Consider the following 57,076-nt stretch of genomic DNA (forward strand, 5'->3'; position numbering starts at 1 on the left):
CCCGCTTTGCCACACCGCCTTGACCTCCGGCATCCAGCCACCCAGCGGTCGGCCATGGTCGACACCCAAAAAGCCCACCGGCCCCGGCACCACGGTGAAGCCGGCCTTTTCAAAACTCCACACCGAACGCGGCATGTGCCAGGCCTGGGTCACTACCACTACACGCTTGATGCCTTGCGGCAACAAAATCTCGGCGCTCATCTGGGCGTTTTCCCAGGTAGTGCGGCTGCGCTCTTCTTTCCAGCGCACGGTGACACCGAAGTCATCCTGCATCGACACGGCCATCAGCTCGGCCTCACTGGGCGGCGTGCCGTAGTGCAAGCCGCCGCTGGTCAGCACTGGCAAACCGGATGCCTTGGCCAGCCGCGCGGCAAAACGCTCACGTTCCAGGCCAATACCGGTGGGCTGGTCGCTGCCCCACGCAATGTCTCCACGCTCGCGCCCCGAGCCCAGCACCACAATCGCATCGGCACGCTGGGCCAGGGTGGCCCAGTCTTCCCGGGCCAAAGGCGGCTCTGTCTCCAGGGCACGGGCGCCCCATTGCACCATCACTGGCAGGCTTATCAACCACATTCCGCCCAGCCCCAGGGCAAAGCACAAGCCCGCCAGGCGCGGACGGCTGCGGCGAAACCACCAGGCACACGCCAACAACAGCAGAAAAATACCGGGCGGCAACAACAGTTGTTTAATGAAATAACGAAAAGGCATCGGGCATCTCCAAAGATGCCCGAAGCCTAGATGCATCGGGGTTTTGCAACAATCCTTACCGACAACATTTTGATAACGCTAACGGATAACGCGGGGCTCACTTGCACCGCACGGAGCGGAAGTTCTCTGGCCCGCGGCCGGTCGCCAGGTCTTTGAGCCAGATGACCTTGGCCGAATGAGCGGGCGGGGAAGCCTGCCCATGGGAGGCGCGGTCGTGATTCAACGCCAGATAGTTCTTGATCAATTCAAGCTCCGCCAGGCTCAAGCCTCGCAACTCCAGCTCCAGAGGCCGTTCATCACGCAATCGGCCTGCGGTTCTTGCGGCGTCCAATGCCCGACCCAAACGGTCGATCAATCCTTCATACAACTGCGGTTTCGTTAAAGTTCGCTGCGATTCAACCATCCCCTCACCTCATTGAAGAAATACTTGCTCCCCACTAAACAGCGTAGCCCCCGTTGCTGCGCCTGCCCGGTGCCGCGACAGACGGCCCTTGGCGCGTAATCAGGGTTTCCCTCGATAGAGTGGGGTCATGTATGCTACGGCGCTTCCTGTAACTCCACTTCCCGCAGGGTTTGGGCACGGACGCGCCGCTTCTTGGTGTCGAACAACCCAGACCACGCACCGAAGAGGATTAGGCCACCCCTATTCAGTTCAAAAGTAGCCATGCACGAACAATATCAGCCCCGTGAAATAGAAAATGCCGCCCAAACCTTCTGGGACGAGCAAAAGTCCTTTGAAGTCAGTGAACAGCCAGGCAAGGAGACTTACTACTGCCTATCGATGTTCCCTTACCCCAGCGGCAAGCTACACATGGGGCACGTGCGCAACTACACCATCGGCGACGTGATTTCGCGCTACCAGCGCATGCTCGGCAAGAACGTGCTGCAACCCATGGGTTGGGACGCCTTCGGCATGCCGGCAGAAAACGCCGCGATGAAAAACAACGTGGCGCCCGCCAAGTGGACCTACGAAAACATCGCCTACATGAAGACCCAGTTGCGCAGCCTGGGCCTGGCGGTGGACTGGTCCCGCGAGGTCACCACCTGCAAGCCGGATTACTACCGCTGGGAACAATGGCTGTTCACGCGCCTGTTCGAAAAAGGTGTGATCTACAAAAAAAGCGGCACCGTGAACTGGGACCCGATCGACCAGACCGTACTGGCCAACGAACAGGTCATCGACGGTCGCGGCTGGCGTTCCGGCGCGCTGATCGAAAAGCGCGAAATCCCGATGTACTACTTCAAGATCACCGCCTACGCGGATGAACTGTTATCGAGCCTTGACGATCTGCCGGGCTGGCCTGAACAGGTCAAGACCATGCAGCGCAACTGGATCGGCAAATCCAAGGGCATGGAAGTGCAGTTCCCGTACAACGTCGACTCCATCGGCGAAGCCGGCGCACTCAAGGTGTTCACCACCCGCCCCGACACCCTGATGGGCGCGACCTACGTCGCCGTGGCCGCCGAACACCCGCTGGCCACCCAGGCCGCACAGAACAACCCTGAGCTGCAGGCGTTCATCGCTGAATGCAAAGGCGGCAGCGTGGCCGAAGCCGATGTCGCCACCCAGGAGAAAAAAGGCCTGCCGACCGGCCTGTTCGTCGAGCACCCGTTGACCGGCGAGAAACTGCCGGTTTGGGTCGCCAACTACGTATTGATGCACTACGGCGATGGCGCCGTCATGGCCGTGCCGGCCCACGACGAGCGCGATTTCGAATTCGCCACCAAGTACAGCCTGCCGATCAAGTCGGTGGTGCGTACCAGCTCGGGCGACACCAACCCCGCTCCGTGGCAAGACGCCTACGGCGAGCACGGCACGCTGATCAACTCCGGCGAATTCGACGGCCTGGACTTCCAGGGCGCGTTCGACGCCATGGAAGTGGCCCTGATCAAGAAAAACCTCGGTGCCTCGCGCACCCAGTTCCGCCTGCGTGACTGGGGCATCAGCCGCCAGCGCTACTGGGGTTGCCCGATCCCGATCATCCACTGCCAAGCCTGCGGTGACGTGCCGGTACCGGAAGACCAACTGCCGGTCGTGCTGCCAGAAGACGTGGTGCCGGATGGTGCTGGCTCGCCGTTGGCGCGCATGCCCGAGTTCTACGAGTGCAGCTGCCCTAAATGCGGCGCGCCGGCCAAGCGTGAAACCGACACCATGGACACCTTCGTCGAGTCCTCGTGGTATTACGCTCGTTATGCCTCGCCGCACTATGAAGGCGGCCTGGTGGAGAAATCCGCAGCCGACCATTGGTTGCCAGTGGATCAGTACATCGGTGGCATCGAACACGCCATCCTCCACCTGCTGTACGCGCGCTTCTTCCACAAGCTGATGCGTGACGAAGGCCTGGTGAGCTCCGATGAGCCATTCAAGAACCTGCTGACCCAGGGCATGGTGATCGCCGACACTTACTATCGCCGCGAAGCCAATGGCGCCTACACCTGGTTCAACCCGGCGGATGTCGAGCTTGAGCGTGACAGCAAGGCCAAGGTCATCAGCGCGAAGCTGAAAGCCGACGGCCTGCCGGTGGAAATCGGTGGCACCGAGAAGATGGCCAAGTCCAAGAACAACGGCGTCGACCCACAGTCGATGATCGATCAGTTCGGCGCCGACACCTGCCGCCTGTTCATGATGTTCGCCTCGCCGCCTGACATGAGCGCCGAATGGTCCGACTCGGGCGTCGAAGGCTCGCACCGTTTCCTCAAGCGTGTCTGGCGCCTGGCCCACGCTCATGTCAGCCAGGGCCTGCCGGGCAAGCTGGATATCGGCGCGTTGAACGACGAGCAGAAAGCCGTTCGCCGCAGCATCCACCTGGCTATCCGCCAGGCCAGCCAGGACGTTGGGCAGAACCACAAATTCAACACCGCCATCGCCCAGGTGATGACGCTGATGAACGTGCTGGAAAAAGCCTCGCAGGCGACCGAACAAGACCGTGCGCTGATCCAGGAAGGCCTGGAAACAGTTACCCTGTTGCTCGCGCCGATCACGCCGCACATCAGCCATGAACTGTGGAGCCGTCTGGGCCACAGCGGTGCCGTCATCGATGCCGCCTGGCCGGTGCAGGATGACAGCGCCCTGGTACAGGACACGCTGCAACTGGTCATCCAGGTTAACGGTAAACTGCGTGGCCAGATCGACATGCCGGCCAGCGCCAGCCGTGAAGAGGTTGAAGCAGCTGCACGTATCAATGAGAACGTGCTGCGCTTTACCGAAGGCCTGACCATCCGCAAGGTGATCGTGGTACCCGGCAAACTGGTCAATATCGTCGCCAGCTAAATCGGATCGGGCGCGGGGCTTGGCCCCGCGCCGAACTAAACCTTTAGGGCCCGATAAGGCCCACCTGGTTTCAAGGGGAGCAACAAAATGATCAAACGCAATCTGCTGGTTATGGGCCTTGCCGTGCTGTTGAGCGCTTGCGGCTTCCAGCTGCGCGGCACCGGCACCAATGAGCTGTCGCTCAAGGAACTCGACGTCAGCGCCCGCAACGCCTACGGCGAAACCGTCACCCAGCTGCGCCAGACCCTGGAAAACAGCGGTGTGCACGTGTACAACGGCGCAACCTACAAACTGATCCTGACGGATGAGCGAGAAACCCAGCGCAATATCAGCTACGCCAGTGCTGGCCGTGCGTCCGACGTCGAGTTGAACACGGCGCTGATGTTCGAAATACAAGGCCGTGATCAGTTGCCGTTGATGGGTGACAAGATCCAGGTGCAGAAAGTGGTGAGCCACGATGGCAACAACCTGGTGGGTTCGGACTCCGAGACCATCCAGGTGCGCAAGGAAATGCGTCGTGAGCTGATCCAGCGCATGATGACTCGCCTGCAAATGCTCACGCCGGAAAAACTGGCTGAGCTGCAGCAAGTTGCCGACAACAAGGCCAAGGCTGACGCCGACGCCCTGAAAGCCGCGCAGGAATATGAAGACAACACACCGAAACAGTCGCCTGTTGAAGTCCCTGTCGAGTAAGCCAGACGGGGCGCCCCTGGCGCCCCGTTCGCCCCGCCTATGAAACTTGCCCCCGCCCAACTCGCCAAGCACCTGCAAGGTGGCCTTGCGCCTGTGTACATCGTCAGCGGCGACGACCCGCTGCTGTGCCAGGAAGCAGCTGACGCTATCCGCACCGCCGCACGCCAGCAAGGCTTCGATGAACGCCAGGTGTTCAGCGCCGACGCCAGTTTCGACTGGGGCACCCTGCTGCAAGCTGGCGCGAGCATGTCGCTGTTTGCCGAGAAACGCCTGCTGGAACTGCGCCTGCCCTCGGGCAAGCCGGGCGATAAAGGCGCGGCGGCCTTGATGGAATACTGCTCGCGTCCCGCCGAAGACACTGTGTTGCTGGTCAGTCTGCCCAAGCTCGACGGCAGCGCGCAGAAAACCAAGTGGGGCAAGGCTCTGGTTGAAGGTCCACAGACTCAGTTCATCCAGATCTGGCCGGTGGACAGCAACCAGTTGCCGCAGTGGATTCGTCAGCGCCTGTCTCAATCAGGTCTCGCTGCGACACAGGATGCCGTGGAGCTGATCGCCGCTCGGGTCGAGGGCAACCTGCTTGCCGCCGCCCAGGAGATCGAAAAGCTCAAGCTGATGGCCGAAGACGGGCAGATCACCGTCGAAACCGTGCAAGGCGCAGTGGCCGATAGCGCGCGCTTTGATGTGTTCGGCCTGGTGGACGCCATCCTCAACGGCGAGCCCGCCCACGCCCTGCGCATGCTTGAAGGCCTGCGCGGCGAAGGGGTGGAACCGCCGGTGATTCTCTGGGCCCTGGCCCGTGAGCTGCGCGTGTTGGCGAACATTGCGCTGCAATACAGCCAGGGCACACCGCTGGACAAATGCTTCAGCCAGGCCCGGCCACCGGTGTGGGACAAGCGCAAACCCCTGATGAGCAAAGCCCTGCAACGGCACTCGGCGCAACGCTGGGCGCAACTGTTGCTGGAAGCGCAGCGCATCGATGCACAGATCAAAGGCCAGGCGGCCGGCTCGCCGTGGATGAGCCTGAGCCGTCTGTCGCTGTTGATGGCCGGCCAGCGCCTGGCGTTGCCTGCCGAATAAACCCTTCTGTACAACAGCACAAAACCCTGTGGGAGCTGGCTTGCCTGCGATGGCGGTGTATCAGTGCCCTTTGTGCCAACTGACCCACCGCCATCGCAGGCAAGCCAGCTCCCACATTGACTCTGCCCACTGCTTATTTGCGACATTTCCCACCTATCGACGGGCTTTACAGCCGGCCCACTTCGGCAGATGATTTGCACCGCTGCATTCCACCCCCAAGCGAGAGAATCCATCATGAGCAAAAAGCCATCCAAGCATGGCCCCAACAAAGCCAAATCCATCATCGCCCAGCCACTGTTCCGCAGCCGTCAGGAACGCGCCGGCAAGGGCAAAGGCAGCTACCGCCGCGAAGCCTTCCAGTCTAATAGCTGGGAGGCTTCTTACTTTCTGGCTGCCTGAAGGCAAGCGCCCCTCTGGCATGATAAGGTCTGTACCTGATTTGTAACCCCCTGGACCTGTGCATGCCCTCTCGTCTTTCTCGTCATTGGCACCTACGCCAATTGATCGCTGCCTCCAGCCTCATTCTGCTCGTCGCCTGCGCCGAAAAACCTACCGCTGCGGACGCTCAACCCCTGCCCAAGCTCCAGACGGCCCCGGCTATCGCGCCTGCCGTGGTGGCCCCGTTGGCGGTGGACAATCTCGATATCCAGCCGACCCAGACCTTTGCCGAATGGCAAGCTGGCTTCCGTGCTCAAGCGCTGCAAGCCGGGATCACTGCGGCCGTGTTCGATAACGCTTTTGCCGGCGTTACCCCTGATATGGCGGTGATTCGCGCCGACCGCAGCCAACCGGAATTTTCTCGCCCGGTGTGGGAATACCTCGACGGTGCACTGTCGCCGGTGCGCGTGCGCAATGGCCAGGCACTGCTGGTCAAGTACGCCGATATTCTGCAAAGCATCGAGCAACGCTATGGCGTCGACCGCCAGGCGCTGGTCTCGGTGTGGGGCATGGAGAGCAACTTCGGCGCTTTCCAGGGCAATAACTCGGTGATCCGCTCCCTGGCCACCCTGGCCTATGAAGGACGTCGTCCGGCCTTTGCGCAAGCGCAGTTGCTGGCAGCGCTGCAAATCATCCAGCATGGCGATATTCAGGCCGACCAGATGAAAGGTTCCTGGGCCGGGGCGATGGGCCAGACCCAGTTCATCCCGACCACCTACAACACCCATGCCGTGGACTTCGACGGTGACGGTCGCCGCGATATCTGGAACAGCCCGTCCGACGCCCTCGCCTCCACGGCGCATTACCTGCAAAGCTCCGGCTGGCAGAAAGGCCAGCCATGGGGCGTTGAAGTGCAGCCGCTGCCGTCTGGCTTCGACTACAGCCTGGCCGATGGCGGCGTGCGCAAGACCGTGGCGCAATGGCTGCAACTGGGCATCCAACTGCCGCCTGGCGTGAGCCTGCCGGCCAATGTCGACCAGCTGTCCGCCGCCCTGCTGCTGCCGGCCGGCTACCGTGGCCCGGCGTTCCTGGTGCTGGATAACTTCCGCGCGATCCTCAAGTACAACAATTCGTCGTCTTATGCACTGGCGGTTGGCTTGCTGTCCGAGCGGTTTGGCGGTGGCGGTGTGATTCGGGGCAGTTGGCCAAAGGATGAGCTGCCGCTGAGCCGTTCGCAACGCATTGACCTGCAGACGGCGCTCAGCGCCAAGGGGTATGACGCGGGTAATGCCGACGGGATTATTGGCGCCAACACGCGCAAGGCGATTCGGGCTGCACAGCAGGCGTTGGGCTGGCCGGCGGATGGGTATCCGACGGTGAAGTTGCTGAAGTCGCTGCAGAACCGCTGAAGTGATCGCTCCCACGCTCTGCGTGGGAGCGCTGCCTTGGACGCTCCGCGTCGGCGACTGAAGAGGGTGACGCAGAGCGTCACTGGAGGAATTCCCACGCAGAGCGTGGGAACGATCAGGCCTTGAACACTACATCCTGCTCCAACACCACCCGCTGCTCCCCCGCATCCAGGCGCACCAAGGCGCCCATCGGCAATGTCAGGTTCGGGTCGCAATGCCCACTGCGCCAGCCTGCCAGCACTGGAATGCACAGCGGCTCAAAGGTCTGCTTCAGCAGACGCGCCAATGCCGCGCTATCCACACCGGCCACGTCCCCTACCAACACGCCAGCGACTTGAGCCAGCTTGCCAGCCAGGCGCAGGTGGGTCAGCAGGCGGTCGATGCGATAGAGCGGTTCGTTGACGTCTTCGATAAACAGGATGATGCCATCAGCGTCTATTTCGTAAGGCGTGCCCATGACCGCGGCGATCATCGACAAGTTACCGCCCAGCAAGCGCCCACAAGCCACACCCGGCTCGATTGTGGTCAGCGGGTAGGCCATCGGGTGCGGCAGCACACTGCCGGCGCCCCGTTGGCCACGCAGCAGGCTGAACAAGGAGGATTCGGTGGGCGGCTGTTTGCCACCGAGCAGGTCGGCATTGAGCATGGGCCCGTGGAACGTCACGAAGCCGGCATAGCGGTTGATGGCCAGGTGCAAGGCGGTGATATCGCTGTAGCCCACAAACGGCTTGGGGTTGGCGCGCAGCAGGTCGAAGTCCAGCGCATCGAGCAAACGGGGCGTGCCATAGCCGCCACGCAGACAGAGGATGGCATCGATGTCGGGGTTGGCGAAGGCGGCATGCAAATCGCGCAGGCGCACTTCATCGCTACCGGCCAGGTAGCCGTCGCGCTCGTGCACACCAGGGAAAATGTGCAGGTCGTAGCCGCGGGCACGCATCCATTGCCGGGCTTTTTCAACATCCAGCGCGGCGGGGCCGGCGGGGGCGATCAGGCCGAGGGTGCCTTCGGGGCGCAGTGCAGGTACGGCGGCGGTCATCCATGGTTCTCCCTATATGACGCAGAACGAAATGTGGGAGCTGGCTCGCCTGCGATGCAAGCGCCTCGGTGTATCAGTGACACCGAGGTGATGCTATCGCAGGCAAGCCAGCTCCCACACAAGCCCGCATTTCACATTGACTCTGGAGCGGCTTACGAAACCAGGCTCGCCTTGACCAGCTTGGCCTGCTCATCGGCGTGATACGAAGACCGCACCAACGGGCCCGAGGCCACGTTCTTGAAGCCCATCTTGTAGCCTTCCTCGGCGAACCAGGCGAAGGTGTCCGGGTGCACGAAGCGCTGCACCGGCAAGTGGCTGCGGGACGGTTGCAGGTACTGGCCCAGGGTCAGCATGTCGATGTCGTGTTCGCGCATGCGCTTCATGACTTCGATGACTTCTTCGTCGGTTTCACCCAGGCCCAGCATCAAGCCGGACTTGGTCGGGATGTGCGGCATCATCTGCTTGAATTTCTGCAGCAGGGTCAGCGACCACTGGTAGTCCGAACCCGGGCGCGCCGCCTTGTACAGGCGCGGCACGGTTTCCAGGTTGTGGTTGAACACATCCGGCGGCTCGGCAGCGGTGATGTCCAGGGCGACGTCCATCCGGCCACGGTAGTCCGGCACCAGGGTTTCGAGCATCACGTTCGGCGACAGCTTGCGGATCTCGCGGATGCAGTCGGCAAAGTGCTGGGCACCACCGTCACGCAGGTCGTCGCGGTCTACCGAGGTGATCACCACATACTTGAGCTTCAGGTCGGCGATGGCGATGGCCAGGCTTTCTGGCTCATTGACGTCCAACGGCTTCGGACGGCCGTGGCCGACGTCGCAGAACGGGCAGCGACGGGTGCAGATGTCACCCATGATCATGAAGGTGGCGGTGCCGCCAGAGAAGCACTCGCCCAGGTTCGGGCAGGAGGCTTCTTCGCATACGCTGTGCAACTTGTGTTTGCGCAGCAGCGACTTGATACGGTCGACTTCCGGCGAAACCGGGATGCGCACGCGAATCCAGTCAGGTTTCTTCGGCAGTTCGGTGGTCGGGATGATCTTGACCGGGATGCGTGCAACCTTCTCGGCGCCGCGCAGCTTGACGCCGGCTTCCACCTTGGCACGCGGGGCCGGGGCTGGACGCTCAGTGATGTCCAGCGTCGGGATCATGGTTTGCACAACATCAGTAGTCATATCAATCGATTCCGCCCGTCAGGGTCGTCTGCTCTGCATAGTCGAGGTGTTTGACGAGCTGCGCGCGCAGCCGGGCACTTACCTCGGCAAATTCTATGGATGTTGCATGGTCACTCAACTGGGTCATCGCAAGCCCGGCGTAACCGCACGGGTTGATCCGTCGGAACGGCGCCAGGTCCATGTCCACATTCAAGGCCAGGCCATGAAAGGAACAACCGTGGCGAATGCGCAGCCCCAGGGAGGCGATTTTCGCGCCATCCACGTATACACCCGGTGCATCGGGCTTGGCCACGGCGGTCACGCCGTAACTGGCCAACAGCTCGATCAGGCACGTCTCCATACGGCTGACCAGGTCGCGCACGCCAAACCCCAGCTTGCGCACGTCCAGCAGCAGGTAAGCCACCAGTTGACCGGGCCCATGGTAAGTCACTTGACCCCCTCGGTCGACCTGCACCACCGGAATATCACCCGGCAGCAGCAAGTGTTCGGCCTTGCCGGCCTGGCCCTGGGTGAATACCGGCGGGTGTTCTACCAGCCAGATTTCATCCGGGGCCGAAGTGCCGCGCTCATTGGTAAAGCGCTGCATGGCATGCCAGACCGGCTCGTATGCCATCCGGCCGAGCTCGCGAAAGCCCAGGACTTGCGACATCACAGCACCATATGCACGAAGCCGGTGGCTCGCAGTTCGCTGTTGATGTTGTAGAGCTGGTCTTGATCGGTCGCAACGATGTGCAACTGGATCGTGGTGTACTTGCCGGTGGAACTTTGGCGCTCGTCCACGCGGTTGTCGTTGATCGTCGCGTGCTTCCTGACGATCTCGAGAATCTTGTCCTTGCGGCCGACACCGGTATCGCTGATCACCTTGACGGGATAATCCGTCACAGGAAATTCGATCTTTGGCGCCTTTACTTCTACGTCTTTATCGGTCATGGCAGAACAGCCTCGTAAGCGCTAAGCCGTGGCGACGGGCAAAGCCCCGCGTTGGATCAACGCGGGGCTTTGCAGGTGCACACAATCAGTTGAACAAGCCGTAGAAGAATAGACGGATGCTATCCCATACGCGGCGGAAGATACCACCTTCCTCGACAGCGTCCAGCGCGATCAGGTCGGCGCTGTGCACCACCTTGTCGTCCAGCTTGACTTCGACCTTGCCGATCACATCACCCTTGGCGATTGGCGCAACCAATTGCGGGTTCAGGGTCATGCTGGCGGCGAGCTTTTTCAGCTGGCCTTTAGGCATGGTCAGGGTCAGGTCGTCGGCCAGGCCGGCCTTGACTTGCGACGTCGCGCCCTTCCACACCGGCGCGGTCGCCAGCTCAGCACCCTTCTGGTAGAAGGTCTGGGTTTCGAAGAAGCGGAAGCCGTAAGTCAGCAGTTTTTGCGTCTCGGCCGCACGGGCCTGCTCGCTGTTGGTGCCGAATACCACGGCGATCAGGCGCTGGCCATCACGTACGGCGGACGACACCATGCAGTAGCCGGCTTCGTCGGTGTGGCCGGTCTTCAGGCCATCGACGGTCTTGTCACGCCACAGCAACAGGTTGCGGTTGGGCTGCTTGATGTTGTTCCAGAAGAATTCCTTCTGGGAGTAGATCGCATAGTGCACCGGGTCAACGCGGATGATGGCGCGCGCCAGGATCGCCATGTCATGAGCCGACGAATAGTGCTCTGGGTTCGGCAGGCCGGTCGGGTTCATGAAGTGGCTGTTGGTCATGCCCAGCTCACCGGCGGTTTTGTTCATCATGTCGGCGAAGGCGTCTTCGCTGCCGGCGATGTGCTCGGCCAGGGCGACGCTGGCGTCGTTACCGGACTGGATGATGATGCCGTGCAGCAGGTCGCTCACGGTGACTTGCGAACCCACCTTGATGAACATCCGCGAACCACCGGTACGCCAGGCGTTTTCGCTGACGGTAACCGGGTCGTTTTCGCCGATCTGGCCGCGACGGATTTCCAGGGTCGCGATGTAGGCAGTCATCAGCTTGGTCAGGCTGGCAGGCGGCAGGCGTACATCACCGCCGTTTTCGACCAGCACGTTGCCACTGGCGGCGTCCATGAGGACCCACGACTTGGCGGCCAGTTGCGGGGAGGCCGGCACCATTTCAACCGCCCAGGCGGCTGGGGTGATGATCAGCGAGATAAGCAGGCACGTACGTTTGGCTAAGGTGGTGATGTTCATCCGTCTCTCGAAATTGCTTATGGAAACTTGCCCTCGCGGGCAAAACTATTCAGACAGCCCGCTTCCAGACTGTCACGTGTTCGGTTGCCCGCTCACCCCTTGCCCCTGGGTTTTTATTGTTCAACGAGCCAACAACCAGGGTTCAAGCGCGCATGCGCGTCTGAGCCATCAATCCGTTACTGCTTATTCTGCGGTGACCACGCTGGGTTGCCCCAGATTGGCCAGACGCACGCTGTTCTGCACTTGTGCCACTTCGCTCGGCGAGCCGATAGGGCCCATGCGTACACGGTGCAAGGTTTGCTGGTTACGCACGATGGAACTGATGAAGACCGGCGCGCTGACCATGCCGCTGAGCTTGGACCTTAACAGTTCTGCCGCATCCGGGTTGGCGAAAGCGCCGACCTGCAGGTATTGCCCACCGGCCATGGAGGCGCCCGCTGCCGCGTGAGGCACCACCACGGTATCAGGCGCATGCTGCGCAGGTGGCGGGGTCCATTGCTCGATCTTGCCGGTGGAGGCCGTCACTTGCGGTTGCGGGGTTGGCGGTTCGTTGAGCATCAACGGCGCAGGTTTGCCACGCTGGGCCCAATACTGCGCCGGATCGATGCCTTCGACCTTGACCCGTGCGGTGCCGGTTTCGGCATAACCGAGTTTCTTGGCGGCCGCGTAGGACAAGTCGATGATCCGGTCCGAATAGAACGGCCCACGATCATTGACCCGCAGGATCACGGTGCGATTGTTGTCCAGGTTGGTCACGCGCACATAGCTGGGCAGCGGCAGGGTCTTGTGGGCCGCGCTCATGCCATACAGGTCATACACTTCGCCGTTGGCGGTGTTCTGGCCATGGAACTTGGTGCCGTACCAGGACGCGGTGCCCGACTGCACGTAAGTCTTGGATTCCTGCAGCGGGAAGTAATTCTTGCCCAGCACGGTATAGGGGTTGGCCTTGTACGGGCCGGTGTGCAGGGTCGGCGTGGCGTCCGGGATTTTCGACACATCCACATCCCACCACGGCGCGCCGTCTTTGTGCGCGCGGTTGATGTCCAGGCCCGGCTGGGCACGTACCACCGCACCGCCCGCCTTCTTGGCCGGCGCACGGTTAGGGGTGGTGGAGCAACTGGCTACCAACAAGGACAACGCGGCGAACGCCACCAGCTTGAGCGGTTTTTTGAACGGCGATACCCGCATTACTTGTTGCCCCGTGCTTGAACCAGCTCATCTGACAGCTGATGCACGGCCATGGCGTACATCACACTGCGGTTATAACGCGTGATTGCGTAGAAATTCTTCAGGCCCATCCAGTATTCAGGGCCATTTGCGCCTTCCAGGCGGAATGCCGTCACCGGCATGTCGTCGCGTGGCGCATTCTGACTCGACCAGCCCAGCGCTCGCAACTCCCCGACGGTCTTGACCGGTTCGATACCTTGGGTCAGGCCCTCGTCGGCGCGCTCGCCCGTGACATCGGCGCGGATAACCACCGGCTCGCCGGCGACCCAACCGTGGCGCTTGAAGTAGCTGGCCACGCTGCCGATGGCATCGTCGGGGTTGCTCCAGATATTGATGTGCCCGTCACCGTCGAAATCCACCGCGTAGGCGCGAAAACTGCTCGGCATGAACTGCGGCAAGCCCATCGCCCCGGCGTAGGAGCCCTTGAGGCTCAGCGGGTCGACCTGCTCTTCGCGGGCCAGCAACAGGAATTCGCGCAGTTCCTTGCGGAAGAACTCGGCGCGGGGCGGGTAATCGAAGCCCAGTGTCGACAAGGCGTCGATCACTCGGTAGCTGCCGGTGTTGCGCCCGTAGAAGGTTTCGATGCCGATGATCGAGACGATCACCTGGGCTGGCACGCCGTACTCCTGCTCGGCGCGGGCCAGTACCGCCTCGTGCTGGCGCCAGAAATCCACGCCGCGGGCGACGCGTGCATCAGTGAGGAACATCGGGCGATAGTCCTTCCACTGCTTGACGCGTTCGGCGGGCCGGGAAATGGCGTCGAGGATCGCCTGCTTTTTCTGGGCTTCGCGGAACACGCCCATCAGTTGCTCACCGGCAAAACCGTAGTCGCGGGTCAGCTCACCGACAAATTCGGCAACCTGGGGAGAGCCATCGTAGTCACCGGCCTGCGCCTCTTGCGTTGCACCCAGCAGCCCGATCAGGCCCATCCAGGTCGCATGCCGAGTCGCCCAGCCGCGCATTACTTGCATTGACATCTTCACCTTATTCAAACCTGTGCGATCCACTTGCGATGCGTATGAATCGACATCAAAACCCCAAACGCTGACAGCAATGTCACCAGCGAAGTTCCGCCGTAGCTAATGAATGGCAACGGCACCCCAACCACCGGCAGCAGGCCACTGACCATACCGATGTTGACGAAAACATAAACAAAAAAAGTCATGGTCAGGCTGCCGGCGAGCAATTTGCCGAACAGCGTCTGCGCCTGGGCAGTGATCACCAGGCCGCGACCAATCAACAGCAGATAAATCAGCAACAACGCGCAAATGCCCACCAGACCGAATTCTTCGCCCATCACCGCGATAATGAAGTCGGTGTGGCTCTCGGGCAAGAAGTCCAGGTGAGACTGGGTGCCCAGCAACCATCCCTTGCCAAATACCCCGCCGGAACCGATGGCCGCCTTGGATTGGATGATGTTCCAGCCAGTACCCAGCGGGTCGCTCTCCGGGTCGAGGAACGTCAGGATCCGTTGCTTCTGGTAGTCGTGCATGAAGAAGAACCACATGGCCACGGCCACGGGCACGGCGGCTGCCAGCACGCTGAGGATCCAGCGCCAGCGCAGGCCGCCCATGAACAATACGAACGCGCCACCGGCGAGGATCAGCAACGAGGTGCCAAGGTCCGGCTGGCGCACGATCAACACAAAGGGCACACCGATCAGGATCAGGCTGATCGCCACGTGCTTGAGCTGCGGCGGCAAGGTGCGCTTGGAGAGGTACCAGGCAATGGTGGCGGGCATCAGGATCTTCATGAATTCCGACGGCTGGAAGCGAATCACACCGGGGATGTTGATCCAGCGTGTGGCGCCCATGGCGTTGTGGCCCATGACGTCCACCACCACCAGCAACAACACGCCGGCGACATAGCCCAAGGGCACCCAGCGCGCCATGAAACGCGGCTCCAACTGGGCGATCACCACCATCGACAGCAGGCCCAGGCCAAACGAGGACGCCTGCTTGATCAGCAGGTCCCAGTTCTTGCCGCTGGCCGAATACAGCACAAAAAGGCTGCCGGCCGCCAGGGTCAGCAGCAGGATCAGAAGGGGGCCATCAATGTGCATGCGTTGCAGCAACGTCGCACGGCGACGCATCACATCTTCGCTGGAGAGGATGCGGTCAAAATTACTCTTCACGGGCCGTAACCTCGGGGCTTGAAGGGGGGCCGCCATACTCGGGCTTGAGCCGGCCATCGTCGGCCAGCAGCCAGGCGTCCATCACCTGGCGTACCACTGGGGCCGCGACGCCGGAGCCGGACTCGCCGTTCTCGACCATCACTGCCACCACGATTTTCGGGTCTTCCGCCGGGGCAAAGCCGACAAACAAGGCGTGGTCGCGGTGGCGCTCCTGCACCTTGGAGCGGTCATACTTTTCGCCTTGTTTGATCGCGACCACTTGGGCGGTACCACTTTTGCCGGCAATGCGGTATTGAGCGCCAATTGCCGCTTTGCGCGCAGTGCCGCGAGCGCCGTGCATCACCTGCTGCATGCCGTGGTTGACCTTGGCCCAGTCGGACGGGTCACGCAGCACGATGTCCGGAATCGGGTTGTCGTCAACCGGCTTTTCGCCTTCGATGGTCCTGGCCAGATGCGGTCGGTTCCACACGCCTTTGTTCGCCACCAGCGCCGTGGCCTGGGCCAGTTGCAGCGGAGTGGCTTGCATATAGCCCTGGCCGATACCCAGGATCAGGGTTTCGCCGGGGAACCACGCCTGGCGTCGGGTCGCACGCTTCCACTCCCGCGACGGCATCAGGCCGGGGGATTCTTCGAACATGTCCAGGGAGACTTTCTGACCGAGGCCGAACTTGCCCATGTAGGCAGATAGCCGATCAATCCCCAGCTTGTGGGCCAGGTCGTAAAAATAGGTGTCGTTGGAGCGCATGATTGCGGTGTCCAAATCGACATAGCCGTCACCGGAGCGGTTCCAGTTACGGTACTTGTGGTCGTAGTTGGGCAGCATGTAGTAGCCAGGGTCGTACACCCGGCTTGAGGCCGTGACCACGCCAGCATCCAGGCCGGCAATCGCAACCGCCGGCTTGATGGTCGAGCCCGGTGGGTACAGGCCGCGCAACACACGGTTGAACAGTGGCCGGTCGATGGAATCACGCAGCTCGGCGTAGGCCTTGAAGCTGATGCCAGTCACAAACGGGTTGGGGTCGAAGCTGGGCTGGCTGACCATCGCCAGCACTTCGCCAGTCTTCGGGTCCAGCGCCACTACGGCACCCCGCCGACCGCCCAGGGCCATCTCGGCAGCTTCCTGCAACTTGATGTCCAGGCTCAGGACAATGTCTTTGCCAGGCACCGGATCGGTGCGCTTGAGCACGCGCAATACGCGACCACGCGCATTGGTCTCGACTTCCTCGTTACCTACCTGGCCATGCAACTCGGCCTCGTAGAAGCGCTCGATACCGGTTTTGCCGATGTGATGGGTGCCGCTGTAGTTGATCGGGTCGAGGGTTTTCAGCTCTTTCTCGTTGATCCGCCCCATGTAGCCAACGGAGTGGGCAAAGTGCGGCCCTTGCGGGTAATGCCGCACCAACTGCGCCACCACTTCCACACCCGGCAGGCGGAACTGGTTCACCGCAATACGGGCGATCTGCTCTTCGGTCAGCTCGAACAGGATCGGCACCGGCTCGAACGGCCGGCGCCCCTGCCGCATGCGCTTCTCGAAGACGGCCCGGTCTTCCGGCGTCAGTTGCAGCACCTCGACGATGACATCGAGGACCTGCTTCCAGTCGCCGGAGCGTTCACGGGTCATGCTCAGGCTGAAGCTGGGCCGGTTATCGGCAACCACTACGCCATTGCGGTCGAAAATCAGCCCACGGGTCGGGGGAATCGGCTGCACATGCACCCGGTTGTTTTCCGACAGCGTGGAGTGATAGTCGTACTGGATCACCTGGAGGAAATACAGCCGCGCAATCAGCACGCACATCAGCACCACCACCAAGACAGCACCGAACACCACCCGCGCGCGTACCAGACGTGCGTCTTTCTCGTGGTCCTTGATGCGGATCGGCTGGGTCATCGGGGGCGGCGCAGACTATTTGTGGTAAGGGTGCCCGGACAGAACTGTCCAGGCGCGATACAGCTGTTCACCGATCAGAATCCTTACCAACGGGTGCGGCAACGTCAGCGCCGACAGCGACCACCGCTGATCGGCCCGCGCACAGACTTCCGGCGCCAGCCCTTCCGGGCCGCCGACCATGAAATTGACCGTGCGCGAATCCAGGCGCCAGCGATCCAGTTCCACCGCCAGTTGCTCGGTGCTCCAGGGCTTGCCGTGCACTTCAAGGGTGACGATGCGCTCATTGGGGCCGACCTTGGCCAGCATGGCTTCGCCTTCCTGACGGATAAAGCGCGCCACGTCGGCGTTCTTGCCCCGGGTATTGAGCGGTATTTCCACCAGCTCAAGCGACAGCTCAGCGGGCAGACGCTTGGCATATTCGTGCCAGCCTTCTTCCACCCACTTGGGCATGCGTGAACCGACAGCGATCAGACGCAGGCGCACAGCCGTTCCTTATTCCTGGTCTTTGTTGAGCTTGTCGAAGTGCGCGTGGCCCACTTCCGGGCTGTGGTGCTTGCCATCGGCGGCACGGCTTTGCTCGGCGCCTTTCCACAGACGCTCCAGGTCGTAGAACTGGCGAGCGTTGGAAGTCATCATGTGAACGATCACATCGTCCATGTCCAGCAACACCCAGTCGCTGTCGCCCTTGCCTTCTTCACCCAGTGGCTTGACGCCCTGGGCTTTGACGGCTTCGCGAACCTTGTCCAGCATCGCGCCGATCTGGCGGTTGGAGGTACCGGTGGCGATGATCATGAAGTCGGTGATGCTCTGCTTGTCGCGCACGTCCAGCACCTGGATGTCCTGGGCTTTAACGTCTTCCAGGGCAGCCACGGCGACTTTCACCAGCTCTTCGCCAGCCAATTCCGGGCCGACATGGGCTTCAACCGGCAGCGGCGCGCTTTTGAAGGTGCCTTTGCGCTTAACTTTGCTTACGTCTTTGTTCGTCATATAAAACTCGTTTTGCTCGTATGTTCGGGCGCTTGCTGCACGGTTCGTGCGTTCAAGCGCGCCTTTTCAGTTCGACGCACGGTACAGCCCGTGCGCATCGATGTAGGCCAGGACCGCGTCAGGCACCAGGAAACGTACCGACTTCCCGCTGGCCAGCAGTTGACGGATCTGGGTGGCGGACACCGCAAGCGGGGTCTGCCAGACGAATGCAATATTCCCGTTCGGCCCGGTCAGGGCCAAGGGGTCACTTACCGACCGCGCGGCCAGCAGGTTGCGCAAGGCATCCGGCGGTTCGCTGTCGGCATCCGGGCGTTGCAAAACCAGGATGTGGCAATGCTGGAGGAGTTCCTCCCAGCGGTGCCAAGAGGGCAGGCCGCAAAATGCGTCCCAGCCCAAAAGCAGAAACAGTGGGTCATCCGCGGCCAATTCGGCGCGCATCAGCTCCAGGGTGTCGATAGTGTAGGACGGTTTATCGCGCTTGAGTTCGCGATCGTCCACCACCAGCGGCGATATACCTTCCACGGCAACACGCACCATTTCCAGGCGTTGCTCGGCGGCCACCTGCGGCGTGTCGCGATGGGGCGGCCGGAAATTGGGCAGCAGGCGCAGCTCATCCAGCGCAAGGGCATCCGCAACTTCGAGGGCACTGCGCAAATGGCCGATGTGCACGGGGTCGAAAGTACCGCCGAGCAGCCCGATGCGTTTAGTCATCAAGTGCGCACATGACCGTCGCCAAACACCACGTACTTCTCACTGGTCAGCCCTTCGAGGCCCACCGGGCCGCGTGCGTGGAGCTTGTCGGTGGAAATACCGATCTCAGCCCCCAGGCCGTACTCGAAGCCGTCGGCAAAACGCGTCGAGGCGTTGACCATCACCGAAGCGGAATCCACTTCGTTGAGAAAACGCCGGGCATCGCTGAAATGCTCGGAAACGATGGCGTCGGTGTGCTTGGAGCCATAGGTATTGATGTGTTCGATGGCCTGGTCCAGGTCGTCGACGATGCGGATCGACAGGATCGGGGCCGTGTACTCGGTGTACCAGTCCTGCTCGGTCGCCTCGATGACGTCCGCGCCCAGCAGCGCACGGGTGCGCTCGCAACCGCGCAGCTCTACCGACTTGTCACGGTAGATGGCGGCCAGCGGCGGCAGCACACGCTCGGCAATGCCAGCGTGCACCAGCAGGGTTTCCATAGTGTTGCACGGCGCGTAGCGGTGGGTCTTGGCGTTGTCGGCAATGCGAATCGCCTTGTCGAGGTCGGCGGCGATGTCGATGAACACATGGCAGACGCCGTCCAGGTGCTTGATAACTGGCACCTTGGCATCACGGCTGACACGCTCGATCAGGCTCTTGCCCCCCCGCGGCACAATCACGTCGACGAATTCCGGCATGGTGATCAGCGCGCCCACGGCAGCACGGTCGGTGGTTTCCACCACTTGCACCACTTCAGCCGGTAACTCGGCCACGGCCAGGCCCTGCTGGATGCAGGCGGCGATGGCGCGGTTGGAATTGATCGCTTCGGAACCGCCACGCAGGATGGTGGCGTTGCCAGACTTGAGGCACAGGCTCGCGGCGTCGATGGTCACGTTCGGACGCGACTCATAGATGATGCCGATCACGCCCAGGGGCACGCGCATCTTGCCCACCTGGATGCCGGACGGCAGGTAGCGCATGTCGCGAATTTCACCGATGGGGTCAGGCAGCTTGGCCACCTGACGCAGGCCTTCGATCATGTCGTCGATACGTGCCGGGGTCAGCGCCAGGCGGTCCAGCAGGGCTGGCTCCAGGCCGTTAGCGCGCCCATTGGCCAGGTCCAGCTCGTTGGCGGCGGTCAACTCGGAGCGCGAAGCATCCAGAGCATCCGCAGCCGCCAGCAGCGCACGGTTCTTCTGCGCGGTGCTCGCACGGGCGATCAACCGCGAGGCCTGCCGGGCAGCGCGACCCAGGCGGGTCATGTAGTCAAGAACGGACTCAGTCATGGTCAGGGAGTCTTGGCAAAGAGGAAAGCGGCAGATTATAGCTGTGACGCCGCCCGACTGACAGCGGTGAGGGGCGGATGGTCGAAATGAACTGTAAAAACCCCAGGTTCAGCCGTAATTAAGGTGAGAGTTGTTATGATTCGGTCACATTTAGCCGTATCAACCCTTGACCGCCATGCCCGACTTTGCCCCGCTGCTCCCCGCCAGCCCGCTGCCCGATAGCTTCTTCGACCGCGATGCCCAACTGCTTGCGCGTGAATTACTCGGAAAAGTCATTCGTCATCGTGTGGGCGATCTCTGGCTTTCGGCGCGAATTATTGAAACCGAAGCCTATTACGTGGCCGAAAAAGGCAGCCACGCCTCACTCGGCTACACAGAAAAGCGTAAGGCTTTGTTTCTGGGTGGTGGCCATATCTACATGTACTACGCCCGTGGCGGTGATTCGTTGAACTTCAGCGCCCACGGCCCGGGCAATGCCGTGCTGATCAAGTCAGGCGTATAATACCCGTAAGATTTGACCTTATAGGGAGCGACTTGTGGCACGGTTAATTTCATACCTTCGGATGTCTACAAGTGAGCAATTACGGGGCTTTTCGCTTGAACGTCAGCGAAAGCTGATAGCCGATTTTGCCGCAAAAAATGACTTGTCACTAGAAAATAGTCACGCTCTTGAAGACATCGGCCATTCTGCCTTTTCCGATGATACGCAACAAAAAGAACTTACTAAATTCTTTGAAGACCTTGAAAAAGGTAAGTTTCAGCCGGGTGATGTGTTTGCACTAGAAAACATTGACCGGCTAACAAGACGTGGCCCTATTGATGCTTTAATGAAGGTTAACGCGATAATTTCAAAAGGTTTGAAACTCGCAATCATCAGTGATAAAGAACAAAAAATCCTTGAAGAAATTGATGTTTATACAATCATCACTTTATCAATTGATGCTACCCGTGCAAATGTCGAAAGCAAAAACAAAAGCGATAAAGGTCTATTAAATTGGGCAAGTAAAAGAGAGCTTGCCGCCGTTCATAAAATCGCAATGACTGCACAAGCCCCAGCGTGGCTTGATACCCAAACCTTCGACGTATTTGATGAAGAAAAACGAAAAGACATTAAACGTCGTCGATACGTTCTCAATCCTGAAAAAGCCGAAACGGTCAAACTCATCTTTGAGCTTTTCCAGAATGGTAACGGCTCGTTAAAAATCAAGAACATCTTGAATGAAAGAAGAATCCCAACATTCAAAAACATTGAGTATTGGGAGCCTTCCATAATTTCTAAAATTTTGAGAAATCCGGCAACCTTTGGACTTTATCAGCCTAAGAAGCAAAACACTGGCAAACGTGACTTGATTGCAGCTTGTGAACCTATTGAGGACTATTTCCCAGCAATCATTAGCCGTGAAACGTTTGAACAATGTCAACGTATTGCTGCAACAAATACCACGCGAAAAGGACGTAAAGGGAAGGTATTCACAAACCTTTTCACCGGACTTTTGAAATGTGCTGACTGTGGTGGCCCTGTTCATCTACTCAATCCCGGTATTGATAAGCGTGCAAAGGTTCCAAAGTCGGTCAATTATATTGTGTGTAAGAAGGGAAAATTTACACGCGAATGTATTTTGAAACGTTTACGATATGACGACTTTGAAATTACCTTATTAAAAGCTATTCAAGAAATCAATCTTGCCGACATTTTAGATGAAAATAATCCGCTTGATGCTTTAACCAAAAAACTACGGACGATTGAAACCAAGATTGATAAGAATAAAAAGTTGCTTGAAAATTTCCAGAAGTCTTTTATTGAACATGATGGTGCCTTGCCTTCATTCATGATTGATGGAGCTAAACAAGCAGAACTAGAAATTAAAAATCTTTTATTAGAGAAGTCACAAACAGAAGTAGAGGTTTCGCAGCTTAATATTTACAACTCAAACATTGATAATGCTGTTGAGGAATTAAAAGCAAATGGCACATATGAAACACGCTCAAAAATAAACTTGTTGCTTCATGAGATTATCAAAAGCATAGTTATTGATTTTGAACTTAATGATTACGCCATCATGTTCAAAAATGGTGCTAAACGTTTTATAAACGATGGCATTATCCAGAATGTATTTAGAACAACAGACCACAAGCAAAGACAAAGTGAACTTGAAGAAATATTTAATTGGAACAGAGGCCAATAGAAAGTTCAATCAGTTCACAAGGCTGCCTTTCAAGGTGGCCTTTTTTGTTCTCGCTTGAAAATAAAATAATACATGGTAACTTGTAATTAAATAACTCAAATACTGGAAGTATGAGTATTTATCAACCAGTTGATGGTAATTTCACACTTTCACTTCGTGAAAGCCGCTACGCTTGCGAAATGACCACTGGTGCCTAGTCGGCAGGACAGAAACAAAAGCAACGGCAACACCTACTGTTCAACAAGAAAATTCTCACCATTTGCAATGGCTCTAATTTCTCTTGTAGAACACTTTGCGAAGACTCCGCACCCCTTTTAGGGTCGCAGCCTTACGCAGTCACCAGCGGCCTTGTGGGCCTTCTGAGTGACAAAGACAACTCAGTTCACCTACCCGGTGAACATCGATCAGGAGCAAAATGTCCAAAACCAAAAGCATGATCTGGAAAAGATTAAATTTCACCAGTGGTAACCGTGTTAAGAAAACACCCGGTATCAATCAACTTAAATCATCACTTGAACATTCGTTAAGAATTGTTCAAAAAGATGACCTTGAATTTAACAAAGACCTTATTGACAAGAACATTGTTTTTTTCAATAACAAACTTACAAGAATGGATAAGCTTTCGGTTGATGACCGAAAGAAAATATTCAAATCCATATATGACCCACTCACTGAGCAAAAACAAGATAATGGACAATTAGCCGAAGTTAATTGTGAGTTGTCAAAATACGCTTATAAATTAAAAGAACTTATCAAAAAAAATGAAGATGGTGAATTAACATCTTTTCTTCAAGCTTTGCTTCAAAACCCAGAAGTTGTTGATGTTGCCTCTTCAAATGTTATTGATGAAATGAATGTTCAACGCAAGAAACAAAAGGTTTCTTGTGTCAACAAATACATAGAATTAAAAAACAAATCTATCGAATTGAATAAATCGGATGATGATTTCAGTTTGAAAAAAACTGTTATTCAAGAAGCATTTTGGAAGTTTCCATTTAATCAATGTGTGGATTATGTAAAACCCACTGATTATATGAATATAATAAACAACTTTTACAAAGAAAACCTGCCTGATTATCCTGTTAAGTTAATCGTTTTTCATGGTGATGAAATCACCAGTGAACACGATGATAACTTGGGAGTTCACCCACATATATTTATAGATGGGAAAAACAAAAGAACAGGGAAATATGACCTAATCAATGATGAATTTAAAATGGTTAATAATTTTTTGAAAAGCGAGGGAAAACCTGAAATTGAAGGTAGAAGTTTCTCCGACGCTCAGGCCCTAGGCGAAGCCTACCAGAAAATGATTTATGCCTTTGTTAACAAGGAACTTGTTAACAAAGGTTATGATTTTCAAGTTGAGGTATTGCCTGAAACAGAAGATAAAAAAATAAGAAGAAAGTTAATCAATGATGACGCTTCAAAACCCAAGATGTTTAGAACATATAATTCAATAAATAAAAGTATTGAAGAGCTTGAAGCCCTTAGTAAAGAATTAAAACAAAAGGCTGAAGATAAAGCTAGATTAGACAAAGACCTTAAAAGAATTTTAGGTGCTAATCGTATCTATAAAACTGAAAATGAACAACTAAAAACCACCAACGAAGAGCTTGGCTTGAAGATTGATGATGGTAAAAAAGAAGTTAATGCCATTGTTGATAACATTCTTATATTGCAGCAAAACGAAGATAAGCTAGTTTCTTCAATAAGTTCAAAAACTGATGAAATCAACGAGCTTGATATTAAAATCGAAGATAAAAGAACCTATTATGAAAGACTTACAGACGCGTTTTCATCTGTTAAAAACTTCGTTGAGGCTTGTATTAATCGTAGTATCAATTACCAACAGTCAAAACCTAACAAAGCACAACTTGATAAAATAAACGACCAATTAAAGTTAATGCATAAAGAACTTGATTCGCCTGATGGTCAAAAATACATCAATGAGTTTTTAGATGTTCAAGAAGTTGAACTTGAAAAAAATGATATTCCTGTAAAGTTTGAAGGTGGCTTTTTGGGTAAAAAGAAGAACAGATTAGCCAAAATCAAGACGTGATTTTTTATAGCAGATAAATAATAAAAGCCCTATGGGCTTTTTTGTATTGCATGACCTCATTAAAAAGGCAACTCTTCATCGAACTCTTCAAACGATATTTTTTCTTTAGTTTGAATTTCTTCTTTTGGTTCAGGTAATGGCTTCGCTCTTCTTTTTTCAAATTCAATTTCATAGCCAGATAATTCACGACCATCTTTAATGACTTTTACACTTTTCAAATACCCAATATTTATCAGTTCATCATGTGCTTTTTTTATGTATTCATACGCCTTTTTCTTGACAGAAAAATCAGCCTGCAACCTTTGTAGCACTTCGTCAATTTTGAATTTAACACTATCATTAAATCTATTTGTGAAATAGAACATATACAATATTTTTGCATAGTCGCCTTTGATTTCTTTAAATTGGTCAAGTTGGAGATTGAAAATCAAATCAGGGTCATGCTTGTAGAAGTTCTCAAAAAACTTGCTGAAAGTTATCTTTATCTCTTCTCTATTTTCTTCATTTTCTTCAACATGGGTCAATAAATGGCATTTGTATGTTTTAGGGCCGTATGAAAACTTTAAGTAAAAATCAAGCATGTTATCAAGCGACTGCTTTAATTTCTCTATGTAAACCTTCTTGTTGCTAGGGTGAACCTTGTGGAACTTCATAAAGTGGGTAAGGTTAATTGTGAATGACAGTTTTTCGGATTTCATCTTTTTTTGAAGAATGTAATAAAAAACGTCAAAATCAAAGCCTACTGACAAAGGATAGAAACGCATTTCTACATTCTTAAACCCATAAATATTCTCAATTTTTAACGTTGTTCTCTTTCGCTCGCTGTTCTTGACGGATTGAAAGATAGGTAGGTGAAGAATTGACTTTGCAAAAGTCATGTATGTATCTTGTGCATAAATCTTTTTTTTGGTTTCAATCTGGTTGAATATTAGCTGCATAGCGTCTCCTTTTTATTGTTCTACTAATACTATCTAATCATAGTATTTTAATAAGTCAACAGAACAACGCTAGAACTTTTATTTAGCATGATAATGCTACATATTACGCTGGGCCTATTCACATATAACGCTGGACCTATTTACATATTACGCTGGGCCTATCATCATATTACGCTGGGCCTTTATGCATATAACGCTGGGCCTATTAGCCTGATTTTTGGCTTGGAAACAGTAAAAAATAACTACCTTAAATACTCTTAAGGACTCTTAAATACTCTTAAATACTTTTACAATCAAAATCAAAAGCCATGCCCCGTTCGGGGCGAAAAGTCAAAAGCATCTGGGAAAGGCGAACGAAGTTCGCAGATTTGAAGAGCGAAGCGAAGCAAATCATAAAACGAAGTTTTTCCAGTGCTTTACTACCGCGTGTGTGACACTTTGAAAATTATAAACCCCTTGCCCTATTGGGTTGAACTGGGAATAAAGTCAAAAGCATCTGGTAGCTTCGCTTTTAGAAAAGCAACGAAATGCTTTTGAAAATACAACTCACGCAAATGACGTTTTTAAAGGGGGTAAGCGTTTTACGCTACCCTAATATCAATTAACTGAAATCATGGGTCTTATGCTTGTTTTTGTGAGTTGTGTTTTATTTTTAAATCGAGTGGTAGGGTTTGAATATTTTCATTTTTTTGGGTGACCCACCCCCACGTTCGAGAATGAAATTAAACTGGGAGAGATTTTTAGGTTTCTCGATGCTTTTTGTTGAAGTGGTTAGTTGCAAAACTCAATTAAGAAAAAGTTAAATAAGGTTGACCCGTAAATGTGAATAAGGTCGGACTATAAATATATTTTCGATTTGCTATTGACAACGTTTTTTGCCGTATATAAGCCATTAATTGATGGTTAGAAAAATCAAACTATCAATAATTTCATGTAAAGTTATGAAAAAACTTTTAGATTTTTTTTGAAAATAGCATTTTAATGCTTGCAGTGCGAAGATGAGATTTGTGGTTGTAAAAGACTTGTTTTTGATTTAGCACAAATTTCACTTTTGAAAATTTATATGTGCTCAATTTTTATACTTGAACAAGTTCAAGCACAAAAATCGACCTTGCAAGTAAATGTGTTACATCTTGTCTTTTGTAGATAGAACAGAATTTGATAGCTCTGCATGCACGTAATCCCAGACTTCTTTCGAGATTAAACCTCGACTTAAAAAATATTCAGCAGCAAGTAGCAGTCTTGGCGTGATTTGCTTTGCTTCTTGTATTTGGTCATGAACTGCTAATTTTGCACAATATCTAGCCGCAACTTTTATTGCGACCTCTTCATCACTTATCTCATTACGAACCGCTTCACTAACTATGCTTTTATATTCCGAAACCAAAATAAAATTTGGATTTAATTCGCTTTCAATTTTGTAGTCTTTCCGCAGTATATGTTTGACAATATCGTAATGCTTTTGCCTTTTTGTAAAAAAACTAAACATTTCAGTTGCCCTGCACAAAAAAACGAACCGATTCGTTAATTATATTTCACAGCAAAGCATTTTGCCATCACTTCGTGGTCACTTCTTGTTAGCATTTTCTACATCACACAGTTAAATCTAAATGGTAATTATTCTAATGCTTCTTATATGCCGTTATGATTCGAGGGATAAAGAACAGTTAAATCACAGGTAAATCATGGACGTGTTGATCAAATCGGCCTATCCCTGGGTCGACGAAATTTCCGGGGCGGCGAGCCTGGCGCAGATGCTGTTGAACAACCCCAATCCCGACGGCAGCCCACGCCCCTCGCAGAAGCTGTGTGCAGGCCAGACGCTGCTGTGCAAGGCACTGGGCCTGAAAGTGCCGATGTGGGATGCCAAGCGCTTCGATCAGGAACTGCTGTATGTCGAAGACGTGGGCCAGGTGCCCACGCACATTATCCAGACTACGCGCCTGGGCATTCCCACTGGGCGCGATGAGCACTTGATGTACCGTTTCGTCGATGCTGGCTATGCGCCTTATTGCACGCGGAACCCGCTGCGTCGGGGGCAGGTCGAAGGCCGGGATTATTTTTTGATTTAACGCGCGACACATCCCATGTGGGAGCTGGCTTGCCTGCGATAGCGGTGTGTCAGGCAACTTCAATGCTGGCCATGCCGCAGCCATCGCCGGCAAGCCAGCTCCCACAGTTGAATTTCACCGTCTCAAATTCTGTTTTGTATGCATGGAGTGGATTGTATGGGCCAATGGCTCGATAGCATCACCGGCTGGTTGACCCTCAACCCACAATGGCTGGCAGCGGCGGTGTTTATTGTCGCGTGTGTGGAATGCCTGGCGATTGCCGGGTTGATCGTGCCAGGCACGGTATTGCTGTTTGCAATCGCCGCGTTGGCTGGCAGCGGTGCGCTGTCGCTGAGTGAAACCCTGCTGCTGGGCTTCCTCGGCGGCTTATTGGGCGACAGCGTTTCCTATTACCTGGGCCGCCATTTCCATCAGAACATCCGGCGCCTGCCCGGCCTGCGCCAGCATCCTGAATGGATGAACGGCGCAGAAACCTACTTCCACAAGTACGGAATCGCCAGCTTGTTGGTCGGGCGCTTCATCGGCCCATTGCGTCCCATGCTGCCCATGGTCGCCGGCATGTGCGACATGCCCTTCCCGCGCTTTGCCGCTGTGAGCATCATTGCCGCAGCGGGTTGGACCGTGGCCTATCTGCTGCCGGGCTGGGCTGCCGGCGCCGCGTTCCGTCTGCCCTTGCCGGAAGGCTTCTGGCCGGAAGCGGCGATTATCGCGGCGTGTCTCGCGGTGTTGCTGGGGATGAGTTTGAACAGCAGTTGGCGCGGGCATCGGCGCACCACCTTGTGGATTGGTTGCGCCAGCCTAGTGTTGTTGATCGCGCTGTTTATCGGCTACCCCCATCTCAATGACTTCGACCAGGGCCTGAGCGCACTGGTGCAGGAACATCGCAGCCCGTGGCTGGACGAGGTGATGGTGCGGGTCACCCAACTGGGTGAGTTCAAGAAGATGTTTTTCGCCAGCGCCGTGTTCACTGGCCTGTTGCTGTTGGCACGGCAGTGGCGCCACGCTGTATTTGTCGGCGCCACCCTCGCTGGCGCGGCAGTGATTAACACCGGCACCAAGCTGTTTTTCGCCCGTGGCCGCCCGGAAATCCTAACGGACCCGCTGACCAGCTTCAGCATGCCCAGCGGCCATGCCTCCGGGGCCTTTGCCTTCTTCCTGGCGCTCGCGGTATTGGCCGGTCGCGGCCAACCTACGCGGCTGCGCCTGACCTGGATGCTGCTGGGCTGCATTCCCGCGGCGTTCATTGCCTTGTCGCGGGTGTACCTGGGCGCCCATTGGCCCACGGACATCCTGGCCGGCACCTTGCTGGCAATGACCGTATGTGCGTTCAGCCTGACGGCAATCGAGCACCGCAGCCCATTGCCAGCCATGTCGCAAAAAGCCTGGTGGCTGGTGCTGCCCGCCGTGGTGGCCGTGCTCGGTTTCATCGCCTTTACCGGTACGCCCCACGCACTGCTCAGGTACGCCTATTGACCCTTGGCCGGGCCGATCCAGTCCACGGAGGCGCTGCGCCGTTCAGCGTAACGCTCGCGGCGCTCCAGCAGCATCTCATCGGCCATTTCGGCGGCGCGCTCGGTGATGTACTCCGCGCCACGCGTGGCTTCCTGCTGGAGTAATTGCGTGGTCACGCTGACAAAATAAGCGTCCCACGCGACTTGTTCCGAGGGGGTCAGCCGAATCATGGTTATCTCCGATCATTGTTGTGCGATCGGAAAATAGTGCAGGCGGCGCAGTGGAGGCGACCGACCAAAGTCGGAAAGTCCTGTCAGGCAAATCCGAACATCAGGTGAACAGTTCGCCCTGCAATTCATCGAGCAGCAGTTGGATCGCATCCAGGCGTTGCCCTGGGTCGTCCAGTTGCAGCAAGTCAATCTTGTCGGCCTCGCTAAATGGAAGCAGATAGGCCAACTGATTGCTCAGGGCTTGCTGGCCTTCGGCCTGGCCGCCCATGTCCAGCGAGGCCACCATCGGGTGTTCGGCCAAGGCCTCAAGCAACGCCAGCAAGTCGGCGTCCTCTTCGCCCAGCGGCTGGTCCGGCAATTCTTGCAGCCATTGCACATCGGCCACCAGCAACTGGTCTTTCTGCACGCCGGCCTCACGCACGCGGAAACGACGGCCACCTTCGACGCGAATGCCCAGCAGGCCGTTGTCCTGCTGTTTGAAGTCACGAATCAGCGCTTCACAACCGACAAGCGCATAACCGTCAGGGGCCGTGCCCACTTCCGAGCCATCCAGGATGCACACCACACCAAAGCCTTCGCCCTTTTTCATGCAACGGCCGATCATGTCCAGGTAGCGCGCCTCAAATATCTGCAAGTCGAGGGTGCAGCCCGGGAACAGCACAGTGTTGAGGGGGAATAGCGCCAGACTCATAACGGTTTCCTTAAAACCTGGGTTAAACAATGACCGACACCGCCAACGGCAGGAACACCGCCGTGGCCACGCCCATCAAACTCATGGCCAGCGCCGCGAAGGCGCCGCATTCTTCGCTTTCCTGCAGGGCCACCGAGGTGCCGACGGCGTGGGCGGTCATGCCCAGGGCCATGCCGCGCGCTTCGGGGCTACGTACACCCAGGCGCGACAAGAGCGCTGGACCGATCATCGCGCCGACCACCCCAGTGATCAACACAAACACCGCCGCCAAGGCCGCCACGCCGCCGATCTGCTCGGCCACCAGCATGGCAATCGGCGAGGTGACCGACTTGGGCGCCATGGTCATCAGCACCCTGTGCTCGGCCCCGAACCACCATCCCAACGCCACACAAAGGCCGGTGGCCAATACTCCGCCTACCACCAGCGTAGTAAATATCGGCCAGAACAATTGGCGAATCCGTCGCAGGTTCAGATAAAGCGGCACCGCCAGGGCCACGGTCGCAGGCCCCAGCAGGATGCCCATGATCTCGGTGCTCTTGCGGTATTCGGCGTAGCTCAGCCCGCAGGTGAGCAGCACGCCGATCACCAGCAGCATCGACACCAGCACCGGCTGCAGGAAGATCCAGCGGGTTTTCTCGAACCCCGCCAGCACCAGTTGATAGGCACCCAGGGTGATACCGATACCGAACAGCGGGTGATGAATGACCGCCGTCCAGGCGCCCTGCCAGTCGAGGATCATTGGTCCTTCTCCTTGCGCTTGACCATCTGCTGCATCAGCACACCGACAAAGCCCATGGCGATCACCAGCGACAACACCAACGCCCCGACGATGGCCCAGAAATCCGCCCCGATGTCTGTGGCATACACCATCACTCCCACGGCCGGCGGCACCAGCAGCAGCGGCAGGTAACGCAACAGGCTGCCGGCCGCCAGGCTCAGGGGCTCGCCGACTTCACCGCGCCACACCAGAAAGCCCAGCATCAGCAACAAGCCGATGATCGGCCCCGGCAGTACCGGCACCAGCAAATGATTGATCGCGGTGCCGATCAGTTGAAACAGCACCAGCCAGGTCAGGCCACGTAACAGCATCCCGCTCTCCCCCCTCAAAACTCGCGCGCATTATAAGCATGCCCGCCCTATGCTCCGGCATTCGCCAAAAGCATGTTGGGTTGACCAGGCTGATTGCCCATGATGATCTACATTGGTTCTCTGTAACCCATAAAAACGCCCCTTATCAACGGGCACATAAGTGATGAACCAAGGAGAGACGCAATGCCCTATGTACCCGTAGCGCAGCTCAAAGATTACGTCGGCAAGGAGCTGGGACGTTCCGAATGGCTCACCATCGACCAGGCGCGTATCAACCTGTTCGCGGAAGCCACGGGCGATCATCAGTTCATCCACGTCGACCCGGTCAAGGCCGCGCAAACCCCGTTCGGCAGCACCATCGCCCACGGGTTCCTGTCACTGTCGCTGATGCCCAAGCTGATGGAAGACATCCTGATCATGCCCGAAGGCTTGAAAATGGCCGTCAACTACGGCCTGGACAGCGTGCGCTTTATCCAGCCGGTGAAAGTAAACTCCAAGGTGCGGCTGAACGTCACCCTCACTGACGTCACCGAGAAAAAACCGGGCCAATGGCTGTTCAAGGCCACCGCCACCCTGGAAATCGAAGGTCAGGAGAAGCCGGCCTATATTGCCGAGTCGCTGTCACTCTGCTTCGTATGATCGCCACACCCCCACTGTAGGAGCGAGCTTGCTCGCGAAGGTCGTCAGCGATAACGCGTGCTTGCTGAACAAATGCGGCGCCTGTGAGTTTTTCGCGGGCAAGCCCGCTCCTACAGGTGATGGATCCTGCGCATAGACCACTAGGTTCGGCACCCCGGCTACGGCATACTCGGCGCTCAATTATCCGGATCCCGCTATGCGCCCACTCGCTCCCCTTGCCCTTGCCCTGTTGCTCACCGCTTGCGGAGACGGCGAATCGCTGTTGCCGCCCGATGCGCGCCTGCCCGATGGCGGCCGCTACCGTGGCGATGTGGTCAACGGCTTGCTGCAAGGCCAAGGCCGTGTGGATTACCCCAATGGCAGTTGGTACGCCGGCCAGTTCGACAAAGGCCAGTGGCACGGCCAGGGCGAATGGCATGGCAGCAATGGCGAAGTCTATAAAGGTGAATTCAAGCAGGGCCTGTTTGATGGCCAGGGTAGCCTGACCACCTCGGGCAGCAGCTACGTGGGCGGTTTCAAGAACGGCCGACGCAACGGCGAAGGCACCCTCAAAGAAGGGCAGATGACTTATCGCGGCGAATTCCAGGACGACCAGTACTCAGGCCTCGGCCGCCTGGAACTGGCCGACGGCAGTCAGTACCAGGGCCAGTTCGCCCACGGCAAGCCCAATGGCGAAGGCCAGCGCAATGACGACAGCGGCAACCAGTTCAGCGGCCGCTTTGTCGATGGACAACTGGAAGGCAATGGCACTTTCAATAGCGCCGAAGGCGATATCTATGTCGGCCAATTCAAGCAGAACCAGCTCAACGGTAAAGGCCGCTACGAGAACGCCGACGGTGATGTGTGGATCGGCCAGTTCAAGGAAGGCGCGCTGACCGGCAAAGGCGAATTGATCGGGGTCGATGGCAGCCACTATGTCGGCCAGTTCAGTGACTGGCGCTTTACCGGCGAAGGGCGCCTGAACCTCACAGATGGCAGTTTCTATATCGGTGGCTTCGACAGCGACAACTATCAAGGCCATGGCACCCTGGTACTCACCGACGGCACCGTGCAGTCCGGCACCTGGGTCAACGGCCTGCGCGTGCGCGACGCCGAGGGCAAGCTGCTGCCCGACCCTCTGGAGACCGGCATACTGGCTCAAGGCCGCTTGCTTGATGACGCCCTGGCGACAGTGCCCGCGTCCACTCCGGCCGTGGAGCTATACACCTTGGTGCTGGCCGGCGACGGCAAACAAAGCGTGTTCCTGCGCGAGGCCGATTACGTCAGCAACCTGCTCGCCACCCGCTTCGGCGCGCGCGGGCAGGTGCGCCTGGTCAACCACCGCGACCATATCGCCGACCGCCCCCTGGCCACCCGCGAAAGCCTGCGCCGCTCGGTGCAAACCCTGGCCGAACGGACCGGACCGGAAGACCTGGTGTTCATTTACATGACCAGCCATGGCACCCATGAGCATGAGCTGGTGCTCGACCAACCGCGCATGGAACTGGCCGACCTGCCCGCCGACGAGCTGGCCGCCGTGCTCGCACCGCTGAAAAACCGCGACAAGGTCATCGTGATCTCCGCGTGTTACTCCGGCGGTTTCATACCGGCGCTCAAAGATGAGCGCACCCTGATCATGACCGCCTCCCGTGCAGACCGCGTGTCATTCGGCTGCTCGGAAGAAGCAGACTTCACCTACTTCGGTGATGCCCTTTTCGCACAAGCTTTCAACCAGACGGATGATTTGCAACACGCCTTCAAACTGGCGCAACTGCACGTGGCCGAACGCGAACAGGCGGACAACTTCGAAGCCTCCGAACCGCAGATCTGGGCCCCTAAAGGCGTGATCGCCCATTGGCAATTATTACGTAAACAGCAGGCACGAAAGGCGCTCGAAAGCGTCTCAATGAATAGCAAGGAAGCCAAAGGCAACTAAGCTGTAACGTGTAACAAGGGGGAAACACCATGTACCTGACACCGCAGCATATCTTGCTGGCCGGGGCTTCCGGCCTCACTGGCGAACACCTGCTCGACCGCCTGCTCAACGAACCCACCGTGACCCGCGTGCTGGCACCCAGCCGCAAACCATTGGCTGAACATCCACGCCTGGAAAACCCGGTGGGCGACCCGGCGGTGTTCCTGCCGCAACTGAGCGGCCGCGTGGATATTGCCTTCTGCTGCCTGGGCACCACGATCAAAAAGGCCGGCTCGGAAGCGGCGTTCCGTGCGGTCGACCTGGATATGGTGGTGGCCTTCGCCAAGCGCGCACGGGAACTGGGCGCGCGGCATCTGATCGTGATCAGTGCGATTGGCGCCGACCCGAAATCCTCGGTGTTCTACAACCGGGTCAAGGGGGAAATGGAACTGGCGCTGAGAGCGCAAGACTGGCCGCAGTTGACCATCGTACGTCCCTCGCTGCTGCTGGGTGAGCGACTGGAACCGCGCCTGGCCGAACAGTTGGCCGGCCCGCTGTCACGGCTTATCCCGGGCAAGTACCACGGTATTGAAGTCTGCGAACTGGCCCGCGCCATGTGGCGCCTGGCGCTGGAAGAACAGGATGGCGTGCGGGTGGTGGAATCGGACGAGTTGCGCAAGCTCGGTAAGTAATGGTGCAGCGCTTGTACTGATCGCTCCCACGCTCTGCGTGGGAGCGCCGGTTATGACGCTCTGCGTCATGCTTGGGACGCGGAGCGTGGGAACGATCCATCACAGCGTGGGAACGATCCACCGATCCACATCCTATCTACAGCCCGCCCGTGGCGTTGAAGCCCACACCCAGCACCGTCAACACCGACAGTGGCAACAATAAGGTATCGAGCAACGCGCTGGCCGGCAGGTCGAGATGGGGATAGCTCGGGGCCTCGGCACCAAAGCGGTCTTTGGCGCAGCAGCCGCCATTGATCGCGTACAGATCCAGGCGTGTGCCGGCATACACCACCGGGGCGCCCGGTTGCGCGGCATCCAGAGTACGCGCTGTGGCACAGCCGGTGAGTTGCAGCGCCATCAACAGCAGCAGTGCTTTATTCATCGCCGCCCAGATGGTGCTCGCCCCAACGTGGCAGCATGTCCTGGGGAATGTTCAACAGGTTGAGAATGCGCGCCACCACAAAGTCCACCAGGTCATCGATGGTCTGTGGCTGGTGATAGAAGCCTGGCGACGCGGGCAGGATGGTCACGCCCATGTTCGACAACTTGAGCATGTGCTCCAGGTGAATGCTCGAATACGGCGCTTCGCGCGGCACCAGGATCAATTGGCGGCGCTCCTTTAAGGTCACGTCCGCCGCCCGTTCGATCAGGTTGTTGCAGGCGCCCGTGGCAATCGCCGACAAGGTGCCGGTGGAACACGGCACCACCACCATCGCCGCTGGCGCACCGGAGCCTGAGGCTACCGGCGACATCCAGTCCTCTTTGCCGTAAACCTTGATCTGCCCCGCCGCTGCGCCGGTGTACTCGGTGAGGAATGCCTGCATCATCTGCACCTTGGAAGGCAGCGCGACATCGGTCTCAGTCGCCAGCACCAATTGCGCCGCCTTGGAGATCAGAAAATGCACCTCACGGTCTTCACGCACCAGGCAGTCGAGCAGGCGTAGGCCATAGGGCGCACCGGATGCGCCGGTCATCGCCAGGGTGATGCGTTCCGGCCCGCTCATTTCAGTGCCTCGGCCAGCTTGCCGTGCAGGCCGCCAAAGCCGCCGTTGCTCATGACCACCACGTGGGTGCCGGGCTGGGCCAAGGATTTCACATGCTCAATGATGTCTTCCAACGAAACGCAGACTGTGGAGGGCACGGTGCATAGCGCAGCAATCGCGGGCAAATCCCAGCCGAGGTTGGCCGGCGCATACCACACCACCTGGTCGGCATCGTTGACGCTCTCGGGCAGGCCATCACGGTGCGCGCCCAGCTTCATGGAGTTGGAACGCGGCTCGACGATGGCAATGATCTGCGCATCGCCGACGCGCTTGCGCAGGCCATCCAGGGTGGTGGCAATTGCGGTCGGGTGGTGGGCAAAGTCGTCGTAGATGGTAATTCCATTTACTTCAGCGACTTTCTCCATGCGCCGCTTCACACTCTTGAACGCGCTCAAGGCGGCAATGCCCATGGCTGGTACCACGCCAACATGCCGAGCGGCAGCCAGGCTCACCAAAGCGTTGGCCACGTTGTGTTGGCCGGTCATGCCCCAATCGACGATGCCTTGGGGTTGGCCTTCGAACAGCACTTCAAACCGCGAACCGTCTTCGCTGAGCAACCTCGCCTGCCACTGCCCGTCCGCGCCGGTAGTTTGCACCGGGGTCCAGCAGCCCATGTCGATCACACGCTGCAACGCAGGCTCGGTGGTGGGATGAATGACAAGGCCCTCACTTGGGATAGTGCGCACCAAGTGGTGGAACTGGCGCTCAATCGCCGGCAGATCGGGGAAGATATCCGCGTGATCGAACTCAAGGTTATTCAGGATCGCTGTGCGTGGGCGGTAATGGACGAACTTGGAGCGCTTGTCGAAAAAGGCGCTGTCGTATTCATCGGCCTCGATCACAAAAAACGGCGTCTCCCCAAGGCGCGCCGATACCGAGAAGTTCTGCGGCACACCGCCAATCAGGAAACCCGGGCTCATGCCTGCATGCTCCAGCACCCAGGCGAGCATGCTGCTGGTGGTGGTCTTGCCGTGAGTGCCCGCCACTGCCAGGACCCAACGGCCCTGCAGCACATGGTCCGCCAGCCACTGGGGGCCGGAGACGTAAGGCAAGCCTTTGTTCAGTACGTATTCCACCGCCGGGTTGCCGCGAGACATGGCGTTGCCGATGACGACCAGGTCCGGCACCGGGTCGAATTGCGAAGGGTCGTAACCTTGGGTCAGCTCAATCCCTTGCGCCTGTAGCTGCGTGCTCATGGGTGGATAAACATTGGCATCGGAGCCTGTTACGTGATGGCCCAGCTCTTTGGCCAGAACCGCCATCGAACCCATGAACGTACCGCAGATACCCAGAATATGAATGTGCATAGTCGACCTCGTAAACATCGAGGCAGGTTAGCGTAGGGTGGGAAAGTTCGCACGCTTTAGCTGAGCACGAAACGCTCGCCGGTAGGATCCGGCACAAGGGAGGCCTTGAACCGCGCTGCCGGCGTTTTTAAGCTCAGCGTCTTTCAAGGTAGCGCGTGAGACAAAAAACGAGCAGTTCGCAATAACCAGGTTACTCCGACAGCGCCCCTTACTGCATGGCGTCCCGTGAAATGCCATGTTTGCGTAACTTGCGGTACAGCGTATTGCGACTGACCCCCAACTGTTCAGCCACATGGCTCATATGCCAGCGCTGCTGCGCCAACGCGTTGAGCAATGCCTGGCGCTCGGCGTTTTCCAGCGGCGAGACGCATGGCGCATCCACCCTCGCCCCTTGCGGCTGCGCTTGGCGAATCAGTGCCGGCAAGTCTTCAAGACCGACTCGCCCGCCCTCACAGAGCGCCACTACCGTGCGCAACACCGTACGCAACTGCCGCAGGTTGCCGGGCCAGTGGAATGCCAACAGAGCCTGGCGCGCAGGCTCGTCCAGCATCACCTGCTCGGTGCCCGCTTCCTGGGCCAGGAGGAAGTCCAACAGTTGCGACTTGTCACTGCGTTCGCGCAACGGCGGCAGGGCCACTTCCAAGCCGTTCAAGCGGTAATACAGGTCTTCGCGAAAGCTGCCATCGGCCACGCGCTCCAGCAAATTACGGTGCGTGGCGCTGATGATGCGCACGTTCACCGCTTGAGGTTCGCCGCCGATAGGCACCACCAGGCGATCCTCCAGCACCCGTAACAGGCGGGTTTGCAACGCCAGGGGCATGTCGCCGATTTCGTCGAGAAACAGCGTGCCGCCGTCGGCCTGTTGCAGTTTGCCGCGCATGCCTTCTTTAAGGGCGCCGGTGAAACTGCCGGCGCGATAGCCAAACAGTTCGCTCTCGATCAGGTTTTCTGGAATCGCCGCACAGTTCAGCGCAACAAAGGCCTTATCGCTCCGCTGGCTGCCCTGGTGCACAGCCTTGGCGAAGGCTTCTTTACCGCAGCCGGTTTCGCCGTTGATCAGCAAGGGCACGTCGCGCTCGAACACTCGCGAGGCCTTGCGTAGCTCATTTTGCAACGCCGGGTCGCCCACGCAGATACCCAAAGGCCGTGGCGCCTGCGGCTTGATGATGGGTACAGGCACACTGCGCGGCTGGCCTCGCAGCGCTGCAAACAAAGGCCGGCCATCGCGGGTGCGCAGCGGCCAACTGGCCGTGGCATTCGCGCTGGCCCGCCCCAGTAACTGATCCAGGGAGCAGTCGAAAAATGCCTCCACCGACTGGCCCACCAAGCCGCCGCGTAGCTGCCCCAACAGGTTCAGAGCGCTCTGGTTGACCGCACAAATGCGCCCTTCGCCATCAAACGCCAGCAAGCCTTCGCTGAACAACCCGACCGACTCGGCCTGCAGGTGGAAACGCAACAGCCAGTGGTGTTCGAAGTGGCGCAGGAAATAGCAACTTTCGATCATCTTGGCCGACAGGTTCACCAGCGCCATGGTGTGGAACTGGCTCTGGCGCGACACGGCTTCGCGGGCCGAGGACACATCCAGCACCGCCAGCAATTCACCATGAGGGTCGAACACCGGGCTGGCCGAACAGGTCAGCCCGGTATGACGGCCGCGAAAATGCTCGTCACGGTGGATCGTCAACGACTGCCGCTCCACCAGGCAGGTGCCGATGCCGTTGGTGCCTTCGCAGGCTTCGCTCCAGTCAGCGCCCAGCCATAAGCCGGCGCGCTCGAAGATCTTGCGCTCGGACGGCGCGGTGACACAGTTGAGGATCACCCCACGCGCATCGGTGAGCAGCACCGCATGACCGGCGCCGGAGAGTTGCTGGTGCAGGCTGTTCATTTCGCTACCGGCGATGTGCAGCACTTGGCGCAGGCGCTCGCGACTTTCCAGCAAGCGCCCGTGCTCGAGCACGGTGGGCGCGATGGTCAGCGCCGGGTCGAGGTGGTAATCCTCCACGCAGCGCAGCCAGGAACGGGCGATGGACGGGTCGCTGCCAGGCCCTTGGGAAAGCTCTTGGCCACGGGTGACGGTCAAGACTTGCTGGGCATGGCGACTGAAATGATCGTTATGCATGTTCTTATTATTCTCCCTGCGTGAGAACGCCCAGCATCCCCCAGCCATCCGGCCATTGCAATCCCGGCCCGACCCACCGGTCACAGGCTGTATCGTTTATGGCACAAACTGTCACCTTGCCTGTATCACTCCCGTCACGGCAAAGCCTTGCAACAAAGCCCAACCTCTTGATTCTGCTGGCCCGCACGGCGATGGCCCGACCTTTGCTCTACGCTTTATAACGCGCTCGCAGCGCTGTACTCCGATAAACATAAAAGCAGGAGATGCCCACCATGCGTTATGCACACCCCGGTACCGAAGGCGCCATCGTTTCGTTCAAGGCCAAATACGGCAACTACATCGGCGGCGAATTCGTGGCGCCGGTCGATGGCAACTACTTCTCCAACACCTCGCCGGTCAACGGCAAGCCCATCGCCGACTTCCCGCGCTCCACTGCCAAAGACATCGACAAAGCACTGGACGCCGCCCACGCAGCCGCAGACGCCTGGGGCAAAACCAGCGCCCAGGACCGCTCGCTGGTACTGCTGAAAATCGCCGACCGCATCGAGCAAAACCTCGAACTGCTGGCCATCACCGAAACCTGGGACAACGGCAAGGCCGTGCGCGAAACCCTCAACGCCGACATTCCTCTGGCCGCCGACCACTTCCGCTACTTCGCTGGCTGCATCCGCGCCCAGGAAGGCAGCAGCGCGGAAATCAACGAACTCACCGCCGCCTACCACTTCCACGAACCGCTGGGTGTGGTTGGTCAGATCATCCCGTGGAACTTCCCACTGCTGATGGCCGCGTGGAAACTCGCACCGGCCCTGGCCGCCGGTAACTGCGTGGTGCTCAAGCCAGCCGAGCAAACGCCGCTGGGCATCAGCGTGCTGATGGAGCTGATCGGCGACTTGCTGCCACCGGGCGTGCTGAACGTGGTGCACGGTTTCGGCAAGGAAGCTGGCGAAGCCCTTGCCACCAGCAAGCGCATCGCCAAGATCGCCTTTACCGGTTCAACGCCTGTGGGCTCGCACATCATGCATGCCGCGGCCGAGAACATCATTCCGTCCACGGTCGAGCTGGGCGGCAAGTCGCCGAACATCTTCTTCGCCGACATCATGAAAGCGGAACCTGCATTTATCGAAAAAGCCGCCGAAGGCCTGGTGCTGGCGTTCTTCAACCAGGGCGAAGTGTGCACCTGCCCTTCCCGCGCTCTGGTAGAAGAGTCGATCTACGATGACTTCATGAAAGTGGTGATGAAGAAGGTCGAGTCGATCAAGCGTGGTGACCCGCTGGACACCGACACCATGGTCGGCGCCCAGGCGTCCGAGCAGCAGTTCGACAAGATCCTGTCCTACCTGGAAATCGCCAAGGGCGAAGGCGCGCAATTGCTCACCGGCGGCAAGGTCGAGAAGCTCACGGGCGACCTGGCCACCGGTTATTACATCCAGCCGACCCTGCTCAAGGGCACCAACGACATGCGCGTGTTCCAGGAAGAAATCTTCGGCCCGGTGGTAAGCATCACCACTTTCAAGGATGAAGCCGAAGCCCTGGCGATTGCCAACGACACCGAGTTCGGCCTGGGCGCCGGCCTGTGGACCCGCGACATCAACCGCGCCTACCGCATGGGCCGGGCGATCAAGGCCGGCCGCGTGTGGACCAACTGCTACCACCTGTACCCGGCGCATGCCGCGTTTGGCGGTTACAAGAAGTCTGGCGTGGGCCGTGAAACCCACAAGATGATGTTGGATCACTACCAGCAGACCAAGAACTTGCTGGTGAGCTACGACATTAATCCGTTGGGCTTTTTCTAACCCCACTGAAGCAACAACCGTCACTGTAGGAGCGAGCTTGCTCGCGAAGAACGTTAACGATAACGCGAGCAGCCTGACTCCCCGAGGCGCTCGCAAGTTTTTCGCGAGCAAGCTCGCTCCTACATTAGCGGCGTGTATCAGCCAAATAAGGGGTAGCTGACAGGCCGCTATCGCAGGCAAGCCAGCTCCCACATTTGATATCACAAGCAATTGCTACCTCGTTCGGCACACAGACGCCGAGTCAAAAACAATAAGAATGGAAGGTACTTCCCATGCCTAGCGAACCCACTGGTTCTTCTGTCGACTTCGAAAAAGTCGGCACCGATTATTTTCAACAACGCGAACTGAAAAAAGGCGCCGCCGGCTGGGTACTACTGGTTGGCCTTGGCGTCGCCTATGTTATTTCCGGCGATTACGCCGGCTGGAACTTCGGCCTGGCCCAAGGCGGCTGGGGCGGCATGTTCCTCGCCACTTTGCTGATGGCCACCATGTACCTGTGCATGTGCTTTTCCCTGGCCGAGCTGTCCTCCATGATCCCCACTGCTGGCGGTGGCTACGGTTTTGCCCGCAGCGCATTCGGCCCTTGGGGCGGGTTCCTCACGGGTACTGCCATCCTTATCGAATACGCCATCGCCCCCGCCGCCATCGCAGTGTTTATCGGCGCCTATTGCGAGTCGTTGTTCGGCATTGGCGGCTGGATGATCTACCTGGCGTTCTACATCATCTTTATCGGCATCCACATCTTTGGTGTGGGCGAAGCCTTGAAGCTGATGTTCGTGATCACCGCTGTCGCCGCGATTGCACTGGGCGTGTTCCTGGTGTCGATGGTGCCGCACTTCAACGTCGCCAACCTGTTGGATATACCCGTGACCGAGGCCAAGGGCGCCAGCAGCTTCCTGCCGTTCGGCTACGTCGGCGTGTGGGCTGCGATCCCTTATGCCATCTGGTTTTTCCTGGCGGTGGAAGGCGTGCCGCTGGCCGCTGAAGAAACCAAGAACCCCAAGCGCGACCTCCCTCGCGGGCTGATCGGCGCGATTGTGGTGCTGACCAGTTTTGCCCTGTTGATCCTGGTGATCGCGCCGGGCGGTGCGGGGACTTACGCGCTGATCAAATCCGGCAACCCGCTGGTTGAAGCCTTGGCGTTGTCCTACGGCGGTTCCACCTGGATGGGCAGCTTCGTCAACCTGGTCGGCCTGGCCGGTTTGATCGCGAGCTTTTTCTCGATTATCTACGCCTATTCGCGACAGATCTTTGCCTTGTCCCGTGCCGGTTACTTGCCGCGCAAATTGTCCGAGACCAACAAGAGCAAGGCGCCAGTTTTGGCACTGGTGATCCCCGGGATTATCGGCTTTGGCCTGTCGCTGACCGGCCAGGGTGACTTGCTGATCCTGGTGGCGGTGTTTGGCGCCACCATTTCCTACGTATTGATGATGGCCGCCCACATCACCCTGCGCATCCGTCGCCCTAAAATGGAGCGGCCATACCGCACGCCGGGTGGCATCTTCACTTCGGGCGTGGCGCTGGTGCTGGCTTGCGTGGCCGTGGTGGCTGGCTTTCTGGTGGACCCGCGTGTGGTGATTGGCGCGGCGATCATCTATGGAGTATTAATTGCTTACTTTGCTTTCTACAGCCGGCATCACTTGGTAGCAGGCACGCCGGAAGAGGAGTTCGCGGCGATCCAGGCCGCAGAGGCCGCTCTGCACTAACTGCCGAAAACCTCGACGCGGCGCCTTGCCCACAGCAGGCCCGCGTCATCAAGGAGACACTGTATGGCAAGCTTTTCCCACGCGGTGGGCGCTCAAACCTACCGCTTCGACAGCCTCAAGGACGTGATGGCCAAGGCCAGCCCCGCACGCTCCGGTGACTTCCTCGCCGGTGTCGCTGCCCAGAATGACGGTGAGCGTGTGGCGGCGCAGATGGCGCTGGCGAATATCCCGCTCAAGCACTTCCTGCAAGAAGCACTGATTCCTTATGAAAGCGATGAAGTCACCCGGCTGATCATCGACACCCACGATAAACAGGCGTTTGCAGCGGTCAGCCACCTCACTGTCGGCGGCCTGCGCGACTGGCTGCTCAGCGACGCGGCCGATGAACAGGCCCTACGCGCATTGGCGCCAGGGCTGACACCGGAAATGGCCGCGGCCGTGTCCAAGATCATGCGCGTGCAAGACCTGGTGCTGGTGGCGCAGAAGATCCGCGTGGTCACCCAGTTTCGCGGCACTCTGGGCCTGCGCGGGCGCTTGTCCACGCGCTTGCAGCCCAACCACCCCACCGACGAACCGGCCGGCATCGCCGCGAGCATTCTCGACGGCCTGCTGTACGGCAACGGCGACGCCATGATCGGCATCAACCCGGCCACCGACAGCATCGCCTCGATCTGCGCCATGCTGGAGATGCTGGACGCGATCATCCAGCGCTACGAAATCCCCACCCAGGCCTGCGTGCTCACCCACGTCACCACCTCCATCGAAGCGATCAACCGCGGCGTACCACTGGACCTGGTGTTTCAGTCAATTGCCGGTACCGAAGCGGCCAATGCCAGTTTCGGGATCAACCTGAACGTGCTGCAGGAAGGTTACGACGCCGGCTTGAGCCTCAAGCGCGGCACCCTGGGCCAGAACCTGATGTACTTCGAAACCGGTCAGGGCAGCGCCTTGTCGGCCAATGCGCACTTTGGCGTCGACCAGCAAACCTGTGAAACCCGTGCCTACGCCGTGGCGCGGCACTTCAAGCCGTTTCTGGTGAACACCGTGGTCGGTTTTATCGGCCCGGAGTACCTGTACAACGGCAAGCAGATTATCCGCGCCGGCCTGGAAGACCACTTCTGCGGCAAACTGCTCGGCGTGCCCATGGGTTGCGATATCTGCTACACCAACCACGCCGAAGCCGACCAGGACGACATGGACACCCTGCTGACCCTGCTCGGTGTGGCCGGCATCAACTTCATCATGGGCATCCCCGGCTCCGACGACATCATGCTCAACTACCAGACCACCTCGTTCCACGACGCTCTGTACGCGCGGCAAACATTGGGTTTAAAACCGGCGCCGGAGTTCGAGCAGTGGCTGGCGAAAATGGGCATCTTCACGCAGGCCGATGGCAAGGTGCACTTTGGCAACAGCCTGCCACCGGCCTTTCGTCACGCCTTGGCGCAATTGGGATGAAGGAGCCGACTGTGCAACCAGAATTGCCTGACAACCCGTGGCTGGAACTGCGCCGCCTGACCCCGGCGCGTATTGCCCTGGGCCGCACCGGCACCAGCCTTCCCACCAGCGCCCAACTGGACTTCCAGTTTGCCCACGCCCAGGCGCGGGACGCGGTGCACCTGCCCTTCGATCACGCCGGGCTCAGCCACCAACTGGCCGAACGTGGCCGAGACAGCCTGTTGTTGCACAGCGCCGCCACGGACCGGCACATCTACCTGCAACGCCCGGACCTTGGGCGACGCCTGAGCGATGAGTCGGCGCAAACGCTGCGCGATTACGCCCTGGCCCAACCCGGTGGCGTGGACTTGGCCATCGTGGTGGCCGATGGCCTGTCGGCACTGGCCGTGCATAAACATACAGCGCCGTTTCTGGCACGCCTGGAAGAACAGACCCACGCCGAAGGCTGGTCCTTGTCACCGGTGATTCTGGTGGAGCAAGGCCGCGTGGCGGTGGCCGATGAAATCGGGCAGCTACTGGGCGCCAAGATGGTGGTGATCCTGATCGGCGAACGACCGGGGCTCAGCTCGCCGGACAGCCTGGGCCTGTATTTCACCTACAACCCCAAGGTCGGCCTCACCGATGCCTATCGCAACTGCATCTCCAATGTGCGGCTGGAGGGCTTGAGTTATGGCATGGCGGCCCATCGCCTGCTGTACTTGATGCGAGAGGCGTGTCGCCGGCAGTTGTCGGGGGTCAATCTCAAGGATGAGGCACAGGTTCAGACCCTCGAATCCGACGACCCGGACCTGATGAAGGGCAATTTCCTGCTCAGCCCGGCGGATGACCGATAGCGGCACGATTGCGCTTTTTGGCGTCATTAGGCAGCATCGAGTCACGGCCGCTCGTGTGGTCATACCCCATTTGGAAGTTGAGGCCTGGCATGCGGATTACTCAAGCGACCCTGGAACACCTGGACCTGTTGACCCCGTTGTTCGTCAAATACCGCGAGTTCTACGGGGCCTTGCCGTTCCCGGACTCGTCACGGGCCTTCCTGGAAAAGCGCCTGCGGCGCAAGGAGTCGGTGATCTACCTGGCCCTGGCCGACGATGACGACAAGCGGCTGCTGGGGTTTTGCCAGCTGTACCCGAGCTTTTCTTCGCTGTCGCTCAAGCGGGTGTGGATCCTCAACGACATCTATGTGGCCGAGGACGCACGCCGGCAACTGGTGGCTGACAACCTGATGCGCACGGCCAAGAAAATGGCCAAGGACACCCACGCTGTACGGTTGCGGGTATCGACCAGCAGCGATAACGACGTGGCGCAGAAGACCTATGAATCGATTGGGTTTCGCGAAGACACCGAATTCAAAAACTACGTGTTGCCGATCAACGAAGACTGAAAACCAGTCAGCCAGACACCGCAATATCCTTGTGGGAGCTGGCTTGCCTGCGATGGCGGAGTGTCAGCGAGCATTTCTCATACTGACCCACCGCTATCGCAGGCAAGCCAACTCCCACATTGGATCCGGCGACTGGCTTGAAGCCCAACCCCTTCACAATTTCGCGACACTCCCCGCTACAAAAGCCACACGCTTTTCACCTCTCAATCCGTATAATGCCGACCTTTCAGGGTTGTAAGAACCGCGACAATTACTTGTAGCCTTATTGCCTGAGCTTCCGCACAAGCCCGCTGAGTCGGGCTATTCACACAGGTGCCATCCATGGATTTCAACCCGCTCGACCTTATCCTGCATCTCGACGTCTACCTCGACATGCTGGTAACCAATTACGGTCCGTGGATCTACGCCATTCTGTTCCTGGTGATTTTTTGCGAAACCGGCCTGGTGGTCATGCCTTTCCTGCCGGGCGACTCCTTGCTGTTCATCGCCGGTGCTGTAGCGGCTGGCGGCGGTATGGACCCAGTCCTGCTGGCCGGCCTGCTGATGCTGGCGGCCATCCTCGGCGATAGCACCAACTACGTGATCGGACGAACGGCGGGCGAGCGCTTGTTCAGCAACCCGAACTCCAAGATCTTCCGCCGCGACTACCTGCAAAAAACCCACGACTTCTACGACAAGCACGGCGGCAAGACCGTGACCCTGGCGCGCTTCCTGCCGATCCTGCGTACCTTCGCGCCGTTCGTCGCGGGCGTGGCCAAGATGCCGTACCCGCGCTTCTTCGGCTTCAGCGTACTGGGCACCATCCTGTGGGTCGGTGGCTTGGTGACCTTGGGTTACTTCTTCGGCAACGTGCCTTTTATCAAGAAGAACCTGTCGCTGCTGGTGGTGTTCATCATCCTGCTGTCACTGGTGCCGATGATTATTGGCGTAGTGCGCAGCCGCTTTGGCCGCACGTCCTCCGAAGCCAACCCGCACTGACCGCCCGTGTGGTCCCTCAGCGCCTGGCGTCGCCGGCGCCTGCTGGCCAAGCACCCGATTGCCGATGACACCTGGCAACGGGTGCGCCACCACCTGACCTTCCTCGACGGCATTACGCCGGAGCAAGACCAGTGGCTGCGCGAAGCCTGCGTGGTGTTCCTTGGCGAAAAACACCTCACCGCCCTGCCCGGCGTCGAACTGCACCAGGAACAACGCCTGCTGCTCGCCGCCCAGGCGCAATTGCCGCTGATGAACCTGGGCGACCTCGACTGGTACCAGGGCTTCCATGAGATCGTGCTGTACCCCGACGACTTCCTCAGCCCGCAACGCCATCGCGATGCCAGTGGCGTGGAGCACGAATGGGACGGCGAACACAGCGGCGAAGCCTGGCAACAAGGCCCGGTGATCCTCGCCTGGCCTGGTGTGCTCGCCAGCGGCCAATGGGAAGGCTACAACCTGGTCATCCACGAGCTGGCGCACAAGCTGGACATGCTCAACGGCGACGCCAACGGCCTGCCACCGCTGCACCACGACATGCGCGTGCAGGACTGGGCCAGCGTGATGCAAGGCGCCTTCGATGAGCTCAACCGTCAGCTGGACGCCAACCCGGACGCCGAAACCGAGATAGACCCTTACGCTGCGGAAAACCCGGCGGAGTTCTTTGCCGTCACCAGCGAGTATTTCTTCAGCGCCCCGGATTTACTGGTCAATAGTTATCCAGAGGTGTACGCCCAACTCAGCCGCTTTTATCGCCAAGATCCGCTGGCCCGCCTGACTCAACTGCAAGCCAGCGACCCGCGCTACTCGCCGCAGGGCGAATGACCGTACGACGCTTGGCGCATGGCATCGGCGTCAGAATATGCCTATAATCGCCGCCACTTTTAGGCCAATCCGGCCATGTCATATGGCCAACTAACGGGGGCAACGCCCAATGAGCTACAGCAAGATTCCGGCTGGCAAAGACCTGCCGAACGACATCTACGTCGCCATCGAAATTCCGGCCAACCACGCGCCGATCAAATACGAAATCGACAAAGACAGCGACTGCCTGTTCGTTGACCGTTTCATGGCCACCCCGATGTTCTACCCGGCCAACTACGGTTTCATCCCCAACACCCTGGCTGACGACGGTGACCCCCTCGACGTGCTGGTCGTGACCCCTTACCCGGTCACCCCAGGCTCGGTTATCCGCGCCCGCCCAGTCGGCATCCTGAACATGACCGACGACGGCGGCGGCGATGCCAAAGTCATCGCAGTGCCACACGACAAGCTGTCCCAGCTGTACGTGGACGTGAAGGAATACACCGACCTGCCGCCACTGCTGCTGGAACAGATCAAGCACTTCTTCGAGAACTACAAAGACCTCGAAAAAGGCAAATGGGTGAAGATCGACGGTTGGGGCAACGCAGACGCCGCCCGCGCCGAGATCATGAAGTCGGTTGCTGCCTACAAAGGCTGATACCCGCACCTCAGTGCCACGGCAAATAAAAAGCCCCGTTAATTCGGGGCTTTTTTATGGGCCAGACTAAACATCAAGTTCAATGTTTAGTTGCAGCGTTTAACCAAGTTGCATACATGAAAGATCAAGCCATAACTAAGCCAGATCCTACAACGGCAAATCAACGCATGGTTTATTTGATGGGACTTTCCGGCCAGTAAACTCTGCGTTTATGAATACATCAGGTGATCGTTTAAAAGCACTACTACGGGAAGTTCATCTTTCCGCCTCCGACTTCGCCAAGAACCGCGGCGTCACGCCTCAGCACGTGAACAACTGGTTCAAACGCGGCGTCCCCATGGGCCGACTCAACGAGATCGCAGAATTGCTGTGCGTCTCAAGTCGCTGGTTAAGCGACGGTAAAGGCCCCAAGCACCCGCCTGCCAACTACCTGTTGGAAGGCCCCATCGCAAGGATTGCAACCACCCGCGAAGACACAGGCAAATACCTCACAGGCCCCGCCTGCCGCCCGGAAAAAACCGACGTGGAGATCCCTCTCCACCCCACCTTCACCTCAACCGAACGCATCCGCGTCTCCTTGCACAACCTGGAAACCCTCAACGTCAACCCCGACCGCGCGATAGGCGCCTACATGGTCGACAACAGCATGATCGACATCATCCAACAAGGCGCCACCCTCGCCATCGACCGAGGCCGCACCCAAATCATCGACGGTGAAATCTACGCCGTTGAACACGACGGCATGCTGCGCATCAAATACCTCTACAACCGTCCTGGCGGCGGCCTGCGCATGCGCAGCCACAACGCCAGCGAACACCCGGACGAATACCTCAACCACGAAGAACGCTTCGAACAAAGCTTCAAGATCGTCGGCTGGGTATTCTGGTGGTCCACCCTCAACAACCGCCGCCCACCGGTGCCACTGGATGAACACCTGCTGGGCTGGGAAGGCTCTAAATCGGAACCGGAGGTGGGCAACTGAGGTGAATGTGGGTATCATGCGCCGCACATTTGGCAGGGGTCGCTTTTAGCTGATTTCCTGCCGGCGAAGCGGAGGAGTTCCCGCGGATGCCCCTACTATTCAGCCCGACGCCATGTGGGCTGAGCGATTTGAAGGCTGGTGAGGTTTGTCAAAAACAAGCTGAGGCAGTCCCCGAGAAGCCGGCCACAAGCCGGCTTTTTAATGCCTAAACCCCGCGTAAAATGGACTCTGGGCTGGTTTCAGCACTCCAGCCCATACTCCTCAGCCACATTTGCCCTCTACCCAGCAATGAACCTACGACGCTGCCTTTGCAACTTCAAACAAGGCTGGATAGGGCTTAACCCTGTAAGTGACAGAGCAGCGCATTTTTGATAGCGTCAAGCCATTACTAACGGCAATGGGTAGCCGGATGCTAGCGCGCTCAGGTGGTTCGCGCAGGCTGAAGGACCAGCTGTTTGCGCCTGGATGCGCCCCATCAGTACCGTGACCTCACGTACTCAGCCCGAAACACGGGCTCCTTCCAGCGTATGCAGCGCCGCTTCTTCAGCAACACGTTTCGCTGCACTAGGGCCCAAATATCATGGCGTTTAAAAAAAACCCAACTCAAACCCCCGCTCCAGAAAGCCCGGATCGGCTATTTCGTGACCTTCCTCGTCGCAAACATCCAAGCCTGTACGATCATCAAGGCCAGATACTTAGGACGTACGTTTCGGACGCAGTTAATGTCAGCGACGTTGCATTGCAGCTACCGACTGGCAGCGGGAAGACTCTTGTCGGGCTCCTACTTGCTGAATGGCGGCGACGTAGGTTCAAAGAGCGGGTTGTCTACCTCTGCCCCACTCGACAACTGGTAAATCAGGTTGTCGAGGAAGCCTCAACGAAGTACGGCCTAACGGTCGAGGCATTCACAGGACAGGTAAAGCGTTATACGCCTGAAGCGAAGGCAGCCTACCTTAGTGGCCAGCGCGTTGCAGTGACCACGTACAATAGCCTCTTCAACGTGAACCCTTTTTTTGAAGCCCCAGACATCATCATCATTGACGATGCACATGCGGCGGAGAACTACATTGCTAGCCAGTGGACGATGCGTATCCAACGCTCCGAAGATCCGACGCTGTTCCAATCAGTGGTTAGCGTTCTGAGGAGCGTCATCTCAGATCAAAGCTACGCGCGCCTAACCGGCAATTGGAACAGCATGGACGACATTAATTGGGTGGATAAAATCCCCACTCACCAAATGGATGAGATTGCCAACGAGTTGCGCACTGCAATCGCCGAGAACGTTGGTAATGGCGACCACAAATTCGTGTGGCGGATGATTGGAGACCACCTGCAAGGATGCCAACTCTACCTATCCGCCACAGAGGTATTGCTCCGCCCACTGATCCCGCCCACTTGGACACACAAGCCATTCTCAGGCGCAACACAGCGTATCTTCATGTCGGCAACACTCGGAGCTGGAGGCGATCTAGAACGGCTAACAGGGCGCAACAACATAAAGCGCCTGCAGATCCCCGACGGATGGGATCGACAAGGCATTGGACGTCGATTCTTCGTGTTCCCAGAGATGTCACTAGACCAGGAGGACTGCCTAGGGCTCCGACGTAAACTTATGAAAGAAGCAGGGCGTAGCCTGGTGCTAACTCCTAGTGCCGGCAGTGCGGAAGAGATCGCAAAGGACGTAAAAGCGTCACTCCGCTACAAGGTGTTCCGTGCTGACGATCTGGAAGAGAGCAAAACGGCGTTTACCAACAGTAGTCCAGCCGTTGCGGTGGTAGCAAATAGGTACGACGGCATTGACTTTCCGGATGATGACTGCCGCCTACTCTTTGTCGAAGGCCTACCACGTGCCACAAATCTACAAGAACGCTTCCTCATGAATCGAATGGGGGCAAATCTCCTATTCAATGAGCGCGTTCAAACAAGGGTGCTCCAAGCAATCGGACGCTGCACCAGAGGACTTAACGATTACTCGGCCGTGATTGTGACAGGAGAAGATCTCCCAGCCTATCTCACGGACCGGAAGCGACGCAGTTATTTGCATCCAGAACTACAGGCAGAGCTTGAGTTTGGTATAGAGCAGTCCTCCAGTATCACGGCTGCCGAGATACTAGACAACTTCGACATTTTTCTCGAGCATGAAGAGGCATGGGAGGAAGCCAACCAAAGCATACTCGAAATGCGAGAAAGCGTGTCTCAGTTGGAGTTCCCAGCAATGGACCAACTAGCTGCCATCGTTCCAAATGAAATCGCATGGCAAGCCGCGATCTGGAATGAGGATTACGTAAGCGCGTATGAAGCTGCACGCGAGGTTCTAGGCGGCCTAAGTGATGCGGGTCTACGAGGTTATCGTGCTCTCTGGCATTACCTCGCTGGGAGCGCTGCAGAGCGCGCCTCGTCAGAAGGTGAGCCCGGCTTCGATGGCAATGCCAAACAGCAATTCAAGAAGGCAAAGGAATCGGCAGCCGGTATCCCGTGGCTCATTGCTCTTGCACGAGGATCCAAAACGGAGCCTTCTGTTATCGATTCAAACCACGCAGTTGTACAGCTACAAGTCGAGCAATTGGAGACTCATCTCGCCAATCTTGGAACTCTTCACAATAGGACATTTTCGGCCTTTGAGAAGCGAATTAGAGTGGGGCTGCAGGCAGCAGGAACGTTTGAGCAAGCACAAGTACTCTTAGGGCAGCACCTAGGCTTTAACGCAGGGAAGAAAGAAGTCGATGCCTCACCAGATCCATGGTGGATTATTGGCAGTATCGCTATCGTTTTTGAGGATCACGCAAATGCAAAAGGCGAAGGCAGCACCATTGATGCAACCAAGGCTAGGCAGGCCGCCTCGCATCCCGACTGGCTACGAGAGCATGTGGCTGGGGCCGCTACAGCATCTATATACCCTGTACTTATAACTCCTGCTACGAAAGCTAAACAGGGTGCTATCCCTCATCTTGGCCGCGTAGCTCATTGGAGTTTGAAAGATTTTCTGTCATGGTCTGAAGTGGCTCTTAGTAACATTCGAGAGCTACGGCGCAACTTCACAGAGCCGGGAGACCTAGCATGGAGAGCTCAAGCCGCTGAAGCCCTGGTTAACGTGCGAGCCGACGCTCCTGGGCTTACAGAGTGGCTCTCTAATCGGCCGGCACGAGAGCATCTGATAGCTGTGCCTTGATCAAGCAGTAGTGCCTTCTTAATACTACGTCGCTTAAGAAGGCACTGAGGGCGGCTATGTTAACTTCCGGTCAGTTCTATCCAGACGCTTCAAACGAATAGAAAAGGTTGCTTCAGCTACAGGTGAAAAAAAATCATCAGCGTCCAAACGACGCTTCTGACCGTCAATGAGCCCCATCAATCGATCGTGAATATCTTGCTCGACGCGTAAGTCGCGCTTGATTTTTCGCATTCGCAGAAAATAGCTATAGAGCAGAGATAGTGAGCCGCACACGAAAACTAATCCGAGTGCAGTGCTGACGACCCTCCAAGTGCCGGAAATTACGAAATCGTTTCCAGAATACAGTGCAAAATAGCCCAAAGATATAAGTAAAGCATAGAGCACAGCAGAGTTAAGCAGAACTTTCAAACGAGCCGCGTCGAGCCTTTCAACTAACTCATCAATTGCTTTTGCAGATTGCTCTGCGAGCGCCACTAGCTCATTCAACTCTTCGACAAGACGCTCAGACGCGGAGCCTAAAGGGTTCATGAGTGGGCCGTCGATATTGTAGCAACGCTCTTAGTAAACTCGAGCAGGATCTTATCTTGCTCCTGACGCTCGAGCGAGGAAGTTGCCACTTCACCATTCCATTTGAAGTCTTTCTCGTAGGCGCACACCTGAAGTACATATATTCCAATATTCTGAGCCCCAAGATCTCGCTGAAATTCGGAGAGCATACGACTGAAGTCACTTGTACCAGCCGGGTGGTAATGTGCCAGTGCATCGTCTCGCTCATTAGCAAAGAGGTCGACTTTATTAACGGCGATCACTATCCATTTAGGCTTAGAACATGTTGACCACATTCTTCTAATGTCGCTCAAGAAAACCCGCAGATCTTCTAATTCCAGCCGAAGATTACGCTGGCGCAACTTTTCGATTGTCGTTAATCCATCAGTATTTATCAGCGTCTTTATTAAAACCGAATCGCGAGGAGCCACATAACCAAAATCCACTACGTGGATTGCACCTTCGAGTTGTTTATTGTCCTGAAAGGACTCAATCGCGCCTTTCGATCGATAACCATCTTGACCCGGAAGAACCCTGACTAGCTTTGCCCAAGATCCGGCTGAGACTGCGGCAACTTCAACGTCCAGCGACTCCAAGGGTTGCTCCAACCCAAGTTCACGTGCTCGCCCATGCATTTGGGATGTGAGCAGGGTCTTGCCCGCACCAGCATGGCCAGTTACCACTATTTGGGTTGCGCCAAGGTCCATAAAAGCCTTTAGTTGCGTCAAATATTTCTGGATTGTATAACGATTGTCGTAGCTTTTTTTGCCAATGCGGGCCGCAAGTGAAATAGCAGTAGTCCATTCCATAAGAGTCTTTGTCTCAATGCCTAGGTGGAAGCTGAGGTTGCGCCCGAACGGTAGTAAGGGTCTGCTGGCGTTCCTCTTAGGCTATCACGACAAATGGCCCTTCGTATGCGGAGGCTGCATGCAATCGTTGATTGGTTGAGCATCCAACATGTCGCCAACAGCGACACGAGGATGAAACATGTCGCAAAAACACAAAAACAACGACACGTTATGCACGCGGGTTTACACTAGCGACATGACAAGGGCGCTTATAAAAGCGGCCTCACCTTTAATTGGACGTCCTAGTGAGTGAGCGTGCGCCCGTGACAAACCCCCAGCGGCCTTGGCAGGCGGATAGACCCTATAACCAGCTTCCACCCTTGCCACCAAAGGCAGAACTGGAAACCCGAGCAGTCCTCAAACGCTGCATCGAAGCTCGAGCAGCCTTGGCCGAATTGAAACAAGCAGCCGAGCTGATTCCTAACCAAACGATGCTGATCAATACGATCCCGCTGCTGGAAGCCAAGGACAGCTCCGACATCGAAAGTATTGTCACTACTACAGATTTACTCTTTCAGCATGCCCAGGATGGCGCCAATCATGCAGATCCCGCGACCAAAGAAGCCCTCCGGTACCGCAAGGCTCTACATAACGGTTTCCAGTCGCTGGCTGAACGTCCACTCTCTACCGGCACAGCAGTAGAGATCTGTAGCACGCTCAAGGGTGTAAACATGGACATCCGTCGAGTACCTGGCGTCCAGCTAGCCAATGATCGGACCGGAGAAATTATCTATACCCCACCAGAGGGCGAAGATCGCTTACGCGACTTGCTCGCCAACTGGGAACGTTTTCTACACAACGAGACAGACCTCGACCCGCTGGTTCGCATGGCTGTCGGGCACTATCAGTTCGAGGCTATTCATCCATTCACAGACGGCAATGGTCGTACCGGGCGTGTGCTAAACACCCTGTATCTGATCCAGGAAGGTCTGTTGAATCTTCCGATTCTCTACCTTAGTCATTTCATCATTGCGCATAGAGCCGATTATTATCGACTACTGCTTGATGTCACACGCGAACAGGCCTGGGAGCCCTGGCTGCTGTACATGCTCACTGCGGTGGAAGAAACCGCTCGCTGGACCAGCGCCAAAATTGCCGCCATTCGCAGCCTGTCCGAACACACCAGCCAATTTGTTCGCGAGCGTCTGCCGAAAACCTATTCACGCGAATTGGTGGACGTGATTTTTGAGCAGCCCTATTGCCGTATTAGCAACGTCGTCGACAAGCAGATCGCTCAGCGCCAGGCTGCTTCTCGCCACCTCAAAGAGCTGGTCTCCATTGATGTTCTGCAAGAGGTTCAGGTCGGAAAGGAAAAACTGTTCATTCATCCAAAGCTGATGCAGTTGCTGATTCGCGACAGCAACGAATTCAAGCCCTATTTCTGAGCCGAAATTAATGAAATCGTGAATGAGTCGCCTGGACGATAACAACCGAACAGGCGACGTTGTATCACCTAGCCTGCAAACACTCCACAGCCCTATCCGCCACCATCTTCGCCATCTCCACCAAGTGCATTACCGCCCTCTGTGGTGCAGCCACTGACTCGCCGATCACCTGCGACGTAGCCAGCGCACAATGCAGCAGCTCAGCCACCTGCACCCAGGCATCCTCGAAGCTCAGTTCTTCATTGACCGTGAATGGGTTGGTCGGGTGTGACGACAGCGTATCTGAACGAACGTTATCCATAGCAAAACTCCTAGCAGTAAGTGACTACCACCGTCCTTTCGCGACTAAACGAGCAGAGGTGGCGGCTGTACGCAGGTTAGTCGACCGGCCGCTAGGCACCGGCGCACCCGAGGGTGCCCTGCGCACAGCCACCATAAAGTGCAGGCAAGAAGACACCTGTCTTTGGGATGGCGCGTGCGCCTAGCGAGGTCCGGGCGACTAAACCCGATCACTGAATTAGCAGTGACGGTCAGCAGCCTAGTCACCCAATTCCACTGGCGCAAGCGGTTGGGATTCTCTCGGAAACGTCCTGCAAATGAAAGGGATCGAACCTGCTGGCTACTCAAAATCAGGTAATTCATTCGCGTTATGCGCAGCAGTACGTGGCTTCCAATCGCTCGCTAGCAATTGTCCTATTTAAGTTGACAGTAAGACTCCTTTCATCCGATTTATCCCTCCTGATCTACCCATTAATCTGTGCCCATGTTGAACGCAACGCCCAACCAACCTAAACAAAAAAGGATTCAACCATGAGCGCTCCAACCTACAACCGCTTGAACAAAGACGACGCCATTGTTCTGCTGGTCGACCACCAGACCGGCCTGATCTCCCTGGTGCAGGACTTCTCCCCCAACGAGTTCAAGAACAACGTGCTGGCCCTGGCTGACCTGGCCAAGTTCTTCAACTTGCCGACCATCCTCACCACCAGTTTCGAGCAAGGCCCTAACGGCCCGCTGGTGCCGGAGTTGAAGGAGATGTTCCCGGACGCGCCGTATATCGCTCGCCCTGGTCAGATCAATGCCTGGGACAACGAGGATTTCGTCAAGGCGATCAAGGCCACGGGGCGTAAGCAAATCATCATTGCCGGTGTGGTGACGGATGTGTGTGTGGCGTTCCCGACGTTGTCGGCGCTGGCGGAAGGGTTTGAGGTGTTTGTGGTGACGGATGCGTCGGGCACGTTCAACACCACGGTGCAGCAGGCGGCGTGGAGCCGGATGACACAGGCCGGTGCACAGTTGATGAACTGGTTCTCGGTGGCGTGTGAGTTGCACCGCGACTGGCGCAACGACATCGAAGGGCTGGGGAATCTGTTGTCCCAGCGGATTCCTAACTATCGCAATTTGATGAACAGCTACTCGGCCCTGTCTGCTCGCCAGAGCTAACTGCCATGCTCCGTATTGAGCCTGCCTGAAAAGGCAGGCTTTTTTATGGGCGTAGATTGAGATGCGTGTGGGTGACGCGGAGCGTCACTGGATGCATTACCACGCGGAGCGTGGGAACGATCAAGCGGAGCGTGGGAACGATCAACTTCCTTAATCCAGGATCAAGTGCGGCAGAAACCGGCTTGAGTCCTTGGTGATCAAGCTATTGTCCTCTCGCACACCTATGCCAGCGGCCTGGTCGCCAATTACCCAAGAGCCGATCAGCGTGTAGCTGTCCCCAAATTTTGGCAGCGGTGCGAACTCCTGAAGGATGAATGGCGCATCCGTGTAGGGGCCGTCTTCTTTTACGATCAGGCCGTCGGCGGTTTGTAGTTCGATGTTGGCGCCTTCCCGGGAGAAGAACGGTTTGCGCACCCAGCCTTTTGGCACGGCTTTGCCTGGGTCGGTGTCTAGGTGGGACGCGAGCAGGTTGGGGTGGCCTTGGTTGAATTCCCACAGCAGCGGCAGGATGCCTTTGTTGGAGAGGACGGATTTCCACGCGGGCTCGAAGAACTGCGTGTCGCTCTGGGCAATCGCGGCACCAAAGGGTTCGTGGAAGATGAACTCCCAGGCGTGCAGTTTGAACAGGTGGGGGATCCAGCGATCTTCAAGGTCGACGAAGCGGCCCTCGCTGGTCAGGCCGATGTCTTCGACGTCGATGTGGCGCGATTCGATGCCGACTTTTTCGGCAACCAGACGCAGGTAGTCGGTGGTGCCTTTGTCTTCGATGGAGTCTTTCATCGAGGCGAAGTAGAACGGCTGGTTGACCTGCAGTTGGGCGAAGGCCTGGTGCAGTTTGGTGTCGATGCTATTGAACTGGTCGGCGTGCTTGGGCAGCAGGCCGCGCTCGATGCATTGTTCCAGCCAGCCCCACTGAAACGCGGCTGCTTCATAGAGGCTGGTGGGGGTGTCGTAGTTGAGCTCCAGCAACTTGGCGGGCCCGCTGCCGTTGTAGGAGAAGTCCATGCGCCCGTACAGGTGCGGGTGACCTTCGAGCCATGAGGTTCGGATCATGTCGTAGAAAGGCGCGGGGATGCTCAGGCGTTCAAGCAGTTCTTCGCTGTGGACCACGCGGGCGACGAGGTCCATGCACATGTCATGGAGCTCGGTGGTCGGGTCTTCGAGGTCGCGCTCGATTTGCTTGAGCGTGAACTGGTAGTACGCGCTTTCGTCCCAGTAAGGTTCGTCGTCGATGGTATGGAACAGGAAGCCAAGACTCTCGGCTGTGTGTTTCCAGTCATGACGCTCTGCGCATTGGATCTTCTTCATGGCCGGTGTCCTTAGCTGCTCGACCCGCCGCC

Annotated in this window: 53 protein-coding genes and 3 pseudogenes (2 of these 56 running past the window's edge); 26 read left to right on the forward strand and 30 right to left on the reverse strand. The window is 57.2% G+C overall.

Annotated elements, in window-relative coordinates; genetic code table 11:
* Nucleotides 1-708: the 5' portion of a YdcF family protein gene (locus HBO10_RS20930; protein ID WP_034126912.1), read on the reverse strand. 54 nt of this gene lie to the left of the window's left edge; 708 of the gene's 762 nt are visible here — the first part of the coding sequence; its start codon is at nt 706-708; its stop codon lies beyond the left edge, outside the window.
* A 97-nt stretch (nt 709-805) separates the two neighbouring features.
* Nucleotides 806-1,111, reverse strand: a complete 306-nt coding sequence (locus HBO10_RS20935) for a hypothetical protein (protein WP_034126911.1) — start codon at nt 1,109-1,111, stop codon at nt 806-808.
* Nucleotides 1,112-1,372: 261 nt separating this feature from the next.
* On the opposite strand from HBO10_RS20935, the gene leuS reads away from it, so the two are divergent.
* The 5 genes from leuS (at nt 1,373) to HBO10_RS20960 (ending at nt 7,536) form a co-directional block, all read left to right on the forward strand.
* Nucleotides 1,373-3,979, forward strand: a complete 2,607-nt coding sequence (gene leuS / locus HBO10_RS20940; protein ID WP_034126910.1) for a leucine--tRNA ligase — start codon at nt 1,373-1,375, stop codon at nt 3,977-3,979.
* Between the two features lie 87 nt (nt 3,980-4,066).
* Nucleotides 4,067-4,672, forward strand: a complete 606-nt coding sequence (gene lptE, locus HBO10_RS20945; protein ID WP_014720078.1) for an LPS assembly lipoprotein LptE — start codon at nt 4,067-4,069, stop codon at nt 4,670-4,672.
* 39 nt (nt 4,673-4,711) lie between these two features.
* Nucleotides 4,712-5,749: a DNA polymerase III subunit delta gene (holA, locus tag HBO10_RS20950; protein ID WP_003194456.1), complete on the forward strand. Its 1,038-nt coding sequence runs from the start codon at nt 4,712-4,714 to the stop codon at nt 5,747-5,749.
* Between the two features lie 234 nt (nt 5,750-5,983).
* Entirely contained in the window at nt 5,984-6,148 is a 165-nt protein-coding gene (gene arfA, locus HBO10_RS20955) for an alternative ribosome rescue factor ArfA (protein ID WP_003176285.1), read from the forward strand.
* 62 nt (nt 6,149-6,210) lie between these two features.
* Nucleotides 6,211-7,536 carry a lytic murein transglycosylase gene (locus HBO10_RS20960; RefSeq protein ID WP_169922103.1) on the forward strand — a complete coding sequence of 442 codons (1,326 nt, stop codon included), beginning with the start codon at nt 6,211-6,213 and terminating at the stop codon, nt 7,534-7,536.
* 115 nt (nt 7,537-7,651) lie between these two features.
* Here the strand turns inward: HBO10_RS20960 and HBO10_RS20965 are convergent, their stop codons facing one another.
* From HBO10_RS20965 to HBO10_RS21025, 13 genes are all read right to left on the reverse strand, one after another.
* Nucleotides 7,652-8,572: an LD-carboxypeptidase gene (locus HBO10_RS20965; protein ID WP_034126908.1), complete on the reverse strand. Its 921-nt coding sequence runs from the start codon at nt 8,570-8,572 to the stop codon at nt 7,652-7,654.
* A gap of 152 nt (nt 8,573-8,724) precedes the next feature.
* Entirely contained in the window at nt 8,725-9,726 is a 1,002-nt protein-coding gene (gene lipA, locus HBO10_RS20970; RefSeq protein ID WP_161793230.1) for a lipoyl synthase, read from the reverse strand.
* Between the two features lie 25 nt (nt 9,727-9,751).
* Entirely contained in the window at nt 9,752-10,399 is a 648-nt protein-coding gene (gene lipB, locus HBO10_RS20975) for a lipoyl(octanoyl) transferase LipB (protein ID WP_034126907.1), read from the reverse strand.
* A complete protein-coding gene (locus HBO10_RS20980) occupies nt 10,399-10,680 on the reverse strand; it encodes a DUF493 domain-containing protein (protein WP_005791752.1) in 282 nt (93 codons plus the stop codon). The genes lipB and HBO10_RS20980 overlap by 1 nt, the downstream gene beginning before the upstream one ends.
* Before the next feature lie 85 nt (nt 10,681-10,765).
* Nucleotides 10,766-11,923 (reverse strand): D-alanyl-D-alanine carboxypeptidase family protein, encoded by a 1,158-nt coding sequence (locus tag HBO10_RS20985; protein ID WP_003194468.1) that lies wholly within the window; start codon nt 11,921-11,923, stop codon nt 10,766-10,768.
* A gap of 183 nt (nt 11,924-12,106) precedes the next feature.
* Nucleotides 12,107-13,111: a septal ring lytic transglycosylase RlpA family protein gene (locus HBO10_RS20990; RefSeq protein WP_032895156.1), complete on the reverse strand. Its 1,005-nt coding sequence runs from the start codon at nt 13,109-13,111 to the stop codon at nt 12,107-12,109.
* On the reverse strand, nt 13,111-14,121 hold the full coding sequence (gene mltB / locus HBO10_RS20995; protein WP_034126906.1) for a lytic murein transglycosylase B: 1,011 nt from the start codon (nt 14,119-14,121) through the stop codon (nt 13,111-13,113). The genes HBO10_RS20990 and mltB overlap by 1 nt, the downstream gene beginning before the upstream one ends.
* Nucleotides 14,122-14,138: 17 nt before the next feature.
* Nucleotides 14,139-15,242, reverse strand: coding sequence for a rod shape-determining protein RodA (gene rodA, locus HBO10_RS21000; protein ID WP_044268991.1), 1,104 nt, complete (start codon nt 15,240-15,242; stop codon nt 14,139-14,141).
* A gap of 31 nt (nt 15,243-15,273) precedes the next feature.
* Nucleotides 15,274-17,172 carry a penicillin-binding protein 2 gene (gene mrdA / locus HBO10_RS21005; RefSeq protein WP_034126905.1) on the reverse strand — a complete coding sequence of 633 codons (1,899 nt, stop codon included), beginning with the start codon at nt 17,170-17,172 and terminating at the stop codon, nt 15,274-15,276.
* 15 nt (nt 17,173-17,187) lie between these two features.
* Nucleotides 17,188-17,655 carry a 23S rRNA (pseudouridine(1915)-N(3))-methyltransferase RlmH gene (gene rlmH, locus HBO10_RS21010; RefSeq protein WP_003176297.1) on the reverse strand — a complete coding sequence of 156 codons (468 nt, stop codon included), beginning with the start codon at nt 17,653-17,655 and terminating at the stop codon, nt 17,188-17,190.
* Between the two features lie 9 nt (nt 17,656-17,664).
* On the reverse strand, nt 17,665-18,159 hold the full coding sequence (gene rsfS / locus HBO10_RS21015) for a ribosome silencing factor (protein ID WP_003176298.1): 495 nt from the start codon (nt 18,157-18,159) through the stop codon (nt 17,665-17,667).
* Between the two features lie 66 nt (nt 18,160-18,225).
* Nucleotides 18,226-18,870: a nicotinate-nucleotide adenylyltransferase gene (gene nadD / locus HBO10_RS21020; protein WP_003194480.1), complete on the reverse strand. Its 645-nt coding sequence runs from the start codon at nt 18,868-18,870 to the stop codon at nt 18,226-18,228.
* Nucleotides 18,870-20,135 carry a glutamate-5-semialdehyde dehydrogenase gene (locus tag HBO10_RS21025; protein ID WP_034126904.1) on the reverse strand — a complete coding sequence of 422 codons (1,266 nt, stop codon included), beginning with the start codon at nt 20,133-20,135 and terminating at the stop codon, nt 18,870-18,872. Before HBO10_RS21025 ends, nadD begins: the two co-directional genes overlap by 1 nt.
* 175 nt (nt 20,136-20,310) lie before the next feature.
* Between HBO10_RS21025 and HBO10_RS21030 the strand changes: the two are divergent.
* The 3 genes and pseudogenes from HBO10_RS21030 to HBO10_RS21040 form a co-directional block, all read left to right on the forward strand.
* Nucleotides 20,311-20,631, forward strand: a pseudogene (locus tag HBO10_RS21030) (DNA-3-methyladenine glycosylase); the annotation flags it as partial.
* A 40-nt stretch (nt 20,632-20,671) separates the two neighbouring features.
* Entirely contained in the window at nt 20,672-22,321 is a 1,650-nt protein-coding gene (locus HBO10_RS21035; RefSeq protein WP_152612748.1) for a recombinase family protein, read from the forward strand.
* A gap of 415 nt (nt 22,322-22,736) precedes the next feature.
* On the forward strand, nt 22,737-24,383 hold the full coding sequence (locus HBO10_RS21040; RefSeq protein WP_052199953.1) for a hypothetical protein: 1,647 nt from the start codon (nt 22,737-22,739) through the stop codon (nt 24,381-24,383).
* Between the two features lie 59 nt (nt 24,384-24,442).
* Here the strand turns inward: HBO10_RS21040 and HBO10_RS21045 are convergent, their stop codons facing one another.
* Entirely contained in the window at nt 24,443-25,321 is an 879-nt protein-coding gene (locus tag HBO10_RS21045; RefSeq protein ID WP_034004180.1) for a hypothetical protein, read from the reverse strand.
* Nucleotides 25,322-26,447: 1,126 nt separating this feature from the next.
* Nucleotides 26,448-26,810: a hypothetical protein gene (locus HBO10_RS21050; protein ID WP_152612749.1), complete on the reverse strand. Its 363-nt coding sequence runs from the start codon at nt 26,808-26,810 to the stop codon at nt 26,448-26,450.
* Between the two features lie 202 nt (nt 26,811-27,012).
* Between HBO10_RS21050 and HBO10_RS21055 the strand changes: the two are divergent.
* Nucleotides 27,013-27,393: pseudogene (locus tag HBO10_RS21055) on the forward strand (DNA-3-methyladenine glycosylase); the annotation flags it as partial.
* A gap of 156 nt (nt 27,394-27,549) precedes the next feature.
* Complete coding sequence (locus HBO10_RS21060) at nt 27,550-28,866, forward strand: bifunctional DedA family/phosphatase PAP2 family protein (RefSeq protein WP_034126902.1); 1,317 nt, start codon at nt 27,550-27,552, stop codon at nt 28,864-28,866.
* Here the strand turns inward: HBO10_RS21060 and HBO10_RS21065 are convergent.
* From HBO10_RS21065 to HBO10_RS21080, 4 genes are all read right to left on the reverse strand, one after another.
* Entirely contained in the window at nt 28,860-29,075 is a 216-nt protein-coding gene (locus HBO10_RS21065; RefSeq protein WP_034126901.1) for a hypothetical protein, read from the reverse strand. The genes HBO10_RS21060 and HBO10_RS21065 overlap by 7 nt on opposite strands.
* A 100-nt stretch (nt 29,076-29,175) precedes the next feature.
* Entirely contained in the window at nt 29,176-29,766 is a 591-nt protein-coding gene (locus HBO10_RS21070; protein ID WP_034126900.1) for an LON peptidase substrate-binding domain-containing protein, read from the reverse strand.
* 22 nt (nt 29,767-29,788) lie between these two features.
* Nucleotides 29,789-30,505 carry an LrgB family protein gene (locus tag HBO10_RS21075; RefSeq protein ID WP_034126899.1) on the reverse strand — a complete coding sequence of 239 codons (717 nt, stop codon included), beginning with the start codon at nt 30,503-30,505 and terminating at the stop codon, nt 29,789-29,791.
* Nucleotides 30,502-30,855 (reverse strand): CidA/LrgA family protein, encoded by a 354-nt coding sequence (locus tag HBO10_RS21080; RefSeq protein ID WP_034126898.1) that lies wholly within the window; start codon nt 30,853-30,855, stop codon nt 30,502-30,504. The genes HBO10_RS21075 and HBO10_RS21080 overlap by 4 nt, the downstream gene beginning before the upstream one ends.
* Before the next feature lie 183 nt (nt 30,856-31,038).
* Here HBO10_RS21080 and HBO10_RS21085 point away from each other — a divergent pair, with 183 nt between their 5' ends.
* From HBO10_RS21085 to HBO10_RS21095, 3 genes are all read left to right on the forward strand, one after another.
* The gene (locus tag HBO10_RS21085; RefSeq protein ID WP_003194496.1) at nt 31,039-31,494 is read left to right on the forward strand and encodes a MaoC family dehydratase; all 456 of its coding nucleotides are present in this window, start codon (nt 31,039-31,041) and stop codon (nt 31,492-31,494) included.
* Nucleotides 31,495-31,690: 196 nt separating this feature from the next.
* Nucleotides 31,691-33,409 carry a C13 family peptidase gene (locus HBO10_RS21090; protein WP_034126897.1) on the forward strand — a complete coding sequence of 573 codons (1,719 nt, stop codon included), beginning with the start codon at nt 31,691-31,693 and terminating at the stop codon, nt 33,407-33,409.
* Nucleotides 33,410-33,438: 29 nt separating this feature from the next.
* Nucleotides 33,439-34,080 (forward strand): oxidoreductase, encoded by a 642-nt coding sequence (locus HBO10_RS21095; RefSeq protein WP_014720096.1) that lies wholly within the window; start codon nt 33,439-33,441, stop codon nt 34,078-34,080.
* A gap of 136 nt (nt 34,081-34,216) precedes the next feature.
* Here the strand turns inward: HBO10_RS21095 and HBO10_RS21100 are convergent, their stop codons facing one another.
* The 4 genes from HBO10_RS21100 to HBO10_RS21115 form a co-directional block, all read right to left on the reverse strand.
* Complete coding sequence (locus HBO10_RS21100; protein WP_003194502.1) at nt 34,217-34,501, reverse strand: YceK/YidQ family lipoprotein; 285 nt, start codon at nt 34,499-34,501, stop codon at nt 34,217-34,219.
* Complete coding sequence (ubiX, locus tag HBO10_RS21105) at nt 34,494-35,123, reverse strand: flavin prenyltransferase UbiX (RefSeq protein WP_032895136.1); 630 nt, start codon at nt 35,121-35,123, stop codon at nt 34,494-34,496. Before ubiX ends, HBO10_RS21100 begins: the two co-directional genes overlap by 8 nt.
* The gene (mpl, locus tag HBO10_RS21110) at nt 35,120-36,469 is read right to left on the reverse strand and encodes a UDP-N-acetylmuramate:L-alanyl-gamma-D-glutamyl-meso-diaminopimelate ligase (RefSeq protein ID WP_169922104.1); all 1,350 of its coding nucleotides are present in this window, start codon (nt 36,467-36,469) and stop codon (nt 35,120-35,122) included. Before mpl ends, ubiX begins: the two co-directional genes overlap by 4 nt.
* A 208-nt stretch (nt 36,470-36,677) precedes the next feature.
* Entirely contained in the window at nt 36,678-38,588 is a 1,911-nt protein-coding gene (locus tag HBO10_RS21115) for a sigma-54-dependent Fis family transcriptional regulator (protein WP_034126895.1), read from the reverse strand.
* A gap of 272 nt (nt 38,589-38,860) precedes the next feature.
* Here HBO10_RS21115 and HBO10_RS21120 point away from each other — a divergent pair, with 272 nt between their 5' ends.
* From HBO10_RS21120 to HBO10_RS21165, 11 genes and pseudogenes are all read left to right on the forward strand, one after another.
* Nucleotides 38,861-40,381 (forward strand): aldehyde dehydrogenase family protein, encoded by a 1,521-nt coding sequence (locus tag HBO10_RS21120; RefSeq protein ID WP_005791797.1) that lies wholly within the window; start codon nt 38,861-38,863, stop codon nt 40,379-40,381.
* A gap of 37 nt (nt 40,382-40,418) precedes the next feature.
* Nucleotides 40,419-40,508: pseudogene (locus tag HBO10_RS31410) on the forward strand (outer membrane lipoprotein carrier protein LolA); the annotation flags it as partial.
* A 145-nt stretch (nt 40,509-40,653) separates the two neighbouring features.
* Nucleotides 40,654-42,087 (forward strand): ethanolamine permease, encoded by a 1,434-nt coding sequence (eat, locus tag HBO10_RS21125; RefSeq protein ID WP_003194515.1) that lies wholly within the window; start codon nt 40,654-40,656, stop codon nt 42,085-42,087.
* A 63-nt stretch (nt 42,088-42,150) separates the two neighbouring features.
* A complete protein-coding gene (locus tag HBO10_RS21130; protein ID WP_003194516.1) occupies nt 42,151-43,545 on the forward strand; it encodes an ethanolamine ammonia-lyase subunit EutB in 1,395 nt (464 codons plus the stop codon).
* Nucleotides 43,542-44,378 (forward strand): ethanolamine ammonia-lyase subunit EutC, encoded by an 837-nt coding sequence (gene eutC, locus HBO10_RS21135; RefSeq protein ID WP_034126894.1) that lies wholly within the window; start codon nt 43,542-43,544, stop codon nt 44,376-44,378. The genes HBO10_RS21130 and eutC overlap by 4 nt, the downstream gene beginning before the upstream one ends.
* A gap of 89 nt (nt 44,379-44,467) precedes the next feature.
* Nucleotides 44,468-44,926: a GNAT family N-acetyltransferase gene (locus HBO10_RS21140; RefSeq protein ID WP_014720105.1), complete on the forward strand. Its 459-nt coding sequence runs from the start codon at nt 44,468-44,470 to the stop codon at nt 44,924-44,926.
* A gap of 321 nt (nt 44,927-45,247) precedes the next feature.
* The gene (locus HBO10_RS21145) at nt 45,248-45,904 is read left to right on the forward strand and encodes a DedA family protein (RefSeq protein WP_003194521.1); all 657 of its coding nucleotides are present in this window, start codon (nt 45,248-45,250) and stop codon (nt 45,902-45,904) included.
* A gap of 6 nt (nt 45,905-45,910) precedes the next feature.
* Nucleotides 45,911-46,726 (forward strand): M90 family metallopeptidase, encoded by an 816-nt coding sequence (locus HBO10_RS21150; protein ID WP_034126893.1) that lies wholly within the window; start codon nt 45,911-45,913, stop codon nt 46,724-46,726.
* 109 nt (nt 46,727-46,835) lie between these two features.
* A complete protein-coding gene (ppa, locus tag HBO10_RS21155; protein WP_003176323.1) occupies nt 46,836-47,363 on the forward strand; it encodes an inorganic diphosphatase in 528 nt (175 codons plus the stop codon).
* 211 nt (nt 47,364-47,574) lie between these two features.
* Nucleotides 47,575-48,345 carry a S24 family peptidase gene (locus HBO10_RS21160; RefSeq protein WP_034126892.1) on the forward strand — a complete coding sequence of 257 codons (771 nt, stop codon included), beginning with the start codon at nt 47,575-47,577 and terminating at the stop codon, nt 48,343-48,345.
* A 580-nt stretch (nt 48,346-48,925) separates the two neighbouring features.
* Nucleotides 48,926-51,514 (forward strand): DEAD/DEAH box helicase, encoded by a 2,589-nt coding sequence (locus HBO10_RS21165; protein WP_034126875.1) that lies wholly within the window; start codon nt 48,926-48,928, stop codon nt 51,512-51,514.
* A 54-nt stretch (nt 51,515-51,568) separates the two neighbouring features.
* On the opposite strand, the gene HBO10_RS21170 is transcribed toward HBO10_RS21165, so the two are convergent.
* Nucleotides 51,569-52,042, reverse strand: a complete 474-nt coding sequence (locus tag HBO10_RS21170; protein WP_034126874.1) for a hypothetical protein — start codon at nt 52,040-52,042, stop codon at nt 51,569-51,571.
* Nucleotides 52,039-52,869: a hypothetical protein gene (locus tag HBO10_RS21175; RefSeq protein WP_034126873.1), complete on the reverse strand. Its 831-nt coding sequence runs from the start codon at nt 52,867-52,869 to the stop codon at nt 52,039-52,041. Before HBO10_RS21175 ends, HBO10_RS21170 begins: the two co-directional genes overlap by 4 nt.
* Before the next feature lie 302 nt (nt 52,870-53,171).
* Here HBO10_RS21175 and HBO10_RS21180 point away from each other — a divergent pair, with 302 nt between their 5' ends.
* Nucleotides 53,172-54,293, forward strand: a complete 1,122-nt coding sequence (locus HBO10_RS21180; RefSeq protein WP_034127044.1) for a Fic family protein — start codon at nt 53,172-53,174, stop codon at nt 54,291-54,293.
* Between the two features lie 64 nt (nt 54,294-54,357).
* Here HBO10_RS21180 and HBO10_RS21185 read toward each other — a convergent pair whose 3' ends face one another.
* Nucleotides 54,358-54,594, reverse strand: a complete 237-nt coding sequence (locus HBO10_RS21185) for a hypothetical protein (RefSeq protein ID WP_034126872.1) — start codon at nt 54,592-54,594, stop codon at nt 54,358-54,360.
* 509 nt (nt 54,595-55,103) lie between these two features.
* Here HBO10_RS21185 and ycaC point away from each other — a divergent pair.
* Nucleotides 55,104-55,736, forward strand: coding sequence for an isochorismate family cysteine hydrolase YcaC (gene ycaC / locus HBO10_RS21190; protein ID WP_034126871.1), 633 nt, complete (start codon nt 55,104-55,106; stop codon nt 55,734-55,736).
* Between the two features lie 150 nt (nt 55,737-55,886).
* Here ycaC and HBO10_RS21195 read toward each other — a convergent pair whose 3' ends face one another.
* Together HBO10_RS21195 and HBO10_RS21200 are read right to left on the reverse strand one after the other, a co-directional pair.
* Nucleotides 55,887-57,044: a glutathionylspermidine synthase family protein gene (locus HBO10_RS21195; RefSeq protein WP_034126870.1), complete on the reverse strand. Its 1,158-nt coding sequence runs from the start codon at nt 57,042-57,044 to the stop codon at nt 55,887-55,889.
* A gap of 11 nt (nt 57,045-57,055) precedes the next feature.
* Nucleotides 57,056-57,076 carry the final stretch of a DUF1190 domain-containing protein gene (locus HBO10_RS21200; RefSeq protein ID WP_034126869.1) on the reverse strand. 690 nt of this gene lie beyond the right edge of the window, so only the last 21 of its 711 coding nucleotides appear in the window; its start codon lies off the right edge, out of view; its stop codon occupies nt 57,056-57,058.

Origin of the sequence: Pseudomonas sp. WS 5503 (assembly GCF_012985385.1) — a bacterium.
In the GTDB taxonomy this organism is placed as follows: Bacteria; Pseudomonadota; Gammaproteobacteria; order Pseudomonadales; family Pseudomonadaceae; genus Aquipseudomonas; species Aquipseudomonas paracarnis.

Bases quoted from the DNA above. Each gene is read 5' to 3' on its own strand.
- HBO10_RS20935 (WP_034126911.1), bottom strand. From the start codon at position 1,111: ATGGTTGAATCGCAGCGAACTTTAACGAAACCGCAGTTGTATGAAGGA.
- leuS (WP_034126910.1), top strand. From the start codon at position 1,373: ATGCACGAACAATATCAGCCCCGTGAAATAGAAAATGCCGCCCAAACC.
- lptE (WP_014720078.1), top strand. From the start codon at position 4,067: ATGATCAAACGCAATCTGCTGGTTATGGGCCTTGCCGTGCTGTTGAGC.
- holA (WP_003194456.1), top strand. From the start codon at position 4,712: ATGAAACTTGCCCCCGCCCAACTCGCCAAGCACCTGCAAGGTGGCCTT.
- arfA (WP_003176285.1), top strand. From the start codon at position 5,984: ATGAGCAAAAAGCCATCCAAGCATGGCCCCAACAAAGCCAAATCCATC.
- HBO10_RS20960 (WP_169922103.1), top strand. From the start codon at position 6,211: ATGCCCTCTCGTCTTTCTCGTCATTGGCACCTACGCCAATTGATCGCT.
- HBO10_RS20965 (WP_034126908.1), bottom strand. From the start codon at position 8,572: ATGACCGCCGCCGTACCTGCACTGCGCCCCGAAGGCACCCTCGGCCTG.
- lipA (WP_161793230.1), bottom strand. From the start codon at position 9,726: ATGATCCCGACGCTGGACATCACTGAGCGTCCAGCCCCGGCCCCGCGT.
- lipB (WP_034126907.1), bottom strand. From the start codon at position 10,399: ATGTCGCAAGTCCTGGGCTTTCGCGAGCTCGGCCGGATGGCATACGAG.
- HBO10_RS20980 (WP_005791752.1), bottom strand. From the start codon at position 10,680: ATGACCGATAAAGACGTAGAAGTAAAGGCGCCAAAGATCGAATTTCCT.
- HBO10_RS20985 (WP_003194468.1), bottom strand. From the start codon at position 11,923: ATGAACATCACCACCTTAGCCAAACGTACGTGCCTGCTTATCTCGCTG.
- HBO10_RS20990 (WP_032895156.1), bottom strand. From the start codon at position 13,111: ATGCGGGTATCGCCGTTCAAAAAACCGCTCAAGCTGGTGGCGTTCGCC.
- mltB (WP_034126906.1), bottom strand. From the start codon at position 14,121: ATGCAAGTAATGCGCGGCTGGGCGACTCGGCATGCGACCTGGATGGGC.
- rodA (WP_044268991.1), bottom strand. From the start codon at position 15,242: ATGCGTCGCCGTGCGACGTTGCTGCAACGCATGCACATTGATGGCCCC.
- mrdA (WP_034126905.1), bottom strand. From the start codon at position 17,172: ATGACCCAGCCGATCCGCATCAAGGACCACGAGAAAGACGCACGTCTG.
- rsfS (WP_003176298.1), bottom strand. From the start codon at position 18,159: ATGACGAACAAAGACGTAAGCAAAGTTAAGCGCAAAGGCACCTTCAAA.
- nadD (WP_003194480.1), bottom strand. From the start codon at position 18,870: ATGACTAAACGCATCGGGCTGCTCGGCGGTACTTTCGACCCCGTGCAC.
- HBO10_RS21025 (WP_034126904.1), bottom strand. From the start codon at position 20,135: ATGACTGAGTCCGTTCTTGACTACATGACCCGCCTGGGTCGCGCTGCC.
- HBO10_RS21040 (WP_052199953.1), top strand. From the start codon at position 22,737: ATGTCCAAAACCAAAAGCATGATCTGGAAAAGATTAAATTTCACCAGT.
- HBO10_RS21045 (WP_034004180.1), bottom strand. From the start codon at position 25,321: ATGCAGCTAATATTCAACCAGATTGAAACCAAAAAAAAGATTTATGCA.
- HBO10_RS21050 (WP_152612749.1), bottom strand. From the start codon at position 26,810: ATGTTTAGTTTTTTTACAAAAAGGCAAAAGCATTACGATATTGTCAAA.
- HBO10_RS21060 (WP_034126902.1), top strand. From the start codon at position 27,550: ATGGGCCAATGGCTCGATAGCATCACCGGCTGGTTGACCCTCAACCCA.
- HBO10_RS21065 (WP_034126901.1), bottom strand. From the start codon at position 29,075: ATGATTCGGCTGACCCCCTCGGAACAAGTCGCGTGGGACGCTTATTTT.
- HBO10_RS21070 (WP_034126900.1), bottom strand. From the start codon at position 29,766: ATGAGTCTGGCGCTATTCCCCCTCAACACTGTGCTGTTCCCGGGCTGC.
- HBO10_RS21075 (WP_034126899.1), bottom strand. From the start codon at position 30,505: ATGATCCTCGACTGGCAGGGCGCCTGGACGGCGGTCATTCATCACCCG.
- HBO10_RS21080 (WP_034126898.1), bottom strand. From the start codon at position 30,855: ATGCTGTTACGTGGCCTGACCTGGCTGGTGCTGTTTCAACTGATCGGC.
- HBO10_RS21085 (WP_003194496.1), top strand. From the start codon at position 31,039: ATGCCCTATGTACCCGTAGCGCAGCTCAAAGATTACGTCGGCAAGGAG.
- HBO10_RS21090 (WP_034126897.1), top strand. From the start codon at position 31,691: ATGCGCCCACTCGCTCCCCTTGCCCTTGCCCTGTTGCTCACCGCTTGC.
- HBO10_RS21095 (WP_014720096.1), top strand. From the start codon at position 33,439: ATGTACCTGACACCGCAGCATATCTTGCTGGCCGGGGCTTCCGGCCTC.
- HBO10_RS21100 (WP_003194502.1), bottom strand. From the start codon at position 34,501: ATGAATAAAGCACTGCTGCTGTTGATGGCGCTGCAACTCACCGGCTGT.
- ubiX (WP_032895136.1), bottom strand. From the start codon at position 35,123: ATGAGCGGGCCGGAACGCATCACCCTGGCGATGACCGGCGCATCCGGT.
- mpl (WP_169922104.1), bottom strand. From the start codon at position 36,469: ATGCACATTCATATTCTGGGTATCTGCGGTACGTTCATGGGTTCGATG.
- HBO10_RS21115 (WP_034126895.1), bottom strand. From the start codon at position 38,588: ATGCATAACGATCATTTCAGTCGCCATGCCCAGCAAGTCTTGACCGTC.
- HBO10_RS21120 (WP_005791797.1), top strand. From the start codon at position 38,861: ATGCGTTATGCACACCCCGGTACCGAAGGCGCCATCGTTTCGTTCAAG.
- eat (WP_003194515.1), top strand. From the start codon at position 40,654: ATGCCTAGCGAACCCACTGGTTCTTCTGTCGACTTCGAAAAAGTCGGC.
- HBO10_RS21130 (WP_003194516.1), top strand. From the start codon at position 42,151: ATGGCAAGCTTTTCCCACGCGGTGGGCGCTCAAACCTACCGCTTCGAC.
- eutC (WP_034126894.1), top strand. From the start codon at position 43,542: ATGAAGGAGCCGACTGTGCAACCAGAATTGCCTGACAACCCGTGGCTG.
- HBO10_RS21140 (WP_014720105.1), top strand. From the start codon at position 44,468: ATGCGGATTACTCAAGCGACCCTGGAACACCTGGACCTGTTGACCCCG.
- HBO10_RS21145 (WP_003194521.1), top strand. From the start codon at position 45,248: ATGGATTTCAACCCGCTCGACCTTATCCTGCATCTCGACGTCTACCTC.
- ppa (WP_003176323.1), top strand. From the start codon at position 46,836: ATGAGCTACAGCAAGATTCCGGCTGGCAAAGACCTGCCGAACGACATC.
- HBO10_RS21160 (WP_034126892.1), top strand. From the start codon at position 47,575: ATGAATACATCAGGTGATCGTTTAAAAGCACTACTACGGGAAGTTCAT.
- HBO10_RS21165 (WP_034126875.1), top strand. From the start codon at position 48,926: ATGGCGTTTAAAAAAAACCCAACTCAAACCCCCGCTCCAGAAAGCCCG.
- HBO10_RS21170 (WP_034126874.1), bottom strand. From the start codon at position 52,042: ATGAACCCTTTAGGCTCCGCGTCTGAGCGTCTTGTCGAAGAGTTGAAT.
- HBO10_RS21175 (WP_034126873.1), bottom strand. From the start codon at position 52,869: ATGGAATGGACTACTGCTATTTCACTTGCGGCCCGCATTGGCAAAAAA.
- HBO10_RS21185 (WP_034126872.1), bottom strand. From the start codon at position 54,594: ATGGATAACGTTCGTTCAGATACGCTGTCGTCACACCCGACCAACCCA.
- ycaC (WP_034126871.1), top strand. From the start codon at position 55,104: ATGAGCGCTCCAACCTACAACCGCTTGAACAAAGACGACGCCATTGTT.
- HBO10_RS21195 (WP_034126870.1), bottom strand. From the start codon at position 57,044: ATGAAGAAGATCCAATGCGCAGAGCGTCATGACTGGAAACACACAGCC.